The 57671-nt window shown below is 47.4% G+C and carries 45 protein-coding genes; 31 read left to right on the forward strand and 14 right to left on the reverse strand.

Features of this window, described 5'->3' with window-relative positions:
- From HY200_03375 to HY200_03415, 9 genes are all read left to right on the forward strand, one after another.
- Nucleotides 1-214, forward strand: a 214-nt coding sequence (locus tag HY200_03375; protein ID MBI3593972.1) for an outer membrane lipoprotein-sorting protein, incomplete at its 5' end; no start/stop codon positions are given.
- Nucleotides 215-367: 153 nt separating this feature from the next.
- Entirely contained in the window at nucleotides 368-1792 is a 1425-nt protein-coding gene (locus HY200_03380; GenBank protein MBI3593973.1) for a hypothetical protein, read from the forward strand.
- A 246-nt stretch (nucleotides 1793-2038) separates the two neighbouring features.
- A complete protein-coding gene (locus HY200_03385) occupies nucleotides 2039-2464 on the forward strand; it encodes a DUF3842 family protein (GenBank protein ID MBI3593974.1) in 426 nt (141 codons plus the stop codon).
- Between the two features lie 183 nt (nucleotides 2465-2647).
- The gene (locus HY200_03390) at nucleotides 2648-5215 is read left to right on the forward strand and encodes an MMPL family transporter (protein ID MBI3593975.1); all 2568 of its coding nucleotides are present in this window, start codon (nucleotides 2648-2650) and stop codon (nucleotides 5213-5215) included.
- A gap of 95 nt (nucleotides 5216-5310) precedes the next feature.
- Nucleotides 5311-6390 carry a hypothetical protein gene (locus HY200_03395; GenBank protein MBI3593976.1) on the forward strand — a complete coding sequence of 360 codons (1080 nt, stop codon included), beginning with the start codon at nucleotides 5311-5313 and terminating at the stop codon, nucleotides 6388-6390.
- A 242-nt stretch (nucleotides 6391-6632) separates the two neighbouring features.
- On the forward strand, nucleotides 6633-7919 hold the full coding sequence (locus tag HY200_03400; GenBank protein MBI3593977.1) for a hypothetical protein: 1287 nt from the start codon (nucleotides 6633-6635) through the stop codon (nucleotides 7917-7919).
- Between the two features lie 127 nt (nucleotides 7920-8046).
- Nucleotides 8047-11973: a hypothetical protein gene (locus HY200_03405; GenBank protein MBI3593978.1), complete on the forward strand. Its 3927-nt coding sequence runs from the start codon at nucleotides 8047-8049 to the stop codon at nucleotides 11971-11973.
- A gap of 438 nt (nucleotides 11974-12411) precedes the next feature.
- A complete protein-coding gene (gene moaA, locus HY200_03410; protein ID MBI3593979.1) occupies nucleotides 12412-13431 on the forward strand; it encodes a GTP 3',8-cyclase MoaA in 1020 nt (339 codons plus the stop codon).
- 201 nt (nucleotides 13432-13632) lie between these two features.
- Nucleotides 13633-14325, forward strand: a complete 693-nt coding sequence (locus HY200_03415; GenBank protein MBI3593980.1) for a hypothetical protein — start codon at nucleotides 13633-13635, stop codon at nucleotides 14323-14325.
- Here the strand turns inward: HY200_03415 and HY200_03420 are convergent.
- Together HY200_03420 and HY200_03425 are read right to left on the reverse strand one after the other, a co-directional pair.
- Complete coding sequence (locus HY200_03420; GenBank protein ID MBI3593981.1) at nucleotides 14297-14707, reverse strand: hypothetical protein; 411 nt, start codon at nucleotides 14705-14707, stop codon at nucleotides 14297-14299. The two genes, HY200_03415 and HY200_03420, sit on opposite strands and share 29 nt — an antisense overlap.
- A 123-nt stretch (nucleotides 14708-14830) precedes the next feature.
- The gene (locus tag HY200_03425) at nucleotides 14831-15025 is read right to left on the reverse strand and encodes a hypothetical protein (protein MBI3593982.1); all 195 of its coding nucleotides are present in this window, start codon (nucleotides 15023-15025) and stop codon (nucleotides 14831-14833) included.
- Nucleotides 15026-15038: 13 nt separating this feature from the next.
- On the opposite strand from HY200_03425, the gene HY200_03430 reads away from it, so the two are divergent.
- Nucleotides 15039-15599 (forward strand): hypothetical protein, encoded by a 561-nt coding sequence (locus tag HY200_03430; GenBank protein ID MBI3593983.1) that lies wholly within the window; start codon nucleotides 15039-15041, stop codon nucleotides 15597-15599.
- Between the two features lie 29 nt (nucleotides 15600-15628).
- Here the strand turns inward: HY200_03430 and HY200_03435 are convergent, their stop codons facing one another.
- The gene (locus tag HY200_03435; GenBank protein MBI3593984.1) at nucleotides 15629-15775 is read right to left on the reverse strand and encodes a hypothetical protein; all 147 of its coding nucleotides are present in this window, start codon (nucleotides 15773-15775) and stop codon (nucleotides 15629-15631) included.
- 192 nt (nucleotides 15776-15967) lie between these two features.
- Here HY200_03435 and HY200_03440 point away from each other — a divergent pair, with 192 nt between their 5' ends.
- From HY200_03440 to HY200_03510, 15 genes are all read left to right on the forward strand, one after another.
- The gene (locus tag HY200_03440; protein MBI3593985.1) at nucleotides 15968-19471 is read left to right on the forward strand and encodes a tetratricopeptide repeat protein; all 3504 of its coding nucleotides are present in this window, start codon (nucleotides 15968-15970) and stop codon (nucleotides 19469-19471) included.
- 7 nt (nucleotides 19472-19478) lie between these two features.
- Nucleotides 19479-20903 carry a hypothetical protein gene (locus tag HY200_03445; protein ID MBI3593986.1) on the forward strand — a complete coding sequence of 475 codons (1425 nt, stop codon included), beginning with the start codon at nucleotides 19479-19481 and terminating at the stop codon, nucleotides 20901-20903.
- 92 nt (nucleotides 20904-20995) lie between these two features.
- Entirely contained in the window at nucleotides 20996-24949 is a 3954-nt protein-coding gene (locus HY200_03450; GenBank protein MBI3593987.1) for a VCBS repeat-containing protein, read from the forward strand.
- A 29-nt stretch (nucleotides 24950-24978) separates the two neighbouring features.
- Entirely contained in the window at nucleotides 24979-26499 is a 1521-nt protein-coding gene (locus HY200_03455) for a fused MFS/spermidine synthase (GenBank protein MBI3593988.1), read from the forward strand.
- Between the two features lie 52 nt (nucleotides 26500-26551).
- Entirely contained in the window at nucleotides 26552-27268 is a 717-nt protein-coding gene (locus HY200_03460; GenBank protein MBI3593989.1) for an HAD-IA family hydrolase, read from the forward strand.
- Nucleotides 27269-27363: 95 nt separating this feature from the next.
- The gene (locus HY200_03465; protein ID MBI3593990.1) at nucleotides 27364-27900 is read left to right on the forward strand and encodes a gamma carbonic anhydrase family protein; all 537 of its coding nucleotides are present in this window, start codon (nucleotides 27364-27366) and stop codon (nucleotides 27898-27900) included.
- A gap of 46 nt (nucleotides 27901-27946) precedes the next feature.
- Complete coding sequence (locus tag HY200_03470; GenBank protein MBI3593991.1) at nucleotides 27947-28810, forward strand: 50S ribosomal protein L11 methyltransferase; 864 nt, start codon at nucleotides 27947-27949, stop codon at nucleotides 28808-28810.
- Between the two features lie 338 nt (nucleotides 28811-29148).
- A complete protein-coding gene (purE, locus tag HY200_03475; protein MBI3593992.1) occupies nucleotides 29149-29667 on the forward strand; it encodes a 5-(carboxyamino)imidazole ribonucleotide mutase in 519 nt (172 codons plus the stop codon).
- Nucleotides 29642-30250, forward strand: coding sequence for a threonylcarbamoyl-AMP synthase (locus HY200_03480; protein ID MBI3593993.1), 609 nt, complete (start codon nucleotides 29642-29644; stop codon nucleotides 30248-30250). Before purE ends, HY200_03480 begins: the two co-directional genes overlap by 26 nt.
- A 166-nt stretch (nucleotides 30251-30416) precedes the next feature.
- Nucleotides 30417-31853, forward strand: coding sequence for a HAMP domain-containing protein (locus HY200_03485; protein MBI3593994.1), 1437 nt, complete (start codon nucleotides 30417-30419; stop codon nucleotides 31851-31853).
- The gene (locus HY200_03490) at nucleotides 31846-33213 is read left to right on the forward strand and encodes a sigma-54-dependent Fis family transcriptional regulator (GenBank protein ID MBI3593995.1); all 1368 of its coding nucleotides are present in this window, start codon (nucleotides 31846-31848) and stop codon (nucleotides 33211-33213) included. Before HY200_03485 ends, HY200_03490 begins: the two co-directional genes overlap by 8 nt.
- A 238-nt stretch (nucleotides 33214-33451) precedes the next feature.
- The gene (locus HY200_03495) at nucleotides 33452-33673 is read left to right on the forward strand and encodes a hypothetical protein (protein MBI3593996.1); all 222 of its coding nucleotides are present in this window, start codon (nucleotides 33452-33454) and stop codon (nucleotides 33671-33673) included.
- Nucleotides 33674-33863: 190 nt separating this feature from the next.
- On the forward strand, nucleotides 33864-34187 hold the full coding sequence (locus HY200_03500; protein MBI3593997.1) for a hypothetical protein: 324 nt from the start codon (nucleotides 33864-33866) through the stop codon (nucleotides 34185-34187).
- 17 nt (nucleotides 34188-34204) lie between these two features.
- Nucleotides 34205-35074 (forward strand): type II secretion system F family protein, encoded by an 870-nt coding sequence (locus HY200_03505; protein ID MBI3593998.1) that lies wholly within the window; start codon nucleotides 34205-34207, stop codon nucleotides 35072-35074.
- A 5-nt stretch (nucleotides 35075-35079) separates the two neighbouring features.
- A complete protein-coding gene (locus HY200_03510) occupies nucleotides 35080-35910 on the forward strand; it encodes a type II secretion system F family protein (protein MBI3593999.1) in 831 nt (276 codons plus the stop codon).
- Nucleotides 35911-35945: 35 nt separating this feature from the next.
- On the opposite strand, the gene HY200_03515 is transcribed toward HY200_03510, so the two are convergent.
- A complete protein-coding gene (locus HY200_03515; protein ID MBI3594000.1) occupies nucleotides 35946-37022 on the reverse strand; it encodes an acyltransferase in 1077 nt (358 codons plus the stop codon).
- 155 nt (nucleotides 37023-37177) lie between these two features.
- Between HY200_03515 and HY200_03520 the strand changes: the two genes are divergently transcribed.
- The 3 genes from HY200_03520 to HY200_03530 all read left to right on the forward strand — a co-directional run bounded on the left by HY200_03520 (nucleotide 37178) and on the right by HY200_03530 (nucleotide 41566).
- Nucleotides 37178-38581: a serine/threonine protein kinase gene (locus HY200_03520; GenBank protein ID MBI3594001.1), complete on the forward strand. Its 1404-nt coding sequence runs from the start codon at nucleotides 37178-37180 to the stop codon at nucleotides 38579-38581.
- Nucleotides 38582-39656: 1075 nt separating this feature from the next.
- Nucleotides 39657-40661 carry a sel1 repeat family protein gene (locus tag HY200_03525; GenBank protein MBI3594002.1) on the forward strand — a complete coding sequence of 335 codons (1005 nt, stop codon included), beginning with the start codon at nucleotides 39657-39659 and terminating at the stop codon, nucleotides 40659-40661.
- Between the two features lie 56 nt (nucleotides 40662-40717).
- Entirely contained in the window at nucleotides 40718-41566 is an 849-nt protein-coding gene (locus tag HY200_03530) for a glycosyltransferase family 2 protein (protein MBI3594003.1), read from the forward strand.
- 74 nt (nucleotides 41567-41640) lie between these two features.
- Here the strand turns inward: HY200_03530 and HY200_03535 are convergent, their stop codons facing one another.
- The 3 genes from HY200_03535 to HY200_03545 form a co-directional block, all read right to left on the reverse strand.
- Nucleotides 41641-42606 (reverse strand): dipeptide ABC transporter ATP-binding protein, encoded by a 966-nt coding sequence (locus tag HY200_03535; GenBank protein ID MBI3594004.1) that lies wholly within the window; start codon nucleotides 42604-42606, stop codon nucleotides 41641-41643.
- A 5-nt stretch (nucleotides 42607-42611) separates the two neighbouring features.
- Nucleotides 42612-43610 carry an ABC transporter ATP-binding protein gene (locus tag HY200_03540; protein ID MBI3594005.1) on the reverse strand — a complete coding sequence of 333 codons (999 nt, stop codon included), beginning with the start codon at nucleotides 43608-43610 and terminating at the stop codon, nucleotides 42612-42614.
- 117 nt (nucleotides 43611-43727) lie between these two features.
- The gene (locus HY200_03545) at nucleotides 43728-44438 is read right to left on the reverse strand and encodes a tetratricopeptide repeat protein (GenBank protein ID MBI3594006.1); all 711 of its coding nucleotides are present in this window, start codon (nucleotides 44436-44438) and stop codon (nucleotides 43728-43730) included.
- 74 nt (nucleotides 44439-44512) lie between these two features.
- Between HY200_03545 and HY200_03550 the strand changes: the two genes are divergently transcribed.
- Nucleotides 44513-45133 (forward strand): YihA family ribosome biogenesis GTP-binding protein, encoded by a 621-nt coding sequence (locus HY200_03550; protein MBI3594007.1) that lies wholly within the window; start codon nucleotides 44513-44515, stop codon nucleotides 45131-45133.
- On the opposite strand, the gene HY200_03555 is transcribed toward HY200_03550, so the two are convergent.
- The 3 genes from HY200_03555 to HY200_03565 are packed head-to-tail and all read right to left on the reverse strand — an operon-like array spanning nucleotide 45100 to nucleotide 47461.
- Nucleotides 45100-45504 carry a tetratricopeptide repeat protein gene (locus HY200_03555; protein ID MBI3594008.1) on the reverse strand — a complete coding sequence of 135 codons (405 nt, stop codon included), beginning with the start codon at nucleotides 45502-45504 and terminating at the stop codon, nucleotides 45100-45102. The two genes, HY200_03550 and HY200_03555, sit on opposite strands and share 34 nt — an antisense overlap.
- Complete coding sequence (locus HY200_03560; GenBank protein ID MBI3594009.1) at nucleotides 45501-46481, reverse strand: peptidyl-prolyl cis-trans isomerase; 981 nt, start codon at nucleotides 46479-46481, stop codon at nucleotides 45501-45503. Before HY200_03560 ends, HY200_03555 begins: the two co-directional genes overlap by 4 nt.
- Complete coding sequence (locus HY200_03565; protein ID MBI3594010.1) at nucleotides 46478-47461, reverse strand: SurA N-terminal domain-containing protein; 984 nt, start codon at nucleotides 47459-47461, stop codon at nucleotides 46478-46480. Before HY200_03565 ends, HY200_03560 begins: the two co-directional genes overlap by 4 nt.
- 221 nt (nucleotides 47462-47682) lie before the next feature.
- Here HY200_03565 and HY200_03570 point away from each other — a divergent pair, with 221 nt between their 5' ends.
- Complete coding sequence (locus HY200_03570; protein ID MBI3594011.1) at nucleotides 47683-48135, forward strand: hypothetical protein; 453 nt, start codon at nucleotides 47683-47685, stop codon at nucleotides 48133-48135.
- Between the two features lie 31 nt (nucleotides 48136-48166).
- Nucleotides 48167-52078 (forward strand): M6 family metalloprotease domain-containing protein, encoded by a 3912-nt coding sequence (locus HY200_03575; protein ID MBI3594012.1) that lies wholly within the window; start codon nucleotides 48167-48169, stop codon nucleotides 52076-52078.
- 31 nt (nucleotides 52079-52109) lie between these two features.
- Here the strand turns inward: HY200_03575 and mfd are convergent, their stop codons facing one another.
- The 4 genes from mfd to HY200_03595 are packed head-to-tail and all read right to left on the reverse strand — an operon-like array spanning nucleotide 52110 to nucleotide 57483.
- The gene (mfd, locus tag HY200_03580; GenBank protein MBI3594013.1) at nucleotides 52110-55451 is read right to left on the reverse strand and encodes a transcription-repair coupling factor; all 3342 of its coding nucleotides are present in this window, start codon (nucleotides 55449-55451) and stop codon (nucleotides 52110-52112) included.
- Nucleotides 55432-55878: a D-glycero-beta-D-manno-heptose 1-phosphate adenylyltransferase gene (gene rfaE2 / locus HY200_03585; protein MBI3594014.1), complete on the reverse strand. Its 447-nt coding sequence runs from the start codon at nucleotides 55876-55878 to the stop codon at nucleotides 55432-55434. Before rfaE2 ends, mfd begins: the two co-directional genes overlap by 20 nt.
- A gap of 40 nt (nucleotides 55879-55918) precedes the next feature.
- A complete protein-coding gene (locus HY200_03590) occupies nucleotides 55919-56887 on the reverse strand; it encodes a hypothetical protein (GenBank protein MBI3594015.1) in 969 nt (322 codons plus the stop codon).
- Nucleotides 56884-57483: a D-sedoheptulose 7-phosphate isomerase gene (locus HY200_03595; GenBank protein ID MBI3594016.1), complete on the reverse strand. Its 600-nt coding sequence runs from the start codon at nucleotides 57481-57483 to the stop codon at nucleotides 56884-56886. Before HY200_03595 ends, HY200_03590 begins: the two co-directional genes overlap by 4 nt.
- Between the last annotated feature and the right edge of the window lie 188 nt (nucleotides 57484-57671).

Genomic DNA, 57671 nt, shown 5'->3' on the forward strand with positions numbered 1-57671 from the left:
GAAAATCGAATATTATGACCGGAAAGGCGAGCTTCTCAAGAGCCAGAAAATGAACTGGCAGGAAGTATCGGGCTATAAAGCCTGGAAAAGCTCGGAAGTCGTCAATGTCCAGACTCAGCATAAAACTATTTTTGAAATTTCGGATTTAAAAATCAACACCGGTCTAAAAGATGATCTCTTTAAAGAGAGAACGCTTACGACCGGTGTCCGGTAAGAACGACGGTAAGGAGACCCCTGTTGGAATCAGGTTTTGCCTGTCCAAGCATTGGGGGCGATTGGCGCGACAGATAAGTTAAGGAGCATCGCGCTATGAGCACCGCCGTGAAAGCGCGGCGGCAGGAGCCGGGGCATCGGAGGGTTTTACAGAGTGATACCGCGCGGGCCCCTGAGCATAGGTAAGGAGATCAATGTGAAGGGAGAGGGGGTTGTTTTTGCTATTCTCCCTTCTTTTTCGCTCATCGTCATTTTTATCATATTCGGATCCTCCCAGAAAGCTTTTGCCGAATCAGGTATTCCTGCTACGGAGTGGATGGGATACGCTAAAACAGAACTTGCCTATCGGTACCCTCAAAACGCGGCGTTTACAAAATTTCTCAATCTCTTTCAACTTGAGCTTCACACCACTTTTTCCGACAGGATCCGTCTGGTTTCAATCGGCCGGGTAACCTATAATGCGATCTATGACCTCGAAGATTTCTTTGAGGTCAACCCGTTAAGAAAAGAATTTAGCAGAAGTGCCGCTGAAATCTCCGCATTTTCTCCCCGCCGGTCCGATGCACTCCTCAGAGAGTTTTATCTCGACTGGAACAGTTCGATGCTTGATCTCAGGCTTGGAAAACAGATTGTCCGGTGGGGATTGATCGAAGGATTCCGAATCACCGATGCGGTCAATCCGATGGATTTCACCGAATTCATCCTGAGGGAGGTCGGCGACCGGTATATTCCGCTTTGGATGGCCAAAGGCGATTTCTACTTTGGCGATATTTCACTTGAAACTCTTTTTATTCCAGATCTCACTTTTCATCAGGCTGCCCCTGCAGGCACGGAATGGGAAGAGTTTCAGATTCCTCCCGGGACCGAAACACCGACTAATAGTCCTATCAACTGGGAATGGGGAGTCAAAGTCTCTGAAAATATCCTGGGCTGGGATTCCAGTTTCAGCTACCTCTACAACTGGGATCAATTTCCAGGCGCATTCCGTGGAGCATTTGGGAACAGTACCGGGACACTGACTTTTACACCCCGCTATTCCCGGCTTCACAACGTTGGTTTGACAACCTCCAAAAATATTGCGGGAGCAGTCATGGGGTTTGAAACCGCATATGTTCATGGAAAATATTTTGAGACCGGAGCCGATACCAACGGAAATGGTCTTCTGGATTCTGGTGATACATTTGGTGAAATGGAAGAAGATTACTTTGTTTATGGCGTGAGTGCGGATGTCAACTGGTATGATTCGGATATCACATTGCAATATTCACAGACCATTCTTCCTCACTATGAACAGAATTTGATGACCGACCAGGTGGAGAGCGGCACATCCCTCTTTATTCGGAGAGAGTGGCTGAATAGCAGAATATTGACGCAGTTTTCAGTGCTCTATTTCTTTAACCGAAATGAAGCCTTGATTCGACCCCGGATCGATTATAAATGGAGCGACCACCTGAAACTTTCAGGAGGTGGGGATTTCTTCTCAGGTCATCGGAGCGATGAACTGAATTCGGAATTTCATTTTATCGGTTTTTTCAAAGATCATGATAGAATTATAGCAGAGGTAAAATACAGCTTTTAGAGGCCAATGTTAAGTAGGACAACTCTGTAAGATGTGGAATGAGAATTAACTCTTTGACTATTTCAGGTTGTTCAAAAATCCTCAGATGTCCCCTGCCGAGGACTTCCTCAATCAAAGCTTTCTTTTGAGGGTCGCAGGCCGCAGGTTCGAAGGCGACTGAAGCGTACATTGGTGAGTACGTTGAAGAAGACTGAGAAACGAGAACGAAGTAAATGAGGCCTTGTCAATTGCCTGCCAGGAGAAAATATGGTCATTGCGGTAATCGATGGACAGGGAGGCGGGATCGGGAGCGAAATTATCAAGAAGCTCCGCGACTATCTTCCTGAAGAAATTGAAATTATTGCGCTCGGTACGAATGCGATTGCCACATCGTCGATGATGCGCGCGGGTGCTAATAAGGGGGCGTCCGGAGAGAATGCGATCATTCAGTCGATCGGAAATGTTCAGTTGATCATTGGTCCTCTTTCGATTGTGTTGGCAAATTCAATGATGGGTGAAATGACCGTAGCAATGGCCTCGGCCATTTCGACGACCCGGGTCAGAAAAATCCTTCTTCCAATCGGCTTTGAACATATTGAACTGGTGGGCACGGAAAAAGAGCCAATCCCGCACATGATCTTGAAGCTGGTCGACCGGGTCAATCTCCTGATCGGAAGTGAGAAAAGAAAATGAGAACGAGGGTAAGGCATGATGATCTCGTTTGGTATTACCTTCACTGCTCCGGCTCCGAAGTTCACCTTCTATTTCAACAACATTTTTGTAGGGCAACCAAACTTCGAAGAGTCGCTATTCAGGTCACACCAAACGAGATCATCATAGCAAGTCGCCAATCCATAAATCAGGAGTGTGCACACCATGATTAAAAAATATGTAGACGGATTAGTCAATCATCCACTTCGAGTCATTCTCGTTGTGTTGGCGGTGACTCTGTTTTTTGCTTTTCAGCTCCAGCATCTCTTCATGATTCTTGATCCGAAAAGAATTCTCCCTCAGGATCATCCCTTCGTCCAGCTCAACAACAAGATTGAGCAGACCTTCGGAGGAAGCCGGGTGGTCGTCATCGGTGTCGTGGTTAAGAACGGAGATGTTTTTAACCCGGCGACGCTTGCCAAAATTAAGCGGATTACCGAAGAGGTAAAAGGGGTTTCCGGTATCCTGGAAGAAAATGTCGTTTCCATTTCCGATCGAAAGATCAAATATATCAATGCTTCACCCGGGGGGATGGATATTCGCCCGATGATGGCCGAAGTTCCGACGACGAAAGAAGGACTTGATGACCTGAAAAAGAGTCTCTATTCCAACGATCTTTATCTGAAAAGCCTGATTTCAGAAGATGGCAAAGCGGCGGCAATCATAACCGATTTCAGGTCGGGGGTCTTTTCGCCCTCCAATGCGGCTTCCGGTTCAGGGGGGAAAGGATCAGGGAGTAATCCCTGGTGGAATCCGGATACCGGAAAATCATCTTCTGCAGGAACGACTGCAGGTGGTGCGAATCCCTGGTGGAACCCCGATAAGGCAAAAAAAGAGGGTAAAACAAGCCCTGCAAAGACGAGTACAACCTACGATACGCTGGCCGGTCTGGTTAAGGGGCTGATTTTCGGCGGTTCCTGGTCCGCTTCCGGAGACAACCCCTATTGGACAAGCGATTCGACTATTTATAAAAAGCTTCATGCCATTATCGATAAAGAGAAAGATGGCAACACCGAAATCTATCTTGGGGGTCTCCCCATCGCGCTCTCTTTTCTCGAAGCCGATACGAATGTCATGAACCAGGTTGTTTTCCCGATTGCGTTTGTGGTGATTATGGGGGTTCTTTTTCTTTCATTCAGGTCATTTCAGGGAATGCTCATTCCGATACTCACGGCCCTGCTCAGCGTGATCTGGGCGCTCGGTCTGGTGGGTCTCCTGGGGATCCCGCTCGATCCCTTTACCAAAACATTGACCCCGCTGTTGATCGTCGCTATTGCCGCAGGGCATTCGATCCAGATTTTAAAGCGTTACTACGAAGAGTATGCGAAAACCGGAAATCATAAAGAAGCGGTCCGGGAATCAACGCTCAGGATGGCGCCGGTCATGGTAACGGCAGGTCTTGTTGCCTCGGCAAGTTTTGCGTCTTTGATTACATTCCATCTCAAAACATTTCAGGCATTCGGTTTATTAACGGCCTTTGGGATACTTTCAGCGGTTGTGTTGGAACTGAGTTTTATTCCGGCATTCAGAACGATGGTTCCTCCCCGCTTGACACCTGACGCCTTGCTTCGAAGTTCCTATTTAGACCATATCTTGACCTCGGTGGGGAATTTCATCCCGCGGAACCCGATGAAAATTTTGATCGCCGGAGGAGTCATCCTGGCCGTCAGCTCGATAGGCGCCTCCCAGGTTAAAGTCAATAACAGCTTGAAAACCCAGTTTTTCGAAAAGACCGAGCTTCGGGTCAGTGATCAGGCGATCAATCAGGCCTTTGGCGGAACATCGACATTTTATATTCTGGTCGATGGAAAAGTGCCGGACCGATTGAAAGATCCGAAGGTCATGGCCGGAATCGAAGGGCTTCAAAAACTCCTTGAGTCGATCCCGGGAGTTGGAAAAACGCAATCCTACGTGGATTACCTCAAGAAAATGAGCCGGTCGATTCATGGGGGCGATCCTGCCTGGGAAAAAATACCCGAAAGCCGGCAAGCGGCAGGGGAATACCTTTTTCTCTATTCTATCTCCGGAAATCCGGCCGATTTCAACCGGCTCGTCAATTACGACTATCAGCAGGCGGTCATCTGGTCGTTTTTGAAAACGGACAGCACCGATCTGGCTGAAAAAATAATCAAAGAGGTGAACGCCTATGTTCCGTCCCATTTTGATCCCGATATGACGGTTGGAGTCGCCGGGAGTTCTCCGGTCACAGTTGCTTTGAATGAAACAATGGTCCAGGGAAAGGTCAAGAACATTCTTCAGGTGAGCGGCCTGACTTTCGTTATTGCTTCGCTCGTATTTCGTTCGCTTTTGGGAGGACTTCTTGTTCTCCTCCCGCTGCTTCTGGCAGTCATGATCAATTTCGGCGTGATGGGTTTTTCAGGTCTTACACTCGGGATCGGAACGGCGACCATTGCAGCCATGTCTGTCGGGATGGGTGCCGACTATGCCATCTATTTTATTTTTAGACTGAGAGAAGAATTTAAAAAGACCGGAAAGGTGGAAAGTGCCATTTCAAATTCGATGAGCACGGCAGGAAAATCAATTCTCTATGTTGCTTTCGCTATTTCCGCCGGATGTGCCACGCTGATCTTTCCGGGCTATTACCTTCATACGGAAGGAATCCTGGTCCCTCTTGCCATGTTGACCAGTTCAGTCGGTGCAATCACCTTGATACCCGCTTTAATGGCCTGGCTCCGCCCGACATTTGTATTTGGAGTGCGGGGTGAGAGATGAGGTGTTAAGGGAACGGCGTGAAATTTTGTTTTATAATATTCTGGAGCTTTATTGCACTTGTCTTAAGTAATCAGCCGCTGTGGGGCCAGGAGCCATTGTCCAACCCCGATTTCTCGACGACAGCGGCCTCAGAAGGAACCGTTCCCGTCTTTAAGGCTACCCCTTCCGAAAAGGGGACAACTGTTCCCCCCTTTTCTTCAAGCTCCACCTTTTCCGCGACTGCATTAGGTTACGGCACGACTTCAACCACCCAACCGACCCTCCCGCCATTAGAAGACTTTCCGTTAAAGCCGCTTGAATGGGGCAAATGGAGTGTCGGCCTTCTGATCGGAGTCTATCATCCGTCGCTCGATTTGTTAAATCACATCTTGTCAGATCCCAATCTCGGAATCGTCCAGGACCCCAATTTTCTTCTTCCGGGGAACCCTGATTTTCCAACCACCAAACGAAACATCGTCACGCCGCATATTTTCGGGCTGGCTGAATATGGGATAGAAGGTCAACTGGAAATTAATCCGAAATATTCTTTCACATTTGCGTTTGCTTCCTGGCAGGGAGAGTCCCGTGCAGAGGATTCCGTCACGATTTTCACCCGGTCGAATCAACCACCTAGCGTTGTTCCGCGGGATGCGAGGTACCATGTTACGATCAACCAGTTCTGGTGGGGACTCCGATATCATTTTATGAACGAGCCCGGAAAGAAAAAATTCTATCTGAATATTGGCCTGTTGGGTGTTTCCGGTGCCTATTTGACCATGGACTCCCTTGAGCGGGTGATTACGAACAATAACCTCAGTTTTGACTCCGTCAGTGTCACGGAAGCTTCCGGTTACGGGTTTTCCACCCGATTTGGCGCGGGGGGAGAATACCATTTTCAAAAGTGGCTATCGATCGGGACCAATATCAACTACGTCATGGGAAAAATCAGCACTCTTAAGGTAAGTCGTTATTTTTCAAGCGGTTTCGGCGAGCCCCTTCCTGCACCGCCCGATTCGCTTCCGCCCGATCCGACCATTCCGATCCCTCAACCCGCGACACTTCCTGTGCCGGGAGACACGATTACCTATGCCCCGATGACGACGATCGGAGCAGCCGATTTCATGGGAAAACCCCAAAACCTCTCCCTCGATCTCGATGGTTTTGATGTTACCTTTTATATCCAGTTTCATTTTTAATCTTTAAGAGACCCTTCCTGGTACGTTCTCAGTCGGATCGGAACACCAAAAAAATAATTGACATCAAGATGAAAGAAATTTAAGATGGGGCAAGAAAGTAGAAATTGTTTTCAGAATCCCACTTTTCGACATCTCCAGATTGAATGGGAATTTCCAGGAGTTATTCTTCTTTATTCTCCTTCCTTCTCCCGCTTGTTTTCTGAAAACAACCGTTATCAGAGTACTGAATTTTATATTTCCAATTGAAAAAAAAACGCGGATTTATCATTCTGTTCCTGGGAATGGTCATTTCATTTTCAGGGAACGACGCTCTTTCTGAAAGTAAGCTGGAACCGGATACCCGGGTTAAGACCATGATCGAAGGCCCCGCAACAGTCAATAAAGTCTGCGGGCAGTGTCACTCGGTCAAAATCAATGGCCAGTGTTTTGCCGGGGGTTGTCAGGACGAAACCCGGATCAGAACGTCTGGCGGGAGAGACTGGCTTCTCATGGCCCGATGGATGCGGGAATTTTTCCACTGTCAAATGACGGATGATCAAAGCCATTTGATAGCCGCCTATCTTAACCTTGTTGCTCCGAAACCGGACTTTCCAGCCGACTGGACGGAAGTGGCTTCGTTCCATGGCGGGTTTAATGTGCCGGCGATGAAATCTTTTGGAAATGCGCTGTTCGCCGGACTTGAAGGAAACCCGGTTATATACCGGACGGATAACGGGAAGGACTGGAAAGAGGTCATGAAGAGCGAGAGCGGAAGTGATGTGTTTGCGCTCGAAGAATTTAAGGGTGCGCTCTATGCGGGGGTAGAAGGCCCCGAGGCGGAACTCTGGAGATCAATCGATGGAGTTCGATGGGAAAAAGTTCATACCTTTCCGTTTGACGCCAGGCCGTATTCCAATGAGACCGGTGTCACGGCGCTTGGCGTTTTTAAAGGGTATCTTTACGCCGGAACGTATCACCTGCGAATTTACCGGTCGGCAAATGGAATCGATTGGGAAGAAGTGGGATCGTTCCAGGCGATCGATTCTTCCAAATCAAGTATCAAAGTTCGGTTTTTAAAGGAGTTTAAAGGGAAGCTCTATGCGGGAAGCACTTACAGCGGAGCGCTTTTCCAGAGCGAGAATGGCAAGGACTGGATAGAGCTCCTTTCTCTTGAAAAGAAGGGGGTCAAGGGATTGATCCGGGCGTTGGTATTTCATGACCAGCTTTATGTGGGCACCCGGGTAGATGGAACGATCTGGAGAACCGGAGAGGGACAGGATTGGGAAAAGGTCTTTGACCTGGAAAAGGAAACCAGTAAGCCAGGAGGCATGATCGGCTCGATGGCGGTTTATCACGAAATGCTTTATGCCGACGCGACGGTTTCGTTTACAAACACAGGAGTCTATCGGAGTTATGATGGTAAAAAATGGGAGAAAGCGGGGAGTTTCTCTCCTTTTGACGCCGAGGCGATGTCGGTTTTTCGAAATCAGCTTTATGTGGCGACCATCTATCCGAGAACGCCGAAAGTGTTTCAAATGATCGAGAAATAGCCCTGTTATTAAATAGGGGTCTTCTTTTATTGAAGGATTAGAAAAACAAATTGGAACAAGTGAAATATTGTGCAGGTTGACCAATTGAAATTAAAACAGGAAAATGACTCCACGGAGGAAAATTAAAATGAGCCAGCTGAGACAAGACAATCAGGGAAGATATTTCCTTTTCATTTATCTCTTTTTTTTCAGCTGGCTAAATCTTAACTCCGTGGCTTTTTCAGCCACAACGGTGGGAGATTGCTCCTCGGGAGCAGCCGGCTGTTACGAAGATAAAGCGGTCACCTCCTGTACCCTCTGTCATACCACGACCATCACACGGGCGACCGGAACCGTTCGGACTCTGACCCTTGCGGACTCCCCGCCTCTGAGTGCTTTTGCAGGGGTCTCTGCAGGACCCAGGACAGAAGGAAGCGCGTCTGATCCGGATGGAACGGTCACATGGTGGGCGACGATCAATCATATGATTACCAAGGCCTGTCCTGTCGGAGGCAACCATGCCCAGTTAGGGGGCGGGTCCAATACGTCAACTGAAGCGATTAACGCGGCGGACTATCTGGGGGTGAATTACTGTCCGACCTGCACCGGCGTCATCCTCTCCAGCGTCGATGTGGTCGGGATTACCAAGAATTCTGCGACGATTACCTGGAACACGTCATTGGCCGGTTACCAGGATGGCCTGGCCAACAGCGTGGTTTTTTGGGGGACCAGTCCTTCGTCCTTAACAAATCAGGTTTCGGATGCGACGGCAACGGGAATGCATTCCATCTCATTGACCGGACTGAATCCCAACACCAAGATCTATTTCACCTATCAGTCGACAGGTGGGAACGGGGTCACCGTGAAATGGCCCAGTACACTCTCTTTTAAAACGGCCGCCGATACCGGTTGCACGACCAACTGCGGGACGACGACAACCACCTTTGCCTATGTCGCCAACCAGAGCTCCAAATCGATTTCCGTTGTGAATACGGCAACCAAAGCGATTGCGACCACGATTTTCTTGACAGAGACCCCTTACGGCGTGGTCAGTGCCCCTGATGGCAAGACTGTTTATGTGTCTGCCTGGTATGTGAATACGTCGTCCATTCCAATTAACGACCTGATTGTCATCGATACGGCCACCAACACGATCAATTCGGTTGTCGCAAATATTTCCCCCGATAATACCGCTGCGCCAATGGGTCTCGCTATTTCACCGGACGGAAGGTATCTCTTTGGGGCCAACGGGGGCCAGCTTCTGGCCTACTCGACGACGACCTTAACCTTGATTAAGAAATCGACTCTCCCTTCGAGTTATACCCTTGACCTTTCCGTAACGCCGGACCAGAGTGCCATTTACGTTGTTTCCGGGAGCTATTTTTCAGATACGGAGATTGTCAATCTGGCCAGTGCGATAAATCCTTCCGTCTCGACGATCGCAAGCCATGTCACCATGCCCACAGTGGGTGCGACCGGTCCGGGAGCCTCGTCAGTGATCGCAGGCCCCGACGGCCGCGGTTGGATTCCGGGGAATATCGGAGGCGGCCCGGGTGGCTTTACCCGTCTGATGCCCAGTGGGTTAACCTATCTGGTCCCGTCTGAATATTCCGGGCCGGGAGTCACGATCAACTCCGCGGGCGATACGCTCTACAGCACAACAAGAGACTACCGGTTGAACAGCGGCATGGCAAGTATCGGCGTGGCCCAGATGGATACGGCAACGTTCGTGACGCAGTTTATGTTTCCGGATCTCCTCGGAAATTACGGGTATAACGGCATTGCGGTTTCTCCCGACGGATCGACCCTGTATGTATCGGCTATCTGCGGCGGGACTCCTCCTTGTCCCGACCTGCTTTATTTTATTGACACGACCCTCTTTTCGGTTTCCGGTTCAGTTCCGGTTGGCAGCGGTCCGAATAAAATTGCCCTCGCAACGGTGGTGACCGGGACCCCTCCAGGGCCCCCTCCCACGCTGATCTACTCTGCCAACGGGAGCGCCAACAACGTGTCGGTGATTGATCCGGCCACCAACGCCATTACTGCGACCGTATCGGTTGGAACCAATCCGCTTGCTCTGGCCCCCACGCCGGATGGAAAACTGGTGATTGTGGTCAACGGAGGCGGTACCGTTTCGGTCATCACCCGAAGCAGTCAAACGGTGACCGCAACGCTTACGCTTCCGGACCCGGTCACAGGGACAGCTGCCGCAATCGCGGGTCCCGCGGGGACGAACCTGGTCTATATCGCAAACCATAACGCCATGAAAATCTATGTCATGAATACCCAATCCAATACGATCACCGCGACGATTCCTGTGGGCGCGCCAGCGGTCTACTCCCCTCAGGGACCGCTTGATCTTGCAATCAGTCCGGACGGTTCGACCCTCTATGCCAATGTGGATGTCAATCCCGGTGACCCTGCCAATGCGGACGGCTATATTGCGGTCATATCAACCGCCAGCAACAGTTCGGTGGGGAGGATCAATCTCCCGATGATGAATGGTGCGGGAACTTATCATACCGGAGGTAGCCATGTGGCGATGAACCCGCTTGGGGGATTTGCCTATGCCTCTGCCGATCCCTATGTGGTCATTATCGATACCGTGGCCAATGGTGTCATCACGTCGCTGAAAATTCCGACAAGCGGTCCGAAATGTTATTCTATGTCTCTTGGTGTGACGGCCGACGGGACTGCTTTGGCTGCCTCCTGCTGGAATACCCTCTTCCTTTATGATACGAGCCTGCTGATCCAGACGATGAACACCGGGCAAAATCTTTCGGCAATTATTTCGTCAATTGCGATTACCGGTGACAGCGCCAAAGGATATCTGGCCGGAAATTCTTCTTCCTCCATTACCAATCTCGATCTGACCAATCTCAGCTTAATCGGGGGAATCACGGTTCCGGCGGTACCCACGATGATAGCGGCATCTCCTGCCGTCATCAATGTGCCCGGCGGATCGCCGATTGTCCTGACAGCTCCCGATCTGACCTTTACGGCTCTCTCCGCAAATGCGACGGTCAATCTCTCGGTCGCTTCGAATCTGACGATTACCGGTACGGCCAAGAATATTGGTGGAAGTGCCGCCGCGAGCTTTGTAATTAGTTACTATCTTTCCCCCACCAATTTCTATAATTCGGCGACCGCGATTTCAATTGGGAGCCAGACGGTAGGGAGCCTCGGCGCGGGAGCGACTCTGAACCTCAATTCTCCGTTTACGGTACCCACTTCGGTGCCATTAGGCGATTATTATGTTTTGGCCAATGCGGATGCTAATCAACAGATTGCCGAGAATAACGAAGACAATAATATTTTCTCAACAGCCACGAAGGTGCATCTGGTCGTCGTGGATCTGGCAGAAACCAATCTGACCAGCCCGGCGATAGGGACTGGTCAACTGCCTGGGGCGACCATCTCGGTTACGGATACCGTCACCAATCCGGGGACCGCTTCGGTTGGCACTTTCCCGGTCGGGATATATCTTAATCCGGTGTCTGGTGGAAAATATACCTTCCTCGGATCCCGGTCGGTTTCAAGCCTGGCGGTTGGAGGAACTTCCACCGGGACCAAATCGTATACGATACCGACCAATGTGGTGGGCGGGACCTATAACCTTCAAGCGGTGGCAGACTACGCCAACGCCGTTCCGGAATCGAATGAAACCAATAACACGTTTACGAACACCTCGGGACTGATTACCATCCCTCCCGCTGATCTCGTCATGACGGCGGTTTCGACGACCGCCACCACAGTTGCCCGTGGCGGCGCGGTCACTATTTCCTATACAGTTAAAAACCAGGGGATTGGGGGGACGGCGGTCTTTGCAATTGGATTCTACCTTTCGACAGACAGTACGATTACCACCGCAGATAAATACCTCTCCTATAAATCCATTTCTCCGGGATTGAATCCCGGGGCCTCAATCAGCGGTTCAGTCACAATGGTCATTCCGGCCAACACGACGCCGGGAACTTACTACCTGGGTGCCTATGCCGATTATTTGAATGTCGTCATCGAATCGGTTGAGACGAATAATGGCAAAGCGACCGCGGGAACCATTCAGGTCCAGTAAATCGAACTGAAATTTTTCCTCAATAGCCGTCTGGATTTCCCTTTCAGACGGCTATTTTTTTTGGATTATTCACGTATTATCCAATCATTTAGGGGATTAAAGAGAAAAAGAATGCTTCTTTTTTGGGTAAACCTTTACCCCTTGAACCCCAAATTTTGGTTGTTTTAGATCTTGCTCCCTATTCCGGGGAGAAAATGTTTTGAATTGCTAAAATTAAATATTGGTTTTTCAATAACTTACAAAATGAATTCCGCCTGTTCATTTTTGAAACGGAATGGTCTCTAAATTGCAAAATAAATAGCTCTGTGAGATAGAATCCCCTGAAGGGCGATCTCATTTTATAACCGGTTTCATGCGTTTAAATTATGTTTCCATTTATCCGGTCCTCTAGAACGCCGGATCATATCAACAGTCACTTCCATGAAGGAGGTCTTTTCAATGGCCCAACCATTACCCCTAGTCGATAGTTTTAATCGAACCGTTAACTATATGCGAGTCTCTGTGACCGACCGCTGTAATCTTCGCTGTACCTACTGCATGCCTGCTTATGGCGTGAACTGGATGCAGCAAGACCATATCTTGTCGTTTGATGAATTCTATCGGATCATCGAACGTGCAGTGGCGCGTGGGTTAAAGAAAATCCGGATTACGGGCGGAGAGCCTCTGGTGAGAAGCGGTATTGTTGATTTTATTGCGAAAGTTGCTGCGTTAAAAGAAAAAGGGTTGAAAGACCTTGCCATGACCACCAATGCGGTACTATTAAAATCGATGGCTGGTCCTCTTTATCAGGCAGGTTTACGACGGATGAATATCAGTTTAGATTCGTTGAATCCAAAGAGATTTGAAGAAGTGACCCGGGGAAACTGCTTCCGGAAAGTCTGGGAAGGGATCGAAGAGGCGGAACGCGTTGGATTTAGCCCTTTGAAGATCAATATGGTGCTTCAAAAAGGTTGTAATGACGATGAAGTGATCGATTTTGTAAAGATGACGTTAAACCGGAATATTCATGTCCGCTTTATCGAATATATGCCTTGTGGTGATTACGACGATTGGAAGTCGAAATACATGCCGATGGATGAAGTCATGAACCGGATCGAAGCGGAATTTGGTAAGCTTGAAATGAACGCCGAAGACAAAGGGGGGAACGAAGGAACTTCAGGACCCGCCTATAACTTTAAACTTCCGGGGGGTAAAGGGGTCGTCGGATTTATCCATGCGATCAGCGATCATTTCTGCGATACCTGCAATCGGGTTCGCTTGACTGCAGATGGATCGCTCCGTCCCTGCCTCTTCTCTGACATCGAAGTCAATTTCAGAGAGGCCTTACGAAGAGGTTGTTCGGACGAAGAGATCGATGACCTTTTTGACCAGTCCCTACAGATTAAGCCCGAAGGGCATATGTTAGAGCAGTTTGCCGAGGAAAAAACCCTCAAGTCGATGATTAGTATTGGAGGGTGAGTATCGCCACGAATAAGTGGCGATAGGCTACGAACGCCCTCGAGACGGTGAGAGGGCCGGATGAGCGCTGTCACGAATCAGTGACGACGGAAAGAGTTTTTTACGATAAACAGCTTGATTCTCAAGGATCATAATTTTACCTCCCACTTGAGAGGGGATGAGCTCCTTGAGAATCAAGCTTAAGGTGTAATCAGGAAACGGATGATTCAGCAGGCTTTTCTTTTAATGACTTTAATCTGTTTTGCCCCGTCGGCTTATTCAGCCGATACGGCGACCGTCACAGGCAATATTCAGCTCCATACTCAGCAGAACCCAACGAACCGAACTCCGGACACCGGGCCATTTGGTATGGATGCACACATGCTTTCAAATGTCAGTGATCCCCACCCCGACACACGTGTTCCACTTACCATGATTGGAACCCAGGCCGACACGCAGAGTGGCCGAAATGTTTCCTCCGGTTTTAGCGAGGCTTCTTTGGACCAGACCGAATCTTCTTCAGTCCCTGATTTTCAGACCGTGATCAATCGCATTACCTCTTCCGGTTCGGCCTCCGCCCGGGTACATCAGTTACAGACCCAGATTCATTTAAACCAGACACAGGGAACGGGGCCAGGTGCCTTTACTTTTGACGATAAATTCAGTGTGACATCGGTCACGGACCGTTCTGGTAATATGGTGGGTCAGGCGAATGGCAACTATATATTGACTTATCAGGAAGTCGTGGGTGGAGTGGTCAAGACCACCACCTGTAATGGGACATTTATATCTCAGCCGGTTCTGGATAGTTCCGGAAAGCAACTTTTTGATTCAGAGGGACGTGCGGTAACTCAGTATACGAATACCTCCGGGGTGACCAATAGTGTCACCGGACCGGGATGTAAAACGAATTAAAAAAGTTTTCGGCTGGCGATACAGCCGGAAAGGGAGGAGGAGCCGATTTGTCGGTTCTGACTTTCAAAACATCAATCATAAGCATGGAGAGGGGGTGAAAATTAATGCGAAATTTATTAACGAACAAAACAACTAAAACCAACAAGGAGTTCAATATGAAACTAAAATCGATATTGATTATGACAATGGTCGCTATTATGGCCATTGCAGGTGGAGCCATTGCGGCAACCACCACAACAACAATCAACGCCACGCTCGATACCCCAGGGTTTGCGGGTGGCGTCAACATGACCTTCGGGACTGCACCGGCTTGCGTTAGCGTTGCGGGAGCGGTAACGGCTTGCGCTGCGATGACTGCGGCACAGGCGGTAGCGTTCGTCACAGAATCTCAGACAGGTACCGGTACCGGTCTTGCCGGCGGTATGCCAGCACAGGTCGTCTACAATCCTAACGCTTATGGTGTGGGATTGGGCGGCTATACGGCGGGCGTCGGTTCACAAACAGGTTATGCGCTCAGCCAGACCCTGTTTGGAATGTGTACTGTAGCACTCGTCTGCCCCAAATTCGTTCCGGCTGCTGCTGCGGCTTCAGCTGCGACGATCCAGGGCCTGATTATCTCCGAAGGCGGCGGTAACGCGGCCGACGGAGGTGCGGGTACAGTTACGACCAGCACGATTCCGAGCGGTACGGGCAACTTCAACCAGGCAACCTTCATGACCGATATTGTCGGCAGCATGGTCACGGCGGGTGTCATCAACAACAACTTCAGCCAGAAAACGACCCATCACTCCGTTGCAGCGAACGCAACCGGTAGTGCGGATGCCGATTTCATCGACCAGAGACTCTCTCAGGTTCTTGGAACGGTCCAGACTTTAGCCCAGTCCACGACAATCGGTGCCAGCGGCGACGGTTTGGCGGTGGTCGTAACACAAGATCCGACTTCAACTGATCCAGGTTGGGTTGGGAATATCGATCCGTTTGCGGCAGTCGGCGGTGGGGTTCTTTTGACCCAAACCACGGTGCCCAGCGCGGCAGTTTATGCTGTGATCAACGGAGCAGGTGCCTTTGCCGCCAACGGCGGGGCGATCAACCAGGCGATTGCCGACAGCAACTCGGGTGGATCGGGTGACTACGGTCAGCTCTTCACCAACGATGATATGGCGGTGACCAGCACGGTAACCCCTGCACCTGTTCCCGGTGCGGCGACAATCTACAACGCGATTTCTCCGTTATTCGGCGGTGTTGCGGGTGGAACCCTTCCCACACTTCCATAATCGTCTAATCGATTATCGAAGCTGTTAAGTTAGGGAGTAAAATCAGGGGAGAGGTGGTGGATTCTGAGCCATCTCTCCTCTTTTTTTGCCAAATCGTGATTTGTTTTTCCAGTTAAATTTGGTATCTTTAATTTGATATCGCGTTCAAGAAGATTAATCTCTTTCGGCAGGTTCATATCATCACTTTCCGCGTTATTTCAAAAGCTCATTCTTTCTTCTTTCCGATTTTAGTCCTCTTTTTTTTTGTTTCCCCCGCATGGTCTCAGCTGCAACCCGGGAGCAGTCAGGCCGAAGAACACCTCCAAAAAGCGACACAGCTCCTCTTTTCCGGTAACCTGGACCAGGCGGAGAGGGAATTTTTAACCGCATTGAATCAAAATCCGGTTCTTCATCGGGCCCACTTTGGACTTGGTCTGGTCTATCTCCAGAAGAACGATTTGGAAAAATCCGAAAAGGCCTTTCGCATGGCGCTGAGCCTTCAACCCCAATACGCTCCTGCTTACCGCGGTTTGGGTCAGGTTTTTGAAGGCAAGGGGGATCCCGCCAGCGCCGTGACTCATTATCAAAAAGCGGTTTCTCTGGAAGGGCTCAATCCGGCTTTTGCCAGCGATGTGACCATTGCACGATTTCGCCTGTCACAGTTGGGAGACAGTCCGGAGATCGCAACCCAGGTCCGGGAACATTATCAAAAGGCCGCCACGCTTTTAAAGGCCAAGAAGAAAGAGGAAGCGCTTAAAGAATTTCTTTTTGTTCTGGACCGGGTTCCTAAAAGGCTCGACGCGTTGGAGAACGCCGCGGTCATCCTCTCCGAACTCGGGAGGGCCGATGAATCAATCGCCCTTCTTCGTCGAATTGTTTCGATTGACCCGAATCTCCTCTTCGCCCATTTTCTTCTAGGAGCAGTAGAAGAATCCCAGGGGAAAATTGCCGAGGCGTGGGAGGAATTTCATTTGGTCCTCCAGATCGGCGAAAAAGTTCCCAATCAAAAAGATGTCGTCCGGGCGAAAGAAAAAATTGATCAGCTCGGTGCAACCAAGGAGCTTGCCGTTTCCATCGACAGCCGGCTCAAAATGGCGGCTGCGCTTTATGAAAAGGACGATCTGGAACCTGCTGAAAAGGAATTTCAGGAAATTCTTCAGATTGTTCCCGCAAATATCCGGGCAAAATTTGGTCTCGCGTCGATCGATTATAAAAAAGAAAAATTGGATGAGGCGAAAAAACTCCTGCTCGAAGTGACTGAGAAGGATCCGCTCCTGGTCAGGGGCCATTTTTTTCTTGGCAAGATTTTTCTCAAAGAAAAAGAATTTTCTAAGGCGTTTGATGCATTCAATCAGGTCATTGAACTGGGAAAGGTTCCGGTCTATGCGCAGCTCTATCAGTCGCAGATTGAGGAAGCGAAAAAAGATATCGCTCAAATGGGAGGAGACGTTTCGCGGGCTCAACAGATTCAGCAGCTTTTAAATGACGGGAATGAATTTTATAAAAGAGAAGATTTTGATCATGCCGTCGAAAAATATAACCAGGTGCTTGCCATCTCTCCTGACAATCTTCTGGCGCTCGAAAAGATCGGTTCGGTCTATATCCGGGAGAGCAGTTTCGATCCTGAAAAAGGAGAAGCGATTTTCAAAAAGATGATTGAAATTAATCCCGAGCTCCTTTTTCCCCGGTTTTATCTTGCCTTTCTTGCAGATAAGAAAGGGGATCTTGAGAATGCAGTCAAACTGTATGAGGACGTAATTCAATTTGACAAGAAAGAGAGCGAGATCACGCTCAGAGCGAAGCGGCTTTTGACTCAGATGGGCGGCACCCCGCAAAAAGCAAAAGAGATCCGGTCCCATCTGAAGAGGGGTGGGGAGTTGGTCAGTGAAAATAAACTTTCCGAAGCGCGCAACGAATATCAAAAGGTTCTTGAGATCGTTCCGGAACAGACCCAGGCACTCTATTTCCTTGGCTTGATCGATGTGAAGGAAGATCGGATTCCGGAAGCCGAGAAAAATCTCCAGAAACTTCTGATCGCCGATCCGAACCATCTTGAAGGGAGATTGCAATTAGCCCTCCTGCTGGGTGGACGAGGGGCCTATGAAGAATCCTTGAAAGAGCTTGAAAAAGTGATTGAAATCGGAAAAGAAGGAAAATCGGTCCGAACAGCGAAGACCGAACTTGATAAAATGAAAAAAAAAGCCGAAGGGCAGAAACATTTTACTGCTGGAATGGATATTTTAAATAAACTCGATGATCTTGAAAAAGCCTCTCCTTCAAAGGAAGGTGAACCGATGTCTGCCGATAAATTAACCTTGTTGAACAGCGGCATCAAAGAACTGGAAGAAGCGATTCGATTCAACCAGGATAATCCTTATTATCTTTATAATCTCGGTTATGCCTATGTCAAAAAATTCGATCTGGTATCCGCTGAATTTATGTTTCGAAAAGCCGCCGAAAAAAAGCCCGATTTTCTGGTGGCCCATTTCCGCCTTGCCGTCCTCTACGATCTGGCCAATGCTCCGGTCAGCGCTTTAAATGAGTATGAAAAGGTGATTGAGTTGGGAAAACCGGAAGATGACGAGGTCAAACAGGCTAAATTGAAGATTGCAGGGCTGAAAGGGAACATCGGGATCATTGAAGAAGGAAAAGGGTATGCCGTTACGGGTGAAGCCCTCTTTTTGGAGCAAAATGATAAGGCAAAGGCGCTCCCTTTGCTTAAAAAATCGACAGAACTGGTTCCGAAGAATGAAGATTACTGGTTTGATCTGGGTATCTTATATGAGACCCTCGTTGATGAAAAAGGCGCGGAAAGCGCCTACGAATCTGCGGTCAAGATCCGTCCGACATTTTCAAAGCCCCGTTTTTACCTCGGCCTGATTCAGGAGAAACGAGGCCAGAGAGAAGCGGCAATAGAAAATTTCAGGAAAGCAAAAGAGTATCTGGGAGACGAAAAATCAAAAGAGGCGCTTTTGATCGAGGAGAGGGTTAATTTTTATGACAAGAAGATCAACGAGTCGATCTCTTACACCCCCTTTTATTTCGACAGCAATTCAGGCGACAGCGATATCGGTTCGCCAACTGCGGAAATCTTTTCTTCGGTCGGATTTAATATGAAATATTTCTACTACAAGTCCTTGAACGTTCTTCTTTCCTCTGATATTTCAGCTTCCGCTTCAACCTATTACTACAGCCAGGCCCTGGTTAATTTTGAATCGGCAAGTTTTGAAGCGAAGTGGCCTGATCTCCATGGACTCTCGATTGTCATCGGTCCGGCATGGGGAATCAGTTTTGCCTATGGGGGTATGTCCGGATGGAACGGTCAGTTCAAGGCCGATTTTCAGGAGCAAATCGGATGGTTTGATGCCGTCATTACCCATCTCGGATATAATTACTCGATTTCAGTTTCAAACTCCTATTTCGATGCGGTTCGCAAAGAGATTAGCTGGGCGCTTATCAAAAACAAATTCCGGTCAGGTTCCCTGACGGCAGGTTTCGGCCTGACGAATAGCGACGTGATCGCGCCGGATGACTGCGCGGTGGGATGGAATGCATCTGCCACCTATAGCCGTCCTCTCGTTGATTATCTCAGTGGGTCGATTTCCGCCTCTATCGGCCAGACCTATTTCAGAAATCCGGATCAAACAGCATTGAAGACTGATGGTTTGGGCGAAGTCTATCGCAAGAACAACTCCTTTGGTCTTTCAGGCTCCCTGATTTATCCCATTTATAAGAATGTCAACCTGAGCGCTTCACTGGGGTATCAGGCCGTCCGGTCCAATCTCCGGGTTCAATTGGACCGGGAGGTAACCGATATTTTAAGCAAACAGACCTCTCCGATCGGAAGTTACTCTAAAATAACGGCAGGATTTTCTTTCAACTACTTTTTTTAAAGGTCGAATGATAAAACGTTTTGTCTTCTTGGTTTTATTTTGTGGGGTAAATATTTTTGGACCGATTACCCTCTGGGCAGCCGACGAGGCCTCTCCGGGATTCCTTTCCAAATTCAGCTATTCCGGGTTTTATCGGCAGGAGACTGCCCTGAGGATCTATTCTCCGGTGATCTTTACGAAAATCATGTCCTATTTAAGAATCGAGGCGCACTATGCCTTTTCTCCTTCGATCCAGTTGACCGTGGTTCCGAGGGCCTATTACGACCTGGCGCCCGATCTCGAACAGGTCGATGCCATCAGCCGGATTATCGGGCCCAGGACCGTATTGACCGAAAATCCGTCGGAACAGACGATTGCCGGAACCGAAGTGGGAAATTTAAGAGGGGTCGACACGGAAAATCAATCGGCCGAACTTCGCGAAGTTTACCTGGATGCCCATTTCTCACTCATGGATCTTCGTCTGGGGAGACAGATTGTTCGGTGGGGTGTGGTTGAAGGGTCGAGGATCCTGGATGAAATCAATCCGCTTGATTTTAAGGAATTTATTTTAAGGGACGTCAGCGACCGGTATATTCCGAGGTGGATGCTGAAATCCGATTTTTATCTCGGAGAATTCAGCCTGGAAGGGCTCTATATTCCGGACCTCAAGTTTCATAAACCCGCTCCGAAAGGAAGCCAGTTTGAGCAGTTTCAAATTCTTCCAGGAACCGTCTATCCCGAAAACAATCTGCAAAATGCCGATTGGGGCTTGCGGATCTCCAAGACCCTCTTTGGGGTTGATCTGGCAGCCAGTTACTATTATATGTGGGATCCTTTCCCTGCCTCCTATCGTTCGGTATTCGGACTCGGAGGTTTTGGGGTCTCTCCCACGGTTAATTTTCAGCCGAGGTATACGAAGGTAAGGGTCTACGGGGGAAGTTTGTCGAAATCGTTTGGAAAGGTGATATTCAATATGGAAGGGGCGTTAGTTCGCGACAAATTTTTCGGAACCTTGGTGGGAGTCGATCCTGCCACGCCCGGAAATTTTATTTTTGGAGAACTTCAGCGGAACTATCTAAAATATGCGCTGGGCATCGATTTTACCTTTTATTCGGCCGACATCTCTCTTTCGGGCCAACAGCAAAAAATACTGAGTTATGACTCCTCGATCATCCAGCGGGAATACGATACGGTTCTGAGTTTTTTTGGAAGAAAACCCTTTTTAAATGACCGACTTGTTCCTTCAATGCTCCTGCTTTATTTTTTGGTCGACAACGACTACCTGGTCCGCCCAAAAATCGAATACAGCCTAACGGATCATTTCAAATTGTCGGGTTCTCTCGATCTGATGGTAGGCGATATCGCCTACGGTCCTCTTCCGGGACAGTTTACTTTTGTAGGCTATTTCAAAAACGAAAGCCGCGCCGAATTTGACCTGATCTACAGCTTCTGAAATGACCCTTTTTACCTCACTTGCCTTCCTCCCGCCAGGCACTTTTGTTCTTTGTAATTGGGGCTATTCGTTATAAAATAGAAAGAAGTGCTATGCGATTCTCATTATTGTTATTTCTCTTCTTGATCACGGGATGCGCCAATACTGATTTCCCATTTTGTTGCGATCAGACCGGTCTAAAGGATGTCCCATACACCACCACCTATGATATGACGATTGCGACCGGTTTTTCGAATATCGGGGGAGATCTTTCTATATTAAGAATAATCTCACAGGGGGATATTGACAATCTTTTTAATGCCGCAAACGTTTCCAAGGTACCCGGTACGGGTGTTGTCGGGGGATATGTCCTCTCACTCAATGGAGATATCCCCGAAAGTGTCGTATTGAGGGCGACGGATGCCGACGGAAATCCTGTGGGTGACCTTTTTTACAATAGTCTGGGTGGCGTTCCTGATTTTTCCACAACGTCGGGAACCAGCGTCAGCGGGGGGTTTACTCTTCTCAATGCGCCTCCCGGCGCAATTTATTTTAAAGCCATCGAAGGAGGAAGGGGTAACGGTCAGGCGATTTCCTATGCCGATTCGGCTTTTCTGACTAATATTTCGGTCGTGCCGGTCATTCCCCCTTTTATCGGCGTGACCGGAGCGGTCAAAGAATATGATTCGGAAACGAGTGTCAAATCAGGTTTGATCACGCCTGTCGGATTAAAAGGTCTTTCGGTCGTGGTCAATTCCGGAAGCTACCGGTTTCCACGACTGGGATCCGACAGCACGTTTTTGGTTGAAACCACCCAATCCGGTTACTGGGACACTTACACCACTTTTAAGACCGATCTTTCCAGTCGCCCCCAGGGAGCAATCGACGTGACCCAAAATCTTTTTCTCTTTCCAAATGCCCTTCTTGCCCAGGTTCTGAGCCAGACACATTACGGGACCCAAACCGCCGGCAACGGCATTTTGGTTGGAGGAGCCCGGGATACCGATGATACCTTTCGGATTAACCCCAAGATAAAACTCACAAACGACCAGGGAAATGATCTGACTTTTAACGGATCAAAATCTCGTATCTATTTCCACGGAAGCTATCCCAATCCTGACCCGTTCGACGCAAATGTAAATCCGTCTCTCCCGGCCTATTTCTATTTTGATCAGTCAGGGGATGTTCTTTATTATGATGTTTTTGGTGTTCTCCATTCTTACAACTTAACGTCTGGCAAAACATGCGCGAATAACAGCAACAACTGTCCACCCTCGGATTTCGGAACGCTTGATGGAAAATATATTGCACTCGATCTCCCCACCGGGAAGATTCATCTTTCGGCGACCACCATTGATCAAACCAACGCCGGGTTTGACCTGTTGGCCGGAGAGGGAACCGCCGGTATTTTGGCCAATTCGGTCACCTTGCAGGATGTGACGATGAATAAGATGGGCCTGGGTAAAATAGATCATTACCTTGATTTCGCAGGAAGCGTCACCCGTTCGGACGGGGTGACTCCGGTCGGATTTGCGACGATTTTTGCGCTGGGGAATCTCTCTTCCCTGACGACGGTAGATGCCGTGGGGAGTTTCTATATTCCGGAGGCGTCATTCCAATTTCTTGATCAAGCTACGTATACGCTGAAGGTGAGCAATCCCCCTTCCTATGTCGATACCTATCAGGAAGAAAAAGTCGACCAGACCTATCATTATCTGACGATTTATCCGCTGACGGTTTTAAATCTTTATTTAAGCGCAGCGGGGCTATCGACGTCGCTCGATACCACGAAAGGCGTTTTGACCGGATTGATTTTCGATAATTTGTCGGGCAGGGGTACCGACGGGATTACTCTGCAGGCAACGGATCTGGCAGGAAACAGCGTTGGCGATATTCGATATTTTGATTCGGCAGGTCTTCCGACACGCACCTCCTCTTCATCCAGAAACGGAGGATATATCATCTTCAATCTCCCCCCCGGTCTGGTTCAGATACGGGCGGTTTCGCAAGATGATTCGGGGAATATTCTAGCCTATGCTTACGCCAATGGTGTGACCATTTCAGATCTCCATGTCAATAACGGTCCCATCCCTTCCGTTCAGATTTCAGGATCGACCACCGATTTGAATGGTGCTCCGGGAAGCCAGGTATTGCTTTCTACAGTGGGCGAAAAGGTTCAATTTTCCTCTGACGGAGCGGGCTTTTTCTCATACCCCTTTTCCCCCTTTAGTCAGTTTACGGTGAAGGCGAAATCACCGGGTGGTATGGATACCTACAATCTTTTTCAGACCGACACGAGCGATATCAGCGGATTGAATTTGAAAGCGATTACGACCGGCGCACTGGTAAGCGAAGCCGCTAATGCGGGTCTGGTACCTGATTACTCTTCCCTTGGCGTGATCGGAGGAAAGGTCACCACGTCAGGATTTACATCAGCGGTAACCCTGCCAGGAATCACCTTTTCGGCCATGTCCACGATTACGAATGCACCGCATAAACTCTCGGCAGGCCTCTTTAATCAGGATAACGAGCCTGATCTTGCGCTGGTGAACTGGATCGACGGCACATTGTCGGTATTTCTGGGGGGAGGGGACGGTACTTTTAGAATGTCAACAGGTTCTCCCCTCTGCATGCCGTACGGGTTGGTATTGGCACCGGGGCAGAGCTGTCAATACACGGCGGAACCGGTCTCAGTCCGGGTCAGAGACATCGATGGAGATGGGATACCTGATTTGATCGTGGCTAATTATGGGATGGATTCAATTTCCGTCCTTCTGGGTACCCGGGAGGGGAATTTTCATCTGGCTCCGAGTTTTCTTCCCAATTTTAGAAATCCCATTCCGCTCCTTTCCGGCTCCAGGCCGATAGACATTTCCGTGGGAGATTTTAATAATGACGGTTTTCTCGACCTGGCGGTTGCCAATTCGGGAAACAACACCTATTCCGTAATACTTGGACAAGGGAATGGTCTCTTCAGCAGCCAGGTCTATAATTTTTCAAGCGGTGGAACCAGCCCGTCAGCGATACTTAATGCGGATTTCAATGGAGACGGAAATCTGGATCTCGCCGTGGTCAACAAGCTTGGTCCAAACGGAAGTACTTCCGGCGCGGTATCCGTCTTCTTTGGTTACGGGACCGGAGCCTTTGCTCAGTCGCCGGCGAGTCCCCTTTTCGTGGGTAACGTTCCGGTCGGAATTGTTGCAACCGATCTCAACGGAGATGGATTGCCCGACCTGGTTGTGATCAACAATGCTTCAAGTTCGATTTCAGTGATGCTGGGCAAGGGAGGAGGCCTTTTTTCGAAAGATCTGTGTCAGATAGCGCCGATTCCTTCCTTTTGCACTCTTGCAGGAGCACCTGAGGCCATTTCGATTCAGGATATTAATTTTGATGGACGAAATGATCTTATTACCTCTTCTGGCCTGAATGCAGGTGAGATTTCCGTATTGACCGGTGTGGGAGATGGCACCTTTGCAAAAGAGGTCCGATACGCACTTCCAGGAAATCCGGCCAACCTTGTATTTGCCGATTTTAACAATGATACTTTTTTGGATGTTGTAGCCCTGCAGTCCGCTACCGGAACACTTGCGTACCTGCCGGGAATCGAAGTTCCGGTACCTCAGGTAAAGATCGAGGCGGCCGATCTCGATGGCAACAGCGTTGGCCAGGTGCGTTATTATCAAAACGGAACTCTGATGCCTTCGACCACCAACACCATGACGGATACTTCCGGAAGATTCCTGATTTTAAATCTTCCCCCGGGTTTGAAAAATATTCATGCGACGGAGGGAGCTGCAGGCAATCGATTTATGACCTCCTACAAGGCAGGCGGAACCTTTGGAAACATTCCGGTCATTCCGCCTGATTTTGGCAAAATACAATATTCCGGAAAAACGGTCGATCCGGTCGGAGACCAGATATTTAGAAACGTGGAAGGGGTCAACATATTTGGATTGGGAACGGGAAATTTCCTTACTTCAGATTCAGGGTCCGGTGCTTTTAGCTTTAACAAAAATGGTAATAAATTTGACGCTAATAGTTTTCTCTTCTTTAAACTTCAGAAATAGGCATGTCGAAACGAGATGAAAGTCAAAAAATGAGTCATCCATTTCAGAATCGTGCCGATTTTGCGCTTCTACTCTTGACAGTTTTTCTCTGTGGTATGATCGTTCTGGTTCTTGAAGTGCTCGGTTCCCGCGTGCTAGGTCCCTATTTCGGCATCTCTCTTTTTATTTGGACTTCGCTCATTACGATCACCCTGATCTCGCTTTCACTCGGCTATACAGCGGGAGGTTTTCTCTCGGACCGGTATCAGAGCCGCGATCTCTTTTATTCGCTGATCCTGGGTGCCGGTTTGTCGATCATGTTTATCCCCATGATTCAAAAACCGGTTTCGCTTGCCATGACCTCTCTCGGACCGAGGCTGGGCTGTCTTGCAACTGCGTTTGTTCTTTTTACCCTCCCGCTCACGCTGCTCGGAATGGTTGCCCCTTTTTCACTCAAACTCTCCCTGAACGAGCTCCGCCGTGCCGGCAAGATTTCAGGCAATCTCTATGCGTTATCCACTCTTGGTGGCATTCTTGGCACGCTTCTGGTTGGATTCTGGATGATTCCGAATCTCGGATTAAAAAATATCTTTTTGATGACTTCCATTCTTTTGTCCGTTCTTTCAGGAAGTTATTTTCTCATGAAAAAAAAATGGGTTCTATCTTGCCTCTCCCTTTTACTGATTGGAACCAACCTTGCGATGATAGTTTATCCATCAGATGGATCGCTCCATTCGGAAATTATTTACAAATCTCAAAGCTACTACGGAGAGTTGAAAGTCCTGCGGAAAGAAGCACTCCACATGCTGATGGTTGACGGCGCTATTCAAACCGCCTATCAGTACGAGACCCGTCAGTCAAAAGCACCCTACACCCGGTTGATCGAAGAGATTATCCAGACTGACCGGAATAAATCGGAACGAAAGAGTTTTCACGGGGCAGTCATCGGTCTGGGCGGCGGAATTATTCCGGAGGCAGAATATAAAATGGGGGACGCGGTCGATATTGTTGAGATTGACCCGAGAATCCCCGAAGTGGCTCAAGCTTATTTTCAGTTTCATCCTGAACGTTTTCGCCTGGTTCTTGAAGATGCCCGACATTTCTTGAATGAAAATAGGGAGAAATATCACTATCTCGTTCTCGATGTCTTCGCCGGGGAATCTTCTCCCTTCTATCTTTTAAGCCGGGAATGCTTTGAACAGATTAAAAGGAGCCTGACGGAAGATGGTATCCTGGTTATCAATTCGATCGGACTCTTTTCCGGAGAGGGCTCGGATTTCACCGCTTCGATCAATAGGACACTCCATCATACTTTCCCTCACCAGGCTTTATTTACCACTTCATTGAAAGACAATTTTTCCAATTATATTTTTGTGGCGTCCACGAAGCCGCTTGAATATCTAACCTCCGACTCGGAAATCCTGAATCGGCAGGAGCTCCATCTGACTGACCGGACGGGAATTCTCTTGACGGATAACTATAATCCTGCAGATTATCTTGAGCAAGAAACTGCGCTTCGATGGCGCATCGCCATATGGAATTCGACCTCCGCAGGAATCCTCCTCGATTGAGAAAAATGTCCGGAAAGAAAGTCCGATTTCCCGGATCTAACAGTGATCGACCATGTCTAAACTAAACCACCCTCTTAAAGTAATTTTTTTCGATGCGGCTGAGACCCTTTTTAAAACCAGAGGATCGGTGGGAGAACTCTATCTGAACGCTGCGCGAAAACATGGCTCCACTGCGACAAAAAGGGAGATTGATGACGCATTTTTTAAGGTGTTTAAAAAAGAACCTCCCCCGGTAATCTCGTCGACCGTATCATCCAATGAAAGAGTGACACTCGAAAAAGCCTGGTGGTACAGCGTGGTGAAGTCGGTCTTTACCGAGGTGGGGATGATTCCTTCGTTCGAAGATTATTTCCAGGAGGTTTATGCCATTTTTAAGGGGAGCCAGGGATGGGAATTATTTCCCGAAACATTTGAGGTATTAACCGAAATTAAAAAAAGAGGATATCGGACCGGGATGATTACCAATTTTGATACCCGGGTCTACGACGTAAACCGGGCTTTGGGAATCGACGGGCTGATCGACAGTTTGACACTTTCGACAGAGGCAGGAGCTCCCAAACCAGACCCGAAGATATTCAAGAAGGCGCTCGAACACCATAGGATAGAGCCCGCGAAGGCGCTTCATGTGGGAGATTCGATGTCTGATGATGTCCGGGGAGCACAAAATGCGGGACTCCAGGCGGTCTTGATCGACCGGCATCGCCTCTATAAACAGGAAAGTGATTATGTTAGAATTGAATCGCTAACAGAACTCCTTGAAATATTATGAAACCCTGTTGAATTGTTAAATCGTGGAATTGGGAAACCTGGAATAATTTCCAATGAAACAACTCAACAATTATACAATTCAACACGTCCAAAACCATGATGATTCGATACCGGGGCATTCTCCCCAAACTTCCTTCGTCAGTCTTTGTGGCAACTGGTGCGATCATCATCGGAGATGTCGAACTCGGCGAAAACGCCTCCGTCTGGTTCAACACGGTGATCCGGGCGGATGTCCATTACATCCGAATTGGTGCCAACACGAACATACAGGATCTTTCGATGCTCCACGTCACCCGCAAGACGCATCCGCTGGTGGTTGGGAACGATGTAACCATAGGCCATCGTGTTATTCTCCATGGCTGTACGGTTGGGAATCTCTGTCTCATCGGAATGGGTGCAATCATTATGGATGGCGCGGTCATCGAAGAGGGAGCGCTGATCGGAGCAGGTTCGATCGTCTCTGAAGGGTGTGTTATTCCAGCTGGAATGCTTGCTTTTGGTGTCCCGGCTAAACCGAAGCGTCCGCTTACCTCTGAGGAAAGCCTGTTTTTAAAACTTTCAGCAAAGCATTACGTGGAAGATGCAAAAATATATCTCAAGATGAATCTGAAATCTGGAAATAACGAAGGTTAGGCCGGTGCCGGCAAAAAGAAAACACGATGAATATTTTGAGCTTTCAATGGAGATAGCGCCTTCATTGCAAGAGAGCTTTTCGTCGTTACTAATTGAAATGGGTGCCGGCGGGACCTGGATCGACGGTGCGAAGGTCAAAGCATACTTTGATCCCTCGACATCAACATCCGAAGAGATTTCAGAGAAACTCTCCTCATTTTGTGATCGATTTCAAGAAGTCGGAATTCAGATTCCTCATCATTTGGTTGATATCCAAAAGAAAATCCAAAAAGACTGGAATCAGGAATGGAAAAAGTTTTTTAAGCCGGTTCAAATCAGCCGCCGATTGACGGTCTCTCCGCCATGGGAAGAATGTGAGGTAAGCAGTCAAGAGGAGCGAGTAATCTGGATCGAACCCGGTCTTGGATTCGGAACGGGAACGCATCCCACGACTAGAAATTGCCTCGTTATTCTTGATCAAATTCTGTCCAGGATTTCTGATCCGGCACGATGTAAAGTCCTTGATTTGGGATCCGGATCTGGAATTCTTGCCATTGCTGCAGCAAAACTCGGAGCGGGAGAAATCCTTGCGGCTGAAACAGACGGCGATGCGCTGGAGTCCATGCGGCATAACCTCATGATCAACAAGGTGGCGGGTCAGGTTAAACTTCGTCTTGGTTCGATCTTTCAAGCCGACCGGAACAGTTACCATTTGGTCATGGCGAATATTACCGCGGAAGACCTGATTCGCGTCAGCCGAGATCTGGCTGGAGCGATTCAGCCGGGGGGGAACGCGATTCTTTCCGGCATCCTCGTCGATAAAAAAGCCGCCGTTGATTCGACCTTTTCGAATCTAAACTTGCGGAAGCTGAATGAAATGATCGAGAACAACTGGGTGACGCAAATCTGGGTAAAAGCAGAAAGGAATTAGTCGATACTGGATACTCGTGCTAACCCGAGTGGTAATCCATTCTCTCCAACGCCGATGAATTTATCCCCAATCTCCGTGTTCACATTTTTGTGGGATCGGCAAAATTCATCGAAGTTTTCGTTCACGGAATACCACTCGGTTTAGCCAACGAAAGTACCCGGCGATCTTCGAAAGGAGACTCGGCGAATTTCGATTATGCCACATTGAATTGTTTAATAAAGATGAGCATGAAATTCGGCGCCGTCGAAGAGAGAAGATTGCCGGGTGCTTGAGTTAACTGCGAAATCGACCATTTCGTCCGGAATTGACACAAAGATTTAAGATTAGGAGAAAAAAAGATGTCAAAAGGAAAACCGCATGTTTCGATATTGATGGGAAGCCCCAATGACCTGCCGATTATGGAGGAGGCGGGAAAAATTCTGGAACATTTTGGCGTAGCTTATGAGATGACCGTTACTTCGGCTCACCGTTCTCCCGAACGGACCCATCAGATCATCAAATCGGCTCCCGAAAAGGGAGTCGAACTTTTTATTGTGGGAGCAGGAGGAGCCGCTCACCTGGCCGGTGTGGTTGCCTCATTAACGATTCTTCCGGTCATCGGAGTGCCGATCGATTCCTCTTCGTTGCAGGGCATGGACTCTCTCCTTGCCACGGTTCAGATGCCGGGTGGAGTTCCTGTGGCGACGATGGCAATCGGAAAGGCCGGAGCGAAAAACGGTGGGATCCTTGCCGTTCAGATCCTCGCCAAGAAGAACCCTGAATTGGACAAGAAGCTTTTTCAATACAAAGAAGATATGGCCAAAGAGGTAGAAGCCAAATCGAAAGCCCTGTATGCCGGTAGAAATATTAAAACTTGATCCGGCACATGCCGACTCATCTCTCAAAGAGGCTGCGACGCTGATTTCTCAAGGGAAGGTCATTATCTATCCGACCGATACGCTATATGGAATTGGTGCAGCGATAGGCAATGAAGCGGCAGTAAGCAAGGTTTTTCAGATCAAGAAACGAGAGTTCGACAAACCGATTCTGATCTTGATTGAGAAGCCTGTCGATTTGGAGCCGCTGGTCATGGATATTTCTTCAAAAGCCCTGGAATTGATGGCCCGCTATTGGCCAGGCCCGTTGACCCTGGTATTTAAAGCGTCGGAGAAGGTCTCTTCTCTTTTGACGGGAAATTCAGGCAATATCGGAATCCGGTGTTCCGCCTCGGGTACGGTCCAACGTCTCCTGGCGCTCACCCGGTCTCCCCTGACCGCTACCAGCGCCAATCTTTCAGACGAAACTCCTGTAACCAGCGCCGCAGAGGCCGGGCGGATATTTGGCGATCAGGTCGATCTCATTCTCGACGCTGGCCCTCTCGTCTCCGAACCTTCAACAATTATCGATGTGACCGGCGAAAAACCGAGACTCATCCGCCAGGGAAAATTGTTTCTGGAATAGTTTAGGTTTTAAAATCAAATAGGGGGATAATCTGAATAGAGACTCGGCGAAATTCGTTTATGCCACATCCAAATGACTTATAAAGATGAGCATGAATTTCGGCCCCGTCGGAGGGAAGATCTTTCCCCTATTTGATTTTATTCATTTCACTTTTTAAGGTGTCTATTTGAAAATCAGACTGAACTTAACCGCAAAACTCGTCATCACCATGCTTTTCCTCTCTTTCCTTTCGCTCGGTGCTTCGTTTTATCTCTACGCCCGGACTGAAAAGGCGCTGGTAAAAGAGATGGAAGAGCATATCAATGAGCTTTCGTCAGCAATTTCGGTGAGCGTTGAAGAATTGACCAGCCCGGAAAGGACCAAGGAAAAGAGGCTTCAGGATTATGTCAAACGGCTTGAGAAAAGAGGCGTCAAGGAGATATCCATCGTCAGCAATGAGCAGGAGGTCATAGCCAGCTCGAATCCGAAGAAAGTCGGCGCCAAGATGGATCCGAAGCGGAAAGAACTGTTGATTACGGCCAAACTGGGTGACCAGCTCCCGTCTCCTACGCAGAAAGCCTATAACCTCCTCGTGCCGATTGTGGTTGAAGGAGAACAGCTGGGCTATGCCCATATTAGCATGGTATTTGATGACTATGAAAAGCTGATAGAGTCGCACTATATCAACCGTCTGGCGGCAACGTTGATCGTTTTTACTCTCGGAATCATCGTTTCCATTTTTCTCTCCTGGCGATATACCCGCCCGATTTACCAGATCATGGGAGCGGCTAAAAAAGTCGCAAGCGGCGACTTGAGCCAGATGATTCAGGAAACCCATGGTGACGATGAAATCAACCAGTTGATCAAGAGCTTCAATGAAATGGTCGAAAAATTAAGGCAGAATAAAGTACTGGAAGAACGCCTTCGGGAAACGGAACACCTCACCGCACTCGGCCAGCTTGCTTCGGGAATTGCCCATGAAATCCGGAATCCCCTCAATTTCATTTCGTTAAGCATCGACCATCTGAAAGACAAGATCGGCAATGCAACGCCTGACGAGCAGCAGAAGCTGGGAGCTCTGATGACCAGCATCAAATCGGAGACTTATCGCCTTAACAACATGGTTGAAAACTTTCTAAAGTATGGCCGGCCGATGAAACTGGAAATCAAATGGATCAATTTCAATCTCCTTTTGAACGAGGTGATCAATCTCGCTCGCCAGAAAACGGTGGAGCAGGGAATTGAAATCGAGTATCATCCGGAAGAAATCCCCCTGATCGAAGGGGATGAAGAAAAGATAAAGACCTGCTTGATGAATGTCATAGCCAATGGCATACAGGCCATGCCTGCAGGAGGCAAACTTAAAATTGTGGCATCCCGGAAATTGAACGAGATTGTTTTTGAAATTCGCGATACCGGCGAAGGGATTACCCCCGAAGACTTGAAAAAAGTCTTTCAGCCTTATTTTACAACCAAATCACTCGGGATCGGTCTGGGACTTGCTCTGACTAAAAGAATCATGGAAGAACATCACGGCCGTATAGAGATCGAATCGACGCCAGGAAAAGGGACGAAAGTGATTCTCGTTCTTCCGGTCAGACAGTCGAGAGGTGAGCATGAATGACTCCATACTGGTTATTGACGATGAAAAACATCAACGGGAGATCTTGAAAATAATTCTCGAGGAAAAAGGGTATAAAGTTGAAACGGCATCGAGCAGTCAGCAGGGAGTCAAGCTCTTCAAATCGGGGAATATCGAATTGGTCCTGACCGATTTGAAGCTGCCCGATACGGTCGATTTGAGCGGTGTGGATGCACTGTTTCAGGTGAACCCCAACGCCTGCGTGATAATAATGACCGCTCACGGATCGATCGATTCTGCCGTTGAGGCCATGCGAAAAGGGGCGTTTGACTATTTGACGAAGCCGCTCGATAAAACGGAGCTGTTGATTTCCATTCAGCGGGCTTTTGAGCGGATTGAGTTATTAAGAGAAAACAAGAATCTTCGCCAGCAGTTGGGCGAAAAATTTAATCTTCCGAACATCATCGGAAAACATCCTTCCATGCAGGAACTTTTCAGGATTATTCAGAAGATATCGGGGAGCGGAAGTACCATCCTGATTTGCGGCGAAAGCGGGACGGGGAAAGAGCTGATTGCAAGAGCCATTCATTTTAATTCTTCGAGAAAGAGCGGTCCATTCAGGGCGATTAACTGTGCGGCAATTCCCGAAAGCCTGATTGAGAACGAGCTTTTCGGCCATGAGAAAGGTTCCTTTACCGGCGCGACGGGTACCGAAATCGGTCTCTTTGAAGCGGCGGAAAAAGGGACCCTCTTTCTCGATGAAATCGGCGATATCAGCCACCATATTCAGGCAAAACTTCTCCGGGCGTTGCAGGAGAAGGAGATCCGGAGAATCGGAGCGAAGGAAGATCGTAAGATTGATGTGAGGGTGATTGCAGCGACCAATAAAAATCTTGCTCAAGAAATCAAAAAGGGAACATTCCGTGAAGATCTATTTTACCGCCTGAACATTATTTCGGTCCAGCTTCCTCCGTTAAGGGAACGGGGGTCGGATATCCCCTCGCTGATCGACCATTTCTTGAAAAAATTCAATCAGGAGTCGGGTAAGAAAATAAAAGGTCTTTCAAAGGAGGCGATGCAGTTATTACTCAATTACGCCTGGCCGGGAAATGTCAGGCAGCTGGAAGGGGTTTTGGAGCGGACAGTCCTCTTATGTGATTCCGAAATCATCGGACTGGATGATCTACCGGTTGAAATAAGAAGGCCCTCTTATCCGTTAAGCGAAATCGATTTTGATCTTCCGCCGGAAGGATTTTCGCTGGAGGAATTCGAAAAACAACTCCTGGTGAAAGCAATGGAAAAAAGCGATTGGACCATGACCAAAGCGGCAAAGATGTTAGGATTAACATATAAAACGCTTCAATACCGTCTCGATAAATTCAATCTCAAAAAGAACAGCTAGTTTAGGGAAAACCTTCATTCGATTCAACAATTTTCGTGCCTCAAATAAGGCAATATCATCCTGATATCAGGCATAAAACAGAATTAATCAGGAAGGTTTTTTAATTTAAGAAATACATAACCTATTGAAATATCATGAGATGTCTGACTTGTGTCGCTGTTTATTTATTGTGGCACCTGTTTTGCAGTAGAGTGAGAGTGGTTAATACAAAATATATGAATGGAAGGGGGTGAATTGAATGAAAAAAATCTACTCTTTAGTTGTTTCGATGATGATGGTTTTCGCATTTGGAACAGTAACTTTCGCGGCTGACGCTCCAGCGGCACCTGCGGCTCCTGCGGCAGAGGCTCCCAAGATGGATGCTCCGAAAGCTGATGCTCCCAAAGCCGAAAAGAAAGCCAAAAAAAGCAAAAAGAAAAAAGGCAAGAAAGCAGAAGAAAAGAAAGAAGAAGCAAAATAGTTTTTCTGGTGGCCCCCTTCAGCAGGGGCTATTGGATCCCTCTGGTGATCCGGTTTCATCAATTACAGCTTACAGCGAAAAAAGCACGGTATTTTTACCGTGCTTTTTTTTTGCCATTGATAAAAAAAATATTTTATGTAAAAATCTTTCCAAAAAGCGTGCTCTTATAATCTGAAGAAAGGTGTTTCAAATGAAAAAAAATGTTTTTATTCTAGCCTCGTTGATTCTCTTTCTCATTCCGCTTCTTTCCGGCTGCGAGTCAAAAAAATTAAAAGAGGAGAATTTTAAGCTCAAACAGCAGTTTGACAAAGTTAACGAAGAGAATAAGTCAATCTTAAACGAGTCGGATGGTTATAAGAAAGAGATTGAACAGCTTAAGCAACAGACTGTAGCGCTCCAGAACGAAAAAGAAAAACTGAAGAAAGAAATTGACGCGTTGAAAAAAGCTCCTGTAAAAAAAGCCAAGAAACCGGAGCCGAAGAAAAAGAGTAAAAAGAAAAAAGTGGTGAACTAAACCTTAAAATCGCCGGGATGGTTCCGTTATTCCTCTCCTTACTCCTGTTCTTGTCTGTTGCCTCAGGGTTCTTTTTTGCCTGGGAAATCGGAGCCCCGTTGTATTATCAATATCGTGCTCGGTCAGTTGCACAGACCCTCTCTTCTCTTGATGAACAGTTCCTGTTTTTGACCCACCGGCAGGCCGATTCTCTCTATTCATTTTCTATGATCGTAACAGCCCTTGCCGGGGGATTTCTTTTTTCCAATTTGGCATGGCCGTGGTATCTGCTTGCTCTGGCAGTCTCCGCCCTGGCCGGATATCCGGTTCCGCGTTGGGGAATCGCCTATTTCTCCAAAAAACGACTGGAAAAGATCGAAAAACAGATTCCCGATTTTCTCAAGATGATGGCCGGCTCTCTTCGCGCGGGGCTTTCCCTTTCAGATTCGATCAATCTGTGCGTAAAAGAGCTCCCCTCTCCCATATCACAGGAGCTCGGGCTTGTCTTAAAAAAGATAAAGATGGGCAAAAGCCTGGAAGAAGGCCTCCGTTTTTTCGACAATCGGCTGAATCTGGAAGAGGTAAGGCTGGTCGTTTCTGCGATAATTCTTTCAAATGAAGCTGGCGGATCAATCAGCCATCTCTTTGATAAACTGGAAAACACTTTGACTGAGAGGAAAAGAATTAAAGGCAAAATTGATGCCTTGACTTCGCAGGGGAAGATTCAAGGTTGGGTAGTGGGTCTGCTTCCTCTCTTTCTGGGTCTGGTTCTGTATTTGATTGACCCGGCTCTGATAACTCCCTTCTGGACTACAGCCGCAGGAGGAGCAGGTCTGATCGCCATCGCCCTGTTGGAGCTGGCCGGATATTGGATGATTAGAAAGATCGTGTCGGATGGGGAAGTCTGAAACCAATGATCTTTGCGCTCTGTTTCTTTGCCTTTTTATCAGGATTTGGGATTGCCTATTTTTTGCTTCAATTTCGGTCGGGCGTCCAAATAGACCGGTATAATATTGAACCGATCGTGTCTCTTTTGAAAAAGATGAATCCTTCGCAGTTTTTAAATTATATCCGGAAAAAGATCGTGACCGCTCGTTGGAAATTAAGTCCAGACCATTTCCCGTTTCTACAGTTTCTGTGTGGTGCCGGTCTGTCCGTTGCCGGAGCGCTGATCTCGCTTCTTATGTTTAATGGGAGTTCATCATTCCATTTCCTCATTTTTAATCTCGTTTTCTTCTTTATTGTCGGGTATTTCCTGCCACTGATCAAACTGGTCAACGATGCTCGGAATCGTCAGAAAAACATGATCAAAGATCTTTCTTATTATCTAGACCTTATGACGCTTGGAGTTGAATCAGGACTCGACTATTTAAGTGTATTGACCAAAGCGATGGTTCATTCCAGGCCTGGCCCGATGAAGGAAGAGCTTGAATCCCTGACAAGTCAGATTCAAATGGGAAAAAGCCGGTCTGAAGCCTGGAGGGAATTTTCGGAACGTATCGATCTACCCGAAATTCAGTCGTTCATTCTGGCATTGATTCAGACCGATCAGACCGGGAGTCCACTTTCTGGTACCTTGCGCGATCTATCGGTCGACATCAAGACCCAGCGGTTTCAACAAGCCGAAAAGCGGGCCTACCAGATGCCGGTCAAAATGTTGATTCCGCTCCTGGGTTGCATTTTTCCGGCGGTGTTTATCCTTATTTTCGAGCCGTTAGTATTGCGTTATCTGCAATTGCTCTGATAAAAAGGGAAAAAGAAGCCCAGAAGGGTCATGATTTAAACGGAAAGTATTTTTTTTGTGTAATCGACATAGATGTTTTTGAGGTCAAGTGCCCGGCACTCTAGAAGGTGCCAGGAAAGCGCTGCCAAAAAGAAGGTTATGGAGGCCGAAATCAATGCCAGCGATAAAACAGAAACGCCTGGAATCAGTGAGGCAACGGACTGCTGCACGGGGAAGGCATAAATGTAGACGCCATATGAATAATCGCCCATTCGATTATAATTTCTAATCTGCCCTGATGGAACGTAGGCAAGATAAAACAAGACATAGGAGATGGTTAACGTATAGAAGACGAAAAAGAGGTGTATATTGGCCATGGCTGATAGAAATATTGAAACCAGAAAGAGCCAGAAATAGAGGTGAGAAATAGTGATATGGTCTTTAAGGACATAAAATGATGCGCCTGAAAAGAACATGAAGTAAAGCCTCGCTTCCAATCCAGAAGAATAAAAGAAATGAAGAATCATCATAGCGATGCCCGTGACGGTGGCAGTCATGAGAATGGCAAATTTAAAAAATTTTATCCTATTTTGTTTGGTTATTCGCAATGTGATCCAGACAAAAGCCAAAATCAGGTACAGTTGTAATTCATATTTCATGGTCCAGAGGGAACCATTGACCATTTTTTTGAACGGATTGCCTTCAAACACTGCGGGCAGATAGAATGTAACGCCCGTGATGAGCGTCGAACATTTCAAAAAATAGTAATATATTCGCGGATCCGACAAGTAGGCAGCATGAGGCATTGTTGTAAAAAAGAGACCGATTCCAAAGACCGTTAATAGGAGCATGACGAAGAGAGCTGGAAAGATCCGAAGGAATCTGGCCCAAAGAAATTCGATACTGCTCTTTCTCTTAAACAAACTGGCGGTCACAAGAAAGCCGCTCGTTGCAAAGAAAGCGTCTACAGCGATTGTCCCCATGGTCATTCCGACATCTTTTCTAAACGGTTCTGCGTAACTTGAACCGGTTGCCAACGCGAAACTGTGTGTCGTCAGTACGGCAAAAGCGCCAAAAATTCGAATTAAATTGAAATTATTGTCCCTGCCCTGAATAAATTGAGATAATTTCAATGGTGTGTTTGCCTCATGGTAGGATTTTATCAAAATGAAGTTAATTTTTCCAATTGGATCGGTCAAATTTCAATAAAAAGTTATCGTAACAATTGAACTAAGACGGTATAATGACCGGCGAGGGTTTATTCTGATCCATTGCCGAAGGATATTTAATGATTTTTCTCGATGTTCAAGAAATTGGATACGGGGGAATGGGGAGGATCTACTCCGCTTTTTCGCCTGATCTTCAGCGCAAGGTCACTCTGAAAACGCTCCATCCTTATTTGACCGCCGATCCGGATTTTCGATCAAGATTGAAAAAGGAGGCGGAGATATTAGCTCGTCTTTCCCATCCCAATATAGTTTCTTATTTTGGTTTTGAGATTCTCACCTACGATCAGCATCACGAGCCTTGCCTGGTCATGGAATATGCGGAAGGTCTGAGTCTTCAGAAGAAGCTCCATGATTCCGGACCCATGACCTTTCAAGAGATTCTTCCCATTTTTCTTCAACTTTCAGACGCGCTCTGTTACCTCCATCAAAATCAGATTAACCACCTCGACATTAAACCTGAAAATATTCTGATGACCCAGGGAGGAAAGATACTGCTAGCTGATTTTGGTATTTCCACCGCGATAGGCCAGGAAGGAACGACAGGTCCACTTCAGGAATCGTTCGGAAGTCTTACTTATACATCGCCCGAACAGCTCAAAGGAGAACGTGGCGACGGAAGATCGGACCTTTTTTCTTTCGGAATGGTTCTCTATGCGATGATATTGGGAAAAGGATATTTCGACGGAAGAGAAAACAAGAGTATTTGGGGTGAACTCGTCTATGACTCAGAGCCGCTTCACCTAGTCTTTCCAAAGGAGATTCCGGTCTTTTTTCAAAATCTGATTCGAAAAGCGGTAGAAAAAAAGAAAATTACGCGATTTCAGAATATTTCGGCTCTTCTCGGCTATTTTCGAGAAGTGGAATTACCCATCGAATTCGAAAATCAACGAGAGATGACCTCCCCGCGGAAAGTCTCTGATATGACGATCATATTCGCCAGCGGGCTCCTATTGATTCCAATTTTATTAATCGGATGGTCTGACTGGGAGGAAAGCGAGAGTGTGAGGAAATCGAAACTTATTGACGTCCAAGGTCAGGTTCGAAACTCTTTTCAACCTTTAGCGGAATCGACTAAATTAGAAGAGCCGGTGATTCAAATCTCAGAAGTGATCCGGGAAACAGGGATTGAAAAGAGTGAGTCTGCATTGCCGTCACGCGATCAGGAAAATGTCCCTTTGGCGGGTGTTCTTTCGGATGAAGAACTTGAAAAAATTCTCGTTGTATTCAAATCATTAGTTGAAAATAGAAAACTGGATGCCCTAAGAAAAGAATTTTCTCCGAATCAGCAACTGCTCTCTCGGCTTCAGAATCTCTTTGGTTCCAATCCCAAATTGGAAGTGCGATTTCTTCAGGTCAAACAGGAGGGGCGTTCCGTCAAGGTATATTATCGCGTAATCCCGGGCTCGCTTCCGGGAGAAGAGGGAATTCTCTTATTTGACGGTGACTCGTGGAAACTGCTCTGACGGCGTGAGGTCCTTTTTAAAACCCATGAAAGCCAGATTTAGAATTCACCCTGCCTTTATTCTCTTTTTTCTAGCATTGGTCATTTATAATTTAAGTTACCGAATTCCGAATCCCGACACTTACCCCGCCTCGTTGATACCCATTGTTTTAATCACGAAAGGGAATATCGTCATGGACGATTTCCATCAATATTTTTCAGATATTCACCTGCCAACAGGTCAATATTTTTTTCAAGAAACGAAATATGGCTACCTGCCTTCGTATCCTGTGGCGACCGGAATTTTACTTACGCCTTTCTATGTTCTTCCCGTTTCCATATATAATCAACCAAACCGGACATTGGCAGATTGGTTCCAATTCGCGAAATTAGCGCAAAAAGTCTCTGCTTCGATTATGACAGCGCTTTCTCTTTCGCTATTTTATCTTTTAGCGGTTCAGTTAAATGCCTCCCGGCCACTCGCTTTTGTTTTAACAATAGCCTATGGCTTTGCAACCGAAGCATGGACGATCTCATCCCAAGCGCTTTGGCAGCATGGGCCTGGAAGTTTGTTTATGATTCTGGCCGCTCTGCTTGCGATTAAGCAGCTCAAGAAGCCTTCGATGTTCAAAGGAATCTCTTTTGGTTTAGCCTGTGGATTCGCAGTCGCCATTCGACCCACGAATTTGCTCTTTGTTCTGCCAATTTATATCTGGATGATTGCAAAACGTCCTCGTTTTACCCTTTCTTATACCTGGCCCCTTGGTCTCATTGGCATCGGATTGGCCAGCTATAACCTGATTGCTCTGGGTAATATAAGAGGGGCCGAATTGATGCTCACTCCATTTACGACCCCTTTTTGGGAGGGATTTTGGGGTCTCTTAATAAGCCCGGGCAGGGGGCTTTTTATCTATTTTCCTCTCGCAATATTTGGTCTATTGGGCTTTTACAAGTCTTTCCGCGAAAAACAGATTTATCTTTCTTTCTACGGTGTACTATTTGTTTTCGTTATCCTACAAATCGCCTTGTATTCGAAATATTTGTACTGGTGGGGCGGAAATAGTTTTGGGCCCCGGTATCTCACTGAGATACAACCTATGTTGCTGCTTCTTTCAATCCCGTTATTAAGCAACACATCCCGTGAATCCCTCTATCGGAAGGGATTTTACTTACTATTGATCTGTTCTTTTTTTATTCAACTGATAGGTGTGTTGGAAGGGATTAACAAGTTAAATTGGAATCACTTTCCCGAACATATTAATGTTTCTCAAAATCGTTTGTGGAATTGGAAGTATAATCCCGTCTCATGGGAATTCCGCAGGGAAATCGGTAGAATCGGGGAGGGCAAATGGGGACTGATAAGCTTTATCACTGAAAACGCAGAAGCGGGAGATACGGAATCCCAGGAATGGCTTGGCGAAATATATCAAAATGGAGCGGATGTGGAAAAAAACGATGTTGAAGCGGTGAAGTGGTATCGCAAGGCCGCCGAGCAGGGAAACCCCAATGGTCAGTTTAACCTCGCTGTCATGTATGCTCAGGGACTGGGTGTGGCCAAGGATGACGCCGAAGCGGTGAAATGGTATCGTAGGTCCGCTGAGCAGGGGAATTCCAATGGAGAGGTTAATCTCGGCATCATGTATGCAAACGGCTTTGGCCTGAACAGGGATTATGTAGAGGCCGTTAAGTGGTTTCGCATGGCCGCGGAACAGGGCAACCCAAAAGGACAGATTAACCTTGGGGTCATGTATGTTCAAGGACTCGGGATGGCTAAAGATGATGTTGAAGCAGTGAAATGGTATCGCAAGGCGGCCGAGCAAGGAAATCCCTTTGGACAGTTAAATCTTGGTGTCATGTATGCAAATGGATTGGGCCTGGATAAAGATTATTTTGAAGCAGTAAAATGGGTACGCAAATCCGTGGATCAAGGAAATGCCGAGGCACAAGTCATGCTCGGTCTGTTTTTTGAAAACGGATATGGCGTTGCAAAAAATGAAACAGAAGCTTTAAAGTGGTACCGGAAGGCAGCGGAACAGGGAAACGTTCTTGGCAAAAATAACGTTCGTCGTATAAGTCATGAGGGCTCCCAAAACCCTAACTAAATTGGAAAGGAGAGAAAAAGAATGAGACTCCGTGCGCGTGCCGGAGGTACGAATCCATGTTGAACGGAAAAAAGATCATCGTCGTGCTTCCCGCTTACCGAGCTGAAAAGACACTGTTACAAACTTATCAGGATATCCCCCGTGATATTGTGGACACGATTATCCTCGTGGATGATGCGAGTGATGACAGTACCGTTGAATTGGCCAAGCAGCTTGGTATTGAGATTTTTGTTCATGGTCAAAATATGGGCTACGGTGCGAACCAAAAGACTTGCTATAGAGAAGCACTCCGGGCTGGAGCGGATATCGTTGTGATGCTCCATCCGGATTATCAATATGACCCTCGCCTAATCATACCTATGGCTGGAATGGTGGCTTCGGGGATTTATGATGTTGTACTGGGTTCACGGATTCTTGGAGGTGGTGCGATGAAAGGAGGAATGCCTTTTTATAAGTACCTTTCGAATCGTTTTCTGACCTATGTTCAAAATCTATTAATGGCAACTAAACTTTCAGAATTTCATAGCGGATACCGTGCATTTACACGCAAGGTCCTTGAATCTCTTCCGCTATTGGCGAACTCCGACGACTACATATTTGATAACCAAATGCTTGCCCAAACCGTGGCACAGGAGTTCCGGATTGGCGAGATATCATGTCCTACACGATATTTTCCAGAGGCGAGCTCTATTAACTTGAATCGCTCCGTAGTTTACGGCCTGGGTGTGCTACAAACCAGCGTTACTTATTTCTTTTGGAAGTTGCATTTATTAAAATCATCCCTGTTCGATACCTCGCCGACAAAGTGCCTCAATCGCCCATATTACTCTCGTCCTGCAACTTCATTATTAGCCGAGTCTTCAAAAAGTTCGGAGAGTAAAGGCGATCAGGGGCCAAAAATCTAAATGTTAGGGTGATGAGAGGGTTTGGAGTAAGTCTTTAATGAAATGTCGAAATTGTGCTAAACCCGCATCGCCGGTTACTTGACCAGGAGACAGGCGGCGAAGTGGTTTTCGTTGACAGAAAAAAGAGGGGGATCAAAAGTTTCGCACTCCTTTATTTTTTTAGGGCACCGGGACTGGAATCGGCATCCGGCAGGAAGATCAATCGGGCTGGGGATATCTCCGCTCAATAAAATCTTTTGACCTTTCTTCTCCGGATCCGGAATGGGAATTGCGGAGAGGAGCGCTTCGGTATAAGGATGTTTCGGATTTCTAAAGAGTTCATCAGTCTGGGCCAACTCCACGATCCGGCCGAGATACATGACGGCCACCCGGTTGCTGAGATGGCGAACCATATTCAGATCATGGGCGATAAAGAGAAGCGACAAATTAAATTCTTTTTGCAGATCCTCCAGAAGATTGATAATTTGCGCTTGTATGGAAACATCGAGTGAGGAGATCGGCTCATCGGCGATAATTAACTTTGGCGAAAGCGCAATCGCTCTTGCAATTCCGACGCGTTGCCTCTGTCCTCCCGAGAACTCATGAGGATATCGTTTTACCGCATCGGGGTGGAGTCCGATCTTTTCAAGGAGCCGGAGTACTTTTTCTTTCCGCTCCGCTTTGTTCCCGGTTTTATGGATAATATAGGGTTCTTCGAGAATTTTTCCGATTGTCATTCTCGGATTGAGTGAAGAATAGGGATCTTGAAAAATGATCTGGATTTCTTTTCGAAGAGAGCGCATCCGTCCGCTCTCTGCCTTCAAAATATTCTCCCCGCGATAATAGACTTCCCCCGAAGTTGGTTCGATCAACCTTAATATCAGGCGTCCTGTTGTCGATTTCCCGCTTCCACTCTCTCCGACCAGACCCAGCACCTCGCCTTCTTGAAGTTCAAAGCTGACGTCGTCAACCGCGTGTACGGCTTTGTTTCCGGAAGAAAAAAACCCCTCCTTGACCGGAAAGTATTTTTTCAAATGGACGACTGAAAGGAGAGGAGGGATTTGATTCAAGAATGGACCTCTTTCAGGTGACAACTCGACCAATGGCCTTTCTCTTTTTCCTCCAGAATGGGGCTGTCGGTCTTGCAGACAGGCATGGCAAATGGACACCGTGGTTCAAAAGCGCATCCGGGGGGTAGATCTATCAGTCGCGGCACTACTCCGGGAATCGCTTTTAGGCGCCCTTTTTTTAATCCGTGGCCATCAAATCGGGGAAGTGATTCCAGGAGTCCTTGTGTGTACGGGTGAAGGGGATTGGCAAAAAGACTCCGGGTGGTGGCGAATTCAATCATTTTACCGGCATACATGACCGCGACGTCATCAGCCGATTCTGCAATAATGCCGAGGTCATGAGAAACCAGGAGCATTGCCATATGAAATCTATTCTTAAGGTCATGGAGAAGATTTAAAATCTGTGCCTGAATCGTCACGTCGAGAGCGGTCGTCGGTTCATCCGCCAGAATGAGTTTGGGATTGCAGGAGATTGCCATCGCAATCATCACCCTTTGGCGCATTCCTCCACTCAGTTGGTGAGGATACTCCTCAAACCTTTTATTTTCGGAAGGGATACCTACCAGTTTGAAAAGATCGCAAGTCTTTTCCCTCGCTTCTCTACGGGTCATCTTGAGATGCAGCCGGAGCATTTCAGCGACCTGTTCTCCGACAGTGAAGACAGGATTCAATGAGGTCATCGGTTCTTGAAAGATCATGGAAATCTCTTTCCCTCTCAATCTCCGCATCGATTCGCCGTCGAGCGACAGCAAAGGTTTTCCCTCAAAGAGGATCTCTCCGGAAACGATTTTCCCAGGGGGTGGAACCAGTCTCAATACAGAAAGAGAGGTCATGCTCTTTCCCGAGCCCGATTCGCCGACCAGTCCGAGGACTTTCCCTTTTTCAATATTAAAGGAAAGGTCATCTACGGCTTTCACGACCCCTTGCTGTGTGAAAAAATAGGTTTTCAGGTTTTTGATCTGAAGCAGAGGTTGTTCAGGAATGGTTGAGTTCATTTTATTTTTGGACGATTGATTTTAAAATGGGTTGGATTAAAAAAAAGAATTTTCAAAAAGGCCCGATTGCAAGGCCGCAGTTCCGAAGACGACGCAGGCGGGTCTTTTTCAAAATTCTCACACCTCGTCTTTTTTGGCCAGTGCCAGGTACACCCCCGCATCCTTTCCCTCCGGATCGATAGCTTGAGCCTCTTCCCACTCCACCCGGGCGAGGTTTGAGAAACCTTTTATATAGTAGGTGACGCCAAGCTGGATCATCGCCGGGACAAAACTGGGATTGACCTCCTTGGCCCTCATCAAAACCCTGATCGAATCATCCAGGCGCCCTTTTTCCCGGAGGGTGATCCCGACAAGCGTAATGATATCCACGAGATTGGGCCGGTGAGTAAGTGCCTTTTGAAATTCCTCAAGTGCCTGGTCGTAAAGTCCGAGATCTTTGTATTGTTCTCCGAGGCGCTTGTGTTCTGAAGCAAGTTTTCCCTGAATGAAGGGATCTATCGTATTGGGAGACGTTTGAACGATCTGAAGCGCCTTGTTAAATACCTCTCTCGCTTCGTCAAACTTTCCCATATCGTTGTATGTGACGGCAAGGTTTAATGAACATTCAGTATATTTCGAATTAATTTGGAGGGCCTTCTGAAAGAAATCGGAAGCGGTTTGAAAATCCCCTTTCAGGTGAGAAATGAGTCCCAGCTTGTTAAATATATCAGCATAACCTTTGTTGGTTCCTTTTAGCAATGAGAGATAAAGAGGCTCCGCTTCATCGAATTTCTTATCGTCGTAGAGCTGGCTCGCTTCTTTTAAAACCGCTTCGAATTCAAAACCCATTCAGAATGCCTTCGACAAGTGAATAAAAACCTCCGGTAGTCAATTTACTATAAAAGTGATAGAGTGTCAATGTGATGAAGATAAAAAGCGCTGAATTTATAAGTAGTTGCGTAGATGTCCGTTCTTTCCCAAAACAGCTTCTACCGGAAATAGCCTTTGTCGGAAGGTCGAATGTCGGAAAATCAACCTTGATGAACCGTCTCCTCAATAGACACGCTCTGGTGAAAGTAAGCGGAACCCCGGGAAAAACACAGACCATCAACTTTTTCTTGATTAATAAGGCTTTTTATTTTGTCGATCTTCCCGGGTACGGGTTCGCAAAAGTCCCAGAAACAATAAGGCTCAGCTGGAAAAAGATGATCGAGAATTACCTCTCGCGGCGTGAAAATCTGGTCGGTGTAGTTTTATTGATCGATATTCGGAGAAGTCCGATGAAGGAAGACCTCCAGATGAAAGATTGGCTCGCCTCATTTCAAATTCCTGCATTGATGGTGGCGACCAAGTCTGATAAATTAAAAACAGGTCAAAAAATAAAATCGCTGGCGATGATCTATGACACTTACCAGGCAGAACAAATCATCCCTTTTTCAAGCCTGACAGACGAGGGTAAGGAAGAGATCTGGAAATCGTTATCCAGGTTGATGAGAGATGCGCCCCAAGCTCATTTGGCAGCGGGCGGCGGAAGCGGGGAATAGAGAGGATCCAACTCGTACGCTTGATTAAAGGCTTCTCTTGAAAGATCCATTTTACCTTTTTCATAGTAGGCATAGCCGAGAAGATAATAGGCTTCTTTATATTCCGGGTTCGCCTCGACGGCCTTTTCCAAAGCATTGATCGCTTTCTCGTAGCTCTTTTTTTGATACCACTGTACCCCTTCCTGGTAATGAAGACGCGCCTCCTGGTTGTCGAACAATGGTTCGTCGGAAATTTCGGTCGGGACAGCGTCCGGAGAACGATTTTCATCTTCTGCCAATACGGGTATCACCATCAGACAAAACCCTGTCAACAACATAGATATCAATGATAAAGAGATTGATTTTGAGATGGCTTTCAACAAAGCTTTCATGGGCGAGCTCCCTGGTTATTAAAACTCGGGTCTTTTAACAATGGCATTTCAATTGTAGCACTTTTCCTTAAATTTGCCATCCATTCGCTCATGAGCTGTTCGCTCTTTTCCTGAAATAACTTTTCTTTGATTTGCGGTGACACTTCGTCAAGGGATCTGTATTTGGCGGGCTTCTGGGTCACCCGCAACAGATGGACTCCAAGAGGGGATTCAACCGGAGATGACCACTTCCCCGCTTCGGTGTTAAAGGCGGCCTCGTCCAAAACGGAGAGAAGTTCCCCTTTTTCAAAGGTGCCTAGCTCTGAAAGGGTCATCGCTCTGGAATAGTTCCATTTCTCTTTTATCAGGTCTTCTATCGGTTCTCCTTTTTGAAGTCTTCCGTAAAGGATATGGGCTTCCTCTTTCACCTTTTCTCTGGCGGGGCCGTCATCATCAGGTTTCCACTCAAATAAAATTTGAGAAATCTCCCGTTTTTCCGGAATCTTGAAAAGATCCAGGTGATTTTGGTAGTAGGCCTGAAGTTCTTTTTCCTGAATGACGACATCTTGCAAGATATCTCTCTGAAAAAGCTTTCGAATGAGAAGCTGAATTTTGATCTCCTCCGTCACTTTTTCAAGAGTCAGGTTTTCTTTTGCGAGACTTTTCTTGAAGGCCTCTTCATCCTTCAATCCGTTTCGAACCCGGGTTTCCTCTAAGGCCGCCTGAACCTCGGAATCGGTGACAGAGAGCCCTTTCTTGCGAGCCGCTTGAATCTCCAGCCTTTGGTCAATAATTTGATTAAGGAGCTGCATGAGCGATGTGGACTCTTTCTGACGTTCAATCTCGAGTCTGCCTTCCACTTCACTCAGGAGGATCGGCTCTGAATTGACGACTGCGGCAATCCTGTCGATTAAGATTTCTTTCGCGAGCAGGGGGCATGCAAAGAATACCATGGCCAGAGACAAAATGGCTAGAAACGGTTTAGTCAGGAACTTCATTTCGGAATCCCTTTCACGTTTAATGCATCAGGAAGAATTTGAATGTCAGTTCTTTTCCTGAGATCAATTGCCCATTTGGCGAATTCCTTATCCCTTCTCTCTTGAAAAAGGAGAGTTCTAATCCTGGGAGCTTCTTCGCTGAGGGAAGAAATTTTTCCATTCTGTTTTCCCTCTACCCTGAAAATATGGTAACCATACGAAGTCTTGATGATTGGACTGATTGTATTAATGGGTAAAGATAGCGTCACTTCAAAACCCTCCGGCATCTGATCTTTTGTGAGGATCCCTAGGTCGCCTCCAAGATCTTTGTCCGGGCTGATGGATCTTTCCAGTGCCAGCTTGGCAAAATCGGCGCCTTTGACCAGGGCGCTGCGGATCTCCCGGGCTTCTTTTTCGGTACCCACAAGTATTTGTCTGATCCTGACACCGGGTTTTAATTTATAGTCATCGAGGTGGCTATTATAAAACTCTTTGATTTCATCCGGAGTGGGTTCCGGAACCGTTTCTGTTGCCTTTTCTTCCAGTTTCTGAATGATCATATTATCGCTTATTTTTTGAACCCATCTCTCATAAGTCAACCCTTTTCCCTTTAAAAGTTCGTTAAAGTCGTTTTCAGAGTATTCCGCTTTGCTTTTTGTCAGAAAATCATCGAGCTCCGATTTCGAAACTTGGATATTTTTTCTTTTTGCCTCCTGAAGAAATGTCCGGGTTTGAATCAGTTGGTCAAGAAGATCACTCTTTAAGCGATCAAGGGCTTCTCCCTGAGGAACGGGCATTTCACTGCCGATTTCAGCGATCGCCTGGTTCAGATCGGAATCGAGTATTTTCTCGCCTCCCACGACGACCAGAGTTTTGGAGAGGGGATCGATCTGTTTCTTCTTGCATGAGGAGATAGAAAAAGAGAGAAAGATTCCCCCGATCAGGATCAGGAGTATTGGCAAGAAAGGAGAGAAATGGGAACGGGAGATCACCTTGTTCATTGAAGGAACCAATATACTATGGAACGAGAGGAAATGAAAGACCGAAGTAATCGAAATTCCCCGTTTCCAGGGCAAGCGCATTAAAAAAATCATACTCTTTTTCGAAAAACACCTAGTCTGTCGCTCTCCTTTTCTATTATAAAGTCGAGGCAGATTATCATGGTTTCAATATTTTTTGACGTTGTATGACTGCAATTATTAAAAATGGATTGGAGGCGTCTATGAAGAATCTCGCCGAAAGTTTCCAAGATCGTCTCTTCCGATTATGGAAATACCTGTTTTTCCTGTTTTTTTTTGGTTGGGGAACTCTCTTTTTTGGAATTTCTCACGCATCAGAAGTGTCACTCGATGATTTGAATAAGAATCCAGACCAATTCTACGGACAAACGGTGACGATGAGAGGAAAGTTAAGAATGATAGGGAAAAACTACTTTGATCCCTCTTCGAAATTTGTCATCGAAGACCACAACGGAAAGATGATTTCTGTCAAACCCTGGCTTCCGCTCGAAATTGCTCCAGCTTCTCCAAATCGTCCTTTAACAACGACCCCTATGCCGAAGATCATGAGTGATTATATTGGAAAAGAGGTCAAAATGACGGGAAAAGTCCAATTAAACGACAGCAGGCATGAACATGAAATAAGACCCGATCAGGTTGAAGAGGTGAACCCTTAAATTCGATTTCAAGCCGCTGAGGAGGCAGACCATGGCTCAAAAAACGTTTGTTCTTATCCCTTTCTGTCTGATATTAGGACTGGCTTCGATTCCGAATGCCTGGGCGCAACCCTCACCTGGGAATTGGAAAATCGCCTTTTTAATGATCGATTTTCCGGATAAACCCGGTCAATCGACCCAAAGTTATTTTAACACGCTTCTTTTTGGGAATCATCCATCAAATGCCCCTTTGGGGAGTATGAAGGATTTTTACAATGAGGTGTCATACGGACAATTGACAGTTTCCGGCCAGGTGAATAACGGTACGGTGAACTGGTATCGGATGCCCCATTCCTATTCTTCTTACATTAACGGTTCGTACTCACTTCTTTCTGATGCTATTCTAACGGCGACGAGTGCCGGATTTGATTTTGGTCCCTATGATCAGGACAATGATGGCTATGTCGACGCCATTATTCTGATTCATGCCGGGACCGGGCAGGAGAATACCGGCTGTAGTTGTGATATCTGGTCGCATATGGGGATCGATACTTCGATTAACACAAGTGGGATCGATTCACTTGGTCAGTCGGTTTATACAGGTCGATTCGCAGTCGTCCCGGAATGGTGGGGATCCGTCGGTTATATGACGATCGGAGTCATCGCCCACGAATTCGGCCATATTTTGGGCGTTCCGGATCTTTACGATCCCGATTACACCTCAAGCGGATTGGGAAATTGGAGCCTAATGGCTGGCGGAAGTTGGAACGGTAATTTGGGCAATCGTCCTGCCCATATGGATGCCTGGAGCAAAATAGCGTTGGGCTGGGTCAATCCGGTTGTCCCTCGAAATGCGGCGGAATTAAACTTGCCTCCGGTGGAAACAAATCCTGTGATTTATAAACTCCACACGCCGAGCCAGGAATATTTTCTTCTGGAAAATCGGCAGATGATCGGATTTGATGCCGCCCTCCCAGGTCCGGGACTCCTGATCTATCATGTCGATGACTTGATTTCAAGTGGTAATCGTCTGGAATCGTATCCCGGCTGTACTATCTGTACGTCCCACTATCAGGTCGGTCTGATACAAGCCGATAACCGATGGGACCTTGAACATGGTCTAGGCCGGGGTGACGCGGGGGACCCTTACCCCGGGACGAGCAATAATCTACAGTTTAATGATTCAAGCAGTCCTAACAGCCGGTCTTATCTCAATCAGAATTCAGGGATTGCTCTGAATAATATCACCCGGTCAGGGCTGAATATTCTAGCCGCCCTATCCGATCTTTCAGCACCTTTCACCTCTGATTTTCCCATCAGCCAGGCGCCGCACCAACAGACCAATCCCCATGTACAATTTGACGGAACAAATTACATGGTTGTCTGGGACGATTTCAGGAGCGGAGCCAATCAAGTCTATGCGGCTCGCGTCGATTCCTCTGGTTTGGTGCTTGATGCGGCAGGAATTCATATTGCAGATGGCAAACTGATGGACATGTCGTTTGACGGAACAAATTATCTGGTCCTCTGGGGAACGCCCAGACTAGGGGGATGGAATGACCTCTTTGTCACTCGCCTTTCAGTTTCTGGAACCGTGTTGGATCCGGTCGGAACTTCTCTAGGTGTCGGCAATCTAGCGCAAGTGGCGTTTGACGGAACGAATTATTTTGCGGTCTGGCTCGGAGGGTACTTTCAAATCTACGGAGCCAGGATTACGCCATTAGGCAATATCTTGGATCCTGGCGGATTTCTTTTGACCCCCGGGACAGATTGGAAAGATGTTCCGGCCATTGCCTTTGGCGGAGGGAACTATTTTCTGATTTGGCGAGATTCCCAGCCGGGCACAGGGATTGCCTCGACTTATGGCTCAAGAATGACCTCAGACGGAGCCCTACTGGACAACCCCCCGATTCTTGTTTCCAATGGGTGTTGTTTCAATACTGCGGTTATTTATCAGGGGAACGGTTTTCTTCTGTTGTGGGGAGGATTAGGAGTTCGGGTCGACAAACAAGGAAATGTGCTTGATCCGGTACCACTCGTCCTGCCCAATAACGGCACTTCTACCAGTGTTGCTTTTGATGGATTAAATACGCTGGTGACGTGGCAAGATGCCAGTGGTAAAGTTCTCGGAAATTATGTTTCACCCAATGGGACAATTCTAAACGCCAGCCCGGAGGTGATAGCGATTCCATATGCCCGCACGGATTCTGCGGCGGTGGGTCCCGGAAATAATGGCATTCTGGTGGTTTGGCCTGACTGGAGGAATGAACCTGCAGCCAATCCAAATTTGATCTGGTCGACCTGTGAATTGGATTCCGCCTTCTATATTCCGGCTCTCTGCAATGTGGATCTCTACGCCAATTTTGCCCCGACGATTTATAGCGTTTTGTCGGTGAATAAAACAGGCGCCGGCACGGGTTCCATCCAATCAAATCCAGCCGGTATTCAATGTGGTACCATCTGTTCAGCCTCATATTTGAACGGAACATCCGTGTCCCTAACAGCCGTACCAGACGCGGGCTTCTATCTTTCAGGTTGGAACGGCGGATGTAGCGGAACCTCTTTGAACTGCACGATTACCGTTACCGCGCCGACGTCCGTCTCTGCCAGCTTCGATCCGATCACTTTCAATTTGAGTCTGACCAAAGCAGGAGGTGGAAGCGGATCGGTTTCCTCATATCCTCAAGGGATTAATTGCGGTTCGGTCTGTAGTGCAACGTTTGTCAATGGGACGGTCGCAGTATTAACCGCAAGCGCTCTTTCAGGATCGGTATTCACTGGCTGGAACGGTGTGTGCAGTGGGACGACAACGACTTGTACTTTGACTCTGAATGCAGATGTTTTAGTAACGGCGAATTTTGTCAATGTCACTGCAGCCCCGGATTTGATTTCGACGCTTCTCACCGTTACCACGACGGGTAGCAACATAGTCATAACCGACCGTATTCGAAATCAGGGAAATGGAGCCGCGGGACCGTTTACTGCAAGTTTTTATCTTTCTGTTGATCCCGTTTTCCAGAATGGCTCGGACATATTTGTTTGCAGTCGAAATATTGTGTCTCTGGCCGCGGGATTATATGATCCACCAAGCACCAACGCCAAGACAACCTGCCCGGTTCCAGCCGGAGTTTTACCCGGAACCTATTATCTAATTGAAGTAGTTGATTCCGGATTCCAAATTGCTGAAAGCAATGAATTCAATAATACCCGATACACTACAACCTCGTTATATGTGGGTCCTGACCTGATACCATATTTATTAACCGGCACCATCAGCGGAAGCAATCTGATCATTACAGACCGCGTTCGAAATCAAGGGAACGTGGACACAGGGCCGTTCAGAATCAGTTATTATGTTTCTGGTGATACGATTTACCAATCGGGAACTGATATCTTCGTTTGCAGCCGAAGTCTGTCTTCGTTGCCGGCTGGCACCTATGATCCTCCGAGCACGAATGCTACGACGACTTGCCCCATTCCGGCGGGTATTTCGGCGGGTCCCTACTACCTGGTTTCTGTAACTGACTCCGAAAGCATGGTTCCTGAGAGTAATGAAAGCAACAATGTCCGGACGACGACCAACTTATTAAATATTGGCCCGGATCTTTTCCCGGTTTATTTCACCGCGACAAAGTCGGGGACAAATTTGATTATTCGGGATCGCGTTAAAAATCAGGGAAACGTGAATTCAATGACCTTTACAATCAGTTTTTACCTCTCTGCTGATACGGTTTATCAGCCCGGAAACGATACCCTGATTTGCAGTCGAACTGTTGCTTCGTTGGCAGTGGCAATGTTCGATCCACAATCTGCAACCTACACGACAACAACCTGCCCGATACCAGCAGGCGTATCACCGGGTTCCTACTATGTTATCTCTGTCGATGATTCGGGGAACAGGGTGTTGGAAAATAACGAAACAAATAATTCTCGTGCTACCACCGGGGTTATAACGATTCCGTGATTTTTCATTCGGGCTTGGAAATAGAGTCCGTCTATAACAGGGAATGGAGACATTGGGTCACTTCAGATAAAATCTGATGGATCTCCTCTTCTTTCAGGAGGAGCTGAAAAGAAAATTCAGGAATCAGACGAATTTTCGGATTTCGGGTCAGTTTTTTAATGACCTCAATCGAGATTTCATGGCTTGAATGAAGGGTAAAATAAATTCCTTTTGAATTTCGATCAATTCGTTCGATTCGGAGCTGTTTAGCCAGAATCCGGATGCCAACCAGTTTGAACAGAAGTCTGACTTCTTCGGGAACCGGACCAAACCGGTCTCTCAATTCATCTTGAATCTTTTCTATTTCCTCTTCTTTATCTGTTGAAGAGAGTCTTTTATAAAAATAGAGCCGCTGATAAGAATCAGGAATGTACTCTTCCGGGATATAGGCCGAGACCCCCAGCTGCAAGGAAGGATTAAACTCTTCCTCCACTTTCTTACCGCGAAGTTCAGCCACACAATTTTCAAGCATCTTGATATAGAGCTCGAAGCCAATTGAGGCGATTTCTCCCGACTGCTGGGTGCCGAGAAAGTGGCCGGCACCCCTGATTTCCAGATCCCGGGCAGCGATTTTAAATCCGGCGCCCAATTCTGTGAACTCCTGGAGGGCCCGCAAACGTTTTTGGGCCTGGTCCGACAATGCCGACTGATTTTCCACAAGCAGAAAAGCATAAGCTTGTTGTCCGGATCGCCCGACTCGTCCCCGGAGCTGATAAAGTTCTGAAAGTCCAAAATGGTCAGCCCGGTTAATGATGATCGTATTGGCTCTCGGAATATCGAGACCTGATTCAATGATTGTCGTGGAAAGGAGGATCTGATATTCCCCCCGGATGAACCGCTTCATCACCTCTTCCAGCTGATGCTCGTTCATTTGGCCATGAGCGATGCCAATCGCCGCCTCCGGCACGAGACTGGTGATAAAATTTCCAATTTTTTCAATTCCCACCACCCGGTTGTGCACAAAAAAGACCTGACCGTTTCGATCGATTTCCCGCTTGATAGCTTCCCGGAGAATTCTTCGGTCAAGATGGGTCAAGATGGTACGTATGGCAAGCCGGTCCGCGGGTGGGGTCTCAATCACGGACATATTTCTCAAGTTCATCAGCGACATTTGGAGCGTGCGTGGAATCGGGGTTGCCGATAAAGTCAGGACATCGATCGATTTCTTGAGCTGTTTGATTTTCTCTTTATGGAGAACTCCGAATCTCTGCTCTTCGTCGACGATTAGAAGTCCGAGATCATGAAAGTGGAGGTCTTTTTGTAAAACACGATGGGTTCCGATTAAAATATCGATTGTTCCTTCGAAAACCCCTTTGACGATTTGTTTCTGTTCTTGGGTCGAACGAAACCGGCTTAACATTTCCACCTTGACGGGAAAAGGCGCGAATCGGCTAGAAAAATTATTGAAATGTTGTTGCGCAAGAAGAGTTGTCGGGACAAGGATCAGAACCTGTTTGTTGTCTTTGACCGCTTTAAAGGACGCCCGCATGGCAACTTCTGTTTTGCCGTATCCGACATCGCCGCAGATCAGACGATCCATTGGCTTATCTTCCTCCATGTCGCGGAGGACATCCTCAATGGCTCTCAACTGATCGGGAGTTTCTTCAAATTCGAAGGAAGCGGCAAATTCCTGGCTCATTTCATTCTCGGGAGAAAATGCGAATCCCCTTGCAATCTCGCGTGAAGCATAGAGGTCGAGAATCTCCCGAGTCATGGTTTCAAGCGTCTTCCTGACTTTTTGTTTGCGCGCTGACCAACCCGACCCACCGAGTTTGTCGAGTACAGGTAGCGTTCCTTCCACCCCGTTGTATTTTGAAATCACTTCAAGGCTGTCGAGCGGGACGAAGATTTTGTCATGACCCTTGTACTCGATCATGAGAAAATCAGAAGTGATTCCGTCGATCGTCAGATGTTTTAGCCCCAAATACTGTCCGATACCGTGATTGGCATGAACCACCAGGTCGGATATCTTAAGATCTTCAAATGAAGAGATAAATGATTTACTTTTTCTCCTGGCAGGTGTTCTGCTTCGCGGAACTTTTCCAAACAGATCTTCCTCAGTCAAAAAAAGGGTGGCGAGCTCCTTGTCGTAAAACCCGGACGAAAGAGTTCCTAAGGTGAGATAGAGAGGGGACGGTGAGGGGGACGGCACTTCTGATCTGGAATACCGGCTGACGGGAAGAAGATGTTCCATGCTGATATTCATCAAACGGACAAGCCGACTTTCCGTATGGCAAACGAGAAAAACGGTTTCTTTTTTTCGGAGCGCGTCCAGTAATTCGGTTATTTTTTGAAACGTTAGACCCGGAACACCCAGGCCAATCTGCGCGGGCGATTGAATAGCGAATGAGATTTTCTCTTTTCCGGTTCGCGATGATTCGAATTGAAGAGCACTCCAATGGATTGCAGGGCAGTTCTCAGCCTCCCGCAGGAGCTCCTTTGCGCCGTGATACAATTGCTGGGGCGTTTTGACCTGCAGACGACGGTCTAATGCCTGTGCATAATATTCGAATATCTCCCCTTCAAACTCCATCAGCTCTTTTTCGACTTTAAGAGGTTCGTCCAGAATCAAAAGAGGCGCTACTTTGAAATAGGAAAACAGGGAATGATTCTCTTTCCGAAGAGCTCCTTTTTTTTTGTTCAGGATTGGCCAAAGCTCAACTTCCTCATGCGGCAGAACTGATTTTTGGTCAAAGGGATTGAAACTTCGGAGAGACTCAATGAGGTCCCCCTCCAGCTCGAGCCGGACCGGCAGGTCTTTTTCGATGGGCCAGAAATCCACGATCCCTCCCCGGTGGGAAAACTCTCCCGGTGTTTCCACCATATTCGCGGGTTCAAACCCGAGTTCAATCAGTTTATCGAGAAGGCTTTCTTTTGGAAAAGATTCGAATAAATGCAGAACCAGAGAAGATTTTTGAAAAGTATCAGTTGAAGGAATTTGAGACATGAGAGACTGGGACGAAGCCACCACCAGGGTGCTCTCGTCGGCCCTTAACTGGACTAAATGCCGCAGTGTTCTTGTTCTTTCGGATAGGATGGCGGGAGGCGGATCGACCTGCTCATAGGGAACGATTTCAAGCGACGGAAAATAAAATATTGGTTTTTCCATCTCGAAGAAAGAGAAGAAAAATTGAATATCGCTGATCAGCTTTTCCCCTTCTTCGGAAGTCGGCGTGATAATCAGAAGAGAGCGATTTATCTCTTTAGAAAGGGAAGCGGCGAAAAAAGCCTTGAAGGAATCAGGAATGCCCTCCACCTCAATCGGCACCTTAAGGGGAGAAACGCCGATTTTACGGACGATCTGCCGAATCTTGTCACTGGTGAGCTGAACCATAGCGCGCCAGAATTTTTTCGATCAGCTGGGTTGTGGAATATCCTGGAGTCAGGGCGATCGAAACGACCTTTCCTCCTTCTTTTTCAACAATATCCCGTCCGATGATCTGATTGACGCCCCAGTCTCCTCCTTTCACCAGGAGATGAGGTTTTATAAGGGAGATCAAACCAGCGGGGTCTGGTTCGCCGAAGGAGGTGACAAAATCAACGCATTCCAGTCCAGAGAGCATTTCGAGCCGGTCTCGTTCCGGGGTGAGTGGCCTCAATTTCCCTTTCAATTTCCGAATCGAATCATCGCTATTGATGCCGACGATCAAAATGTCCCCCATCTCCTTTGCTTCCATCAGGTAATGAAGATGCCCGGGATGCAGAAGGTCGAAACAGCCGTTGGTGAAGACGATCGTCTTGCCTTTCTTCCTTAACTCCATCGCGATTTTCGAAAGTTCTTCGGCCGGCCTGATTTTTTGATTAAGTTTCACGGGAAGAGGATTTCAGAGAAAGGTGTTCAAGGATGCCCGCCGCCAGGAGTGGAACCATGATCTCATGGTGGCCCGTCAATCGGTATCCTTTCCCGCCCTGGAGGGTTGGACGATGGACGACATTGGTAACCGGACGGTAATGTTGAAGAAAATCCATATTGATCGTTGTAAAATGATCGACCTGATACTTCAGATTCCTGGCGACTGTAAGGGCTTTCAGGAAAACTTCCGGCATAATCACGGAAGATCCGATATTCAGGTAAACCCCTCCTTCCAGCTGGCTGACGACAGACGTAAGTCGATGGAAGTCCCTCAGAGAACCCAGTCCAATCGCTGCACCATCGGCTGAGGGATGCATATGAATGATATCGGTCCCGACTGCAACATGGATTGTTACCGGAATTCCGAGACGTACTCCAGCCGCAAGCAGGGAGTTCTGGCGGTACAGGAATGACTCGTCCAGGAGTTTTTTCCCAACCGCTTCTCCGATTCCTAAACCTTCTTTTACTCCCTCGGAAATAAACTGGTTCAAAACTTTCCCGGTTTCCTCGGCCATTCCGAAGGCGCCATCGCTCAGTTCTGCCGCCACATCTTCCGATGTGTGGCCGATAAAAGCGAGTTCAAAATCATGAATAATACCCGCTCCGTTCATCGACAGGGCGCTGATTATTCCTCTTTCCATTAAATCAATCAGAATGGGATTCAGGCCGACTTTAATCGGATGGGCTCCCATCCCGATCATCACAACTTTCCCCTGGCGGTGGGCCGTCGAGATTGCAGCGATCACCTCTTTCAGATCACCTGCGGCAAGGATTGGCGGAAGCTGATCGAGGAATTTTTGAAGAGTGTTCCCCGTCTTATGCGGAATGGCCTCATCCGCCAGTTTGACTTTGCTTTTTCTGCTTTTTATCGAGTAGGTTTTGATTTGATTTAAATCAAGCGAAGGAAATTTCTTCATAACGCAGGTGATTTAAGAGACCCGTAGAGAACTTCGTCTACCAATTCGCAGATCACATGTCCGAGCGTAATATGGGTCTCCTGGATTCGGGCCGTAACAGTCGACCGTACCACAAATGCAAGATCGGCGAGCGGAGCAATCTTTCCTCCCTTTCCTCCCGTAAAGGCGATAATTTTCATCCCTTTTTCCTTAGCGGCAAGTGCCCCTTTCACCACATTGGGAGAATTCCCGCTGGTACTGATAGCGACGGCGATATCCCCCTCCTGGCCGAAGGTTTTAATCTGGCGAGAAAATATTTCGGAATAGTCGTAGTCATTGCCAATACTGGTCAGGACCGCCATATCGGTTGCCAGGGCAAGCGCAGGGAGGCCGGGCCGCTCGATCTTGAATCGATTTACGAACTCCGCGGCGAGATGGGAGGCATCGGATGCGCTTCCCCCATTGCCAAAAAAGAAAATTTTGAGGCCCTTCCTAAAAGCTTTGACCGTGAGAGTTACCGCTTCCTCAATTTTTTCAGAGTGAGTCTCAATAAAGTCTTTTTTTGTTTCGATGCTTTGATCAAAAATCTCGCGTATTTTGTTTTGTATTGGCGTCATCTTTTTCTTTAAGGAAATATCTTATTGGGTAATTACGTTTCCGAATGTTTTCGTGAGCTCGTTGAATCAATTCTGTTCATTGAGATTGATAAGAAAGTTCGATACGCAAGGCCGCAGTTCCGAAGGCAAGGGAAACGTACGGATTGGGTACGTTGACGAGTCTGAGGAACGAGAACAGAGCAGATGGA

Source organism: Nitrospirota bacterium (genome assembly GCA_016194305.1).
Classification (GTDB): Bacteria; Nitrospirota; Nitrospiria; order JACQBW01; family JACQBW01; genus JACQBW01.

Excerpts from the sequence above, each read along its gene's own strand:
- HY200_03530 (MBI3594003.1), top strand. The coding sequence starts at position 40,718 with ATGTTGAACGGAAAAAAGATCATCGTCGTGCTTCCCGCTTACCGAGCT.
- HY200_03445 (MBI3593986.1), top strand. The coding sequence starts at position 19,479 with ATGATAAAACGTTTTGTCTTCTTGGTTTTATTTTGTGGGGTAAATATT.
- HY200_03565 (MBI3594010.1), bottom strand. The coding sequence starts at position 47,461 with ATGAACAAGGTGATCTCCCGTTCCCATTTCTCTCCTTTCTTGCCAATA.
- HY200_03390 (MBI3593975.1), top strand. The coding sequence starts at position 2,648 with ATGATTAAAAAATATGTAGACGGATTAGTCAATCATCCACTTCGAGTC.
- HY200_03450 (MBI3593987.1), top strand. The coding sequence starts at position 20,996 with ATGCGATTCTCATTATTGTTATTTCTCTTCTTGATCACGGGATGCGCC.
- HY200_03555 (MBI3594008.1), bottom strand. The coding sequence starts at position 45,504 with ATGAAAGCTTTGTTGAAAGCCATCTCAAAATCAATCTCTTTATCATTG.
- rfaE2 (MBI3594014.1), bottom strand. The coding sequence starts at position 55,878 with ATGGAGTTAAGGAAGAAAGGCAAGACGATCGTCTTCACCAACGGCTGT.
- HY200_03435 (MBI3593984.1), bottom strand. The coding sequence starts at position 15,775 with ATGAACCTGCCGAAAGAGATTAATCTTCTTGAACGCGATATCAAATTA.
- HY200_03495 (MBI3593996.1), top strand. The coding sequence starts at position 33,452 with ATGAAAAAAATCTACTCTTTAGTTGTTTCGATGATGATGGTTTTCGCA.
- moaA (MBI3593979.1), top strand. The coding sequence starts at position 12,412 with ATGGCCCAACCATTACCCCTAGTCGATAGTTTTAATCGAACCGTTAAC.
- HY200_03430 (MBI3593983.1), top strand. The coding sequence starts at position 15,039 with ATGACCGATATTGTCGGCAGCATGGTCACGGCGGGTGTCATCAACAAC.
- HY200_03590 (MBI3594015.1), bottom strand. The coding sequence starts at position 56,887 with ATGAAGAAATTTCCTTCGCTTGATTTAAATCAAATCAAAACCTACTCG.
- HY200_03470 (MBI3593991.1), top strand. The coding sequence starts at position 27,947 with ATGGAGATAGCGCCTTCATTGCAAGAGAGCTTTTCGTCGTTACTAATT.
- HY200_03520 (MBI3594001.1), top strand. The coding sequence starts at position 37,178 with ATGATTTTTCTCGATGTTCAAGAAATTGGATACGGGGGAATGGGGAGG.
- HY200_03505 (MBI3593998.1), top strand. The coding sequence starts at position 34,205 with ATGGTTCCGTTATTCCTCTCCTTACTCCTGTTCTTGTCTGTTGCCTCA.
- HY200_03525 (MBI3594002.1), top strand. The coding sequence starts at position 39,657 with ATGTTGCTGCTTCTTTCAATCCCGTTATTAAGCAACACATCCCGTGAA.
- HY200_03560 (MBI3594009.1), bottom strand. The coding sequence starts at position 46,481 with ATGAAGTTCCTGACTAAACCGTTTCTAGCCATTTTGTCTCTGGCCATG.
- HY200_03460 (MBI3593989.1), top strand. The coding sequence starts at position 26,552 with ATGTCTAAACTAAACCACCCTCTTAAAGTAATTTTTTTCGATGCGGCT.
- HY200_03510 (MBI3593999.1), top strand. The coding sequence starts at position 35,080 with ATGATCTTTGCGCTCTGTTTCTTTGCCTTTTTATCAGGATTTGGGATT.
- HY200_03545 (MBI3594006.1), bottom strand. The coding sequence starts at position 44,438 with ATGGGTTTTGAATTCGAAGCGGTTTTAAAAGAAGCGAGCCAGCTCTAC.
- HY200_03500 (MBI3593997.1), top strand. The coding sequence starts at position 33,864 with ATGAAAAAAAATGTTTTTATTCTAGCCTCGTTGATTCTCTTTCTCATT.
- purE (MBI3593992.1), top strand. The coding sequence starts at position 29,149 with ATGTCAAAAGGAAAACCGCATGTTTCGATATTGATGGGAAGCCCCAAT.
- HY200_03385 (MBI3593974.1), top strand. The coding sequence starts at position 2,039 with ATGGTCATTGCGGTAATCGATGGACAGGGAGGCGGGATCGGGAGCGAA.
- HY200_03550 (MBI3594007.1), top strand. The coding sequence starts at position 44,513 with ATGAAGATAAAAAGCGCTGAATTTATAAGTAGTTGCGTAGATGTCCGT.
- mfd (MBI3594013.1), bottom strand. The coding sequence starts at position 55,451 with ATGGTTCAGCTCACCAGTGACAAGATTCGGCAGATCGTCCGTAAAATC.
- HY200_03575 (MBI3594012.1), top strand. The coding sequence starts at position 48,167 with ATGGCTCAAAAAACGTTTGTTCTTATCCCTTTCTGTCTGATATTAGGA.
- HY200_03465 (MBI3593990.1), top strand. The coding sequence starts at position 27,364 with ATGATGATTCGATACCGGGGCATTCTCCCCAAACTTCCTTCGTCAGTC.
- HY200_03595 (MBI3594016.1), bottom strand. The coding sequence starts at position 57,483 with ATGACGCCAATACAAAACAAAATACGCGAGATTTTTGATCAAAGCATC.
- HY200_03480 (MBI3593993.1), top strand. The coding sequence starts at position 29,642 with ATGCCGGTAGAAATATTAAAACTTGATCCGGCACATGCCGACTCATCT.
- HY200_03415 (MBI3593980.1), top strand. The coding sequence starts at position 13,633 with ATGATTCAGCAGGCTTTTCTTTTAATGACTTTAATCTGTTTTGCCCCG.
- HY200_03540 (MBI3594005.1), bottom strand. The coding sequence starts at position 43,610 with ATGAACTCAACCATTCCTGAACAACCTCTGCTTCAGATCAAAAACCTG.
- HY200_03405 (MBI3593978.1), top strand. The coding sequence starts at position 8,047 with ATGAGCCAGCTGAGACAAGACAATCAGGGAAGATATTTCCTTTTCATT.
- HY200_03570 (MBI3594011.1), top strand. The coding sequence starts at position 47,683 with ATGAAGAATCTCGCCGAAAGTTTCCAAGATCGTCTCTTCCGATTATGG.
- HY200_03490 (MBI3593995.1), top strand. The coding sequence starts at position 31,846 with ATGAATGACTCCATACTGGTTATTGACGATGAAAAACATCAACGGGAG.
- HY200_03455 (MBI3593988.1), top strand. The coding sequence starts at position 24,979 with ATGAGTCATCCATTTCAGAATCGTGCCGATTTTGCGCTTCTACTCTTG.